Consider the following 56375-nt stretch of genomic DNA (forward strand, 5'->3'; position numbering starts at 1 on the left):
CCAGCGCCAAGGTGATCGTCTCGGGCGGCCGCGCGCTGAAGGATGCGGAAACCTTCGAACAGGTCATCACCCCGCTCGCCGACAAGCTCGGCGCCGGGATCGGCGCGAGCCGCGCGGCGGTCGATGCGGGCTATGTCCCCAACGACTACCAGGTCGGCCAGACCGGCAAGATCGTGGCGCCGGAAGTCTATATCGCCATCGGCATCTCGGGCGCGATCCAGCACTTGGCCGGCATGAAGGATTCCAAAACCATCATCGCCATCAACAAGGACGAAGACGCCCCGATCTTCCAGGTCGCCGACATCGGCCTCGTCGGAGACCTCTTCAAAATCGTACCCGAACTCACCGACAAACTCTGATTGCGTTGTGACAATCACTTGCTAACCCTCCATCCGTTATTTCGGATGGAGGGTTTTTACTTGAAGGGTCGTTTTTCCGGGGTCACAACCCTGCTTGCCTGCGCTTTGCCGACAGCGGCGCACGCACGCGATGCGGAGCACCGCACTCTCGAACGTTCATCGCATTGGCAGATGGATTATGGCGTCGATCCCTGCCGCATGGCGCGCAGCTTCGGCGGGGAGACGACCGGACGCTGCTAATGTTCGAGCAGCATCGCCCCTGGGACAGCTTCCGCTGGTATATCGCAGGCAAGCCATTCAAGCAGCTTGGAGCACGCCACTCGGTGACCGCACAGTTCGGCCCGGGCTTCGGGAAATACGAACACACTAGCAACCAGATCGTTGAACTGGACGGCTACGGGCGTGGATTCCGTGGCTGGCAATACAGCAGAAGCAATAAATACAGCAGCGAGCCGTCACCCGATCGATCGCAGGGCAGCATGCCGAAGCTCGATAAGGCGCATGGCGCGGCTATCGACTGGATCGAACTTTCGCATGAGGACCAGTCGATCAGGCTCGACACCGGAAATCTGGAGAACGTATTTACAGCTCTGAACCAGTGCATGGCGGACCTCGTGGGCACTTGGGGCCTCGATCCCGCCCAACAGGAAACCATTGTTAAACCGCCGCACCTCAAAGGTATGCAAGAACTGGCAAGACGGATAGTCCGTTACTATCCCGGCGTTCTGGAACGGTGGTCAGTCGAAGGCGATATTTCAGTCAGGGTCATGGTGTCGGCGGCCGGCCGCGCTGTCGGTTGCCATATTGTGAAGGTGGTGAGCGACGAGGATTTCGGCGCGCAGGTTTGCCGCGAATTCCTGACGAATGCCAAGTACGAGCCCGCCCGCGATGCCGAGGGAAATGCGGTTGGGTCATACCTCTTCACCAATATAAGCTATCGGATGCCCTGATCCGATCCGGTCAAGCCGACAGGCATAGCCCTGGGCCTAGATCACGTAGACATCCAGCGTGTGGATGGTCATGCCGACCAGCCCCCCGACCAATGTGCCGTTGATGCGGATGAACTGGAGATCGCGACCCACCGCTGATTCCACGCGGTCGGTAATCGTCTGCGCATCCCAGCGCTTGACGGTTTCGGACACCAGCCTGACGATCTGGTCACCATAGCGCGTGGCGACGCCAACGGCGGTACGGCGGGCGAAGCGATTGATCTGGCGTTGGAGGCGCTCGTCGTCGCGCAGCGCTGCGCCCAGTTCACCCAGTGTTTCGCCAATATAGCCATGGCCCGTGCCGCCCGATGTGCGGATCGTCTGGATGAGATTGGCGCGCAGCCGCTCCCACACGCCCTGCCACCAATCGCCGACGGCCGGATTTTCCAGCAACTCGCGCTTCATACGCTCGACCCGCTCCTGCATTTCGGGGTCTTCGCGCAGACCCCGAGCCAGCTCCTGCAGGCCTTCTTCGATCTTGTCGCGCAGCGGATGCTGGGGATCGACCAAAACTTCGGCCAGCAGCTTGTAAAGCCCATCGAGAACCGAATTGGCCAACCGTTCGTCGAGACCGGTGAAGCGCAGTACCGCATTGGCGCGCTTATGCACCATGTCGCGTACCATCGTTTCATTGTCTTCGAGCACGAGACCGGCCCACCGGATGATCTTGTCGATCAGCGGCTTGTGGCGACCGTCGGCGATCATCGCCTCAAGCATGCCGCCAAGCAGCGGTGCGATTTCGAGTTTGCTGAGCTGAGCCTTGATCCCGCCGCGGACCTTCGTGCCGAGTCGCTCCGGATCGAGCGACTCGAGAACCTCGATCGCCAGTTCACCTGCTCCTGCGCGAATGCGCGAGTCCCTGGTCGATTTGGGATCCGCCAGATAGCTGCCGACCGCGTGCGCCAGGTTCATGGCACCCATCCGGCGGCCCACAACCGCCGGGGTCAGGAAATTTTCCCGCAAGAAACCCGCCATCGTATCGGCAATGCGATCCTTGTTTTCGGGGATGATCGCCGTGTGCGGGATCGGCAGGCCGAGCGGGTGGCGGAACAAGGCGGTCACCGCGAACCAGTCTGCCAGCCCGCCGACCATCGCGGCCTCGGCGAAAGCGTGCAGGTATCCCCAGGCCGGATGCGCGTCGAGATACCGGCCCGACCACAGGAACAGCGCCGCCATCAGCACGATGAGCCCCGTTGCCGTGCGCCGCATCATGCGCGCTCGGTCGGGCGGGATCGGGGGGCCTGAGGACTGCAGACCCGCGGGCGCAGCCTTGCTCACTCTGCCGGTTCGACCCCGGATTGCGGCGGACCTTGGCCGAGAACACCACGGCTGTCGTCACCATCCTTATAGGTCAGCAGCCGGTTGCGCAGCCATGGCCCGGCGCGCTTTTCGAAGCCGTCGGCGAGGCTAAAGCCCGCCGGCACGATCAGCAGCGTGAGAACGGTCGAGAGGATCAGCCCCCCGATAACCACCGTACCCATGGGAGCGCGCCAGGCACCATCGCCCGAGCCGAGCACACCCGAAAGTGCGGTCGGCACCATGCCTGCGGTCATCGCGACCGTCGTCATGACGATCGGCTGGGCACGCTTATGGCCCGCATCGATGATCGCGTGGAGCTTACGCGTGCCCTTGTCCATTTCCTCGATAGCGAAGTCGATGAGCAGGATCGAATTTTTCGACACAATTCCCAGCAGCAGAAGAATGCCGATATACACCGGCATCGATTGTGGTTGACCAAAAAGCCAAACCAGCAGGATGCCGCCCAAAGGTGCCAGAGCAAGGCTGGTCATATTGACCAGCGGGCTCATCAGGCGCTTGTAGAGTAGCACCAGCACTGCGAAGACAAGCAACACACCGGAAACGATAGCGATCAGTAGGCTGGTCATCAGCTCCTGCTGCCATTCGTCTTCGCCCACCACGTCGCGGATAACACCCTGAGGGAGATCCTGCAGAATTGGCAGCGCATCGATTTCGGCCTGGGCCTCGCCCTTGACCACGCCCTGGGCGAGATCGGCACCGACCAGCACGCGGCGGTTCTGGTTGTAGCGCTGGATGGTCGTTGGGCCTGAGCCGAACGATACATCGGCCACGCGCGAGAGCGGGACCGAACCACCACTTGCGGTCTGTACCGGCAGGTTCTTGATTGTCTCCAGATCCTCGCGCGACTGCTCAGGCAGTTTGACCCGGATCGGAATCTGGCGGTCGGACAGAGAGAATTTCGCCGCATTCTGCTCGATCTCGCCCATGGTAGCGATGCGGATTGTTTGGCTGAGCGCGATCGTAGATACGCCCAGCTCGGCCGCGAGATTCTCGCGCGGCTTGATGATCAATTCCGGCCGATTGATATCGGCGCTGATTCGCGGGGCGACCAGCGAATCGATGCCCTTCATCTGTTCGACCAGCGTCGCCGCAGTCTGGTTGAGCAGTTCCGGGTCGGATCCGGCGAGCATGACGGTCATATCGCGGCCCGATCCGAAGCCCCCCGACTGTGAGGCGAAGCGAACGCGCGCATCGGCAATCTGCGCGAATGTCGGCGCCAGCCCCCGCTCGAATTCGATCGAGGTGCGTTCGCGGTCCTCGCGCAGGGTTACGTATATTGTCGCCTGCCCTTCGCGGACGCGCTCCAGCGCAAGTTCCACTTCCTGTTGGGCGTAAAGGATGTCGGCGACCTGATCGACGACGCGTTCGGTCGTCTCAAGCGTAGTCCCCGGAACCATCTCGATTTCGACACGGCTGTTCTCATCGTCGATCACCGGCTGAAACTGTGCCGGAACGATGCCGAACAGGAGGATCGTAAGCAACAGCGAGAAATAGCCGACCCCGAGCATCCACACACGGTGGTCGAGAAAGCGGGCGTAGAGATACTGCCATGCCTGCGCCATGTGGGCGCCGAAGCGCTTCACGATAAAGCCGATGACGCGGAAAAACAGCAGCGTTGCGACGAGCCCGACACCCAATGCCAGGGCGAGCTGCAGCAAGCCGATGATCTTGGCAAGAAAGGCTTCGGCAGCATTGGCATCCGGCCCGGCGATCGCGTCGGTAATACCCAGCCCCTGGATCAGATTGGATACGGTGAAGGTGGTCATGGCCGAGATGACAAGCACGCCAATGACGACCAGGAGCATCGACAGGATATAGAGCCAGCGATGCCGGGGGCCCTCAATACCCTCGCGCGCAGCGTGCATCTTGCCGCGATCGAGCGACCAGCGCAGCACATTCATATAGCGATCCATCATGGGACCTTCGCCATGCGCCGCCTGGCCTTTCGCCTTGAGGAAATAGGCCGCAAGCATTGGCGTTATCATGCGCGCCACCGCCAGCGACATCAGCACGGCGACGACGACGGTAAAGCCGAAATTCTTGAAGAACTGCCCGGAAATGCCGGGCATGGCGCCCACGGGAAAGAACACTGCAACGATACAGAAGCTGGTGGCGACAACCGGCAAGCCAATTTCATCCGCGGCATCGATGGAAGCCTGATAGGCAGTCTTGCCCATGCGCATATGGCGCACGATATTCTCGATTTCCACGATGGCATCGTCGACCAGAACGCCTGCGACCAGTGCCAGCGCCAGCAGCGAAAGCTGGTTCAGATTGAAGCCAAGCAGATCCATGAACCAGAAGGTCGGGATCGCGGAAAGCGGGATGGCGACGGAGGAAATTGCCGTCGCGCGCCAGTCGCGCAGGAAGAAGAAAACGACGACCACGGCAAGGATCGCGCCCTCGATCATGGCGGCCATCGCGCTTTCATACTGGTCCTTGGTGTATTTGACCGTGTTGAACAGCGGAATGAATTTCACGCCTGGATTTTCAGCCTCGATCTGCGCGATCTTCTGCAGCGCTTCCTCGTAGACGGTGACATCCGATGCGCCTTTGGCCCGGCTCATGGCGAAGTTGACGACTTCCTTGTCGCGCACCTTGCTGATCGAGGTGCGTTCGGAAAAGCCATCACGCACGGTGGCGACATCGGCGAGCTTGATCGTGCGCCCGCCGCCAAGCTGAATCTGTCGCTGGCTCAGGGCATAGGCATCTTCGCTATTGCCGAGCACGCGGACAGACTGACGTGTACCGCCGACCTCTGCCATGCCCCCGGCAGCATCGATATTGCTTTGGCGCAGAACCCCGTTGATCTGGCTGGCGGTAACGCCAAGAGCCTGCATGCGCGGCAGGTCCAGTATGACCTCGATCTCGCGATCCACGCCGCCGAAGCGGTTCACTTCGGCCATGCCTTCGATACCGAGCAATTGCTTGGCAACGGTATCGTCGATGAACCAGCTAAGCCCCTCGATCGTCATGTCGTCGGCTTCGACAGCATAGATAGCCAGGAAGCCGCCGGAGATTTCCTCCTTGGTCACGCGCGGTTCGAGAATCCCGTCGGGCAGCGATCCGCGGATGGTATCGACCGCATTTTTGACTTCGGCCACGGCATCGTTGGGATCGGTCCCGATCTCGAACTCGATGAACGTATTCGAATTCCCCTCGCGCGCGGTCGAATTGATCGAATTGACACCGTTGATCGACCGCACGGCGGACTCGACACGCTGGGTAATCTGGTTCTCGATCTCGGTCGGCGCGGCACCCGGCTGGGAAATCGAAACATTGACGGCGGGGAACTCGATGTCCGGATTGTTGACCACGTCCATCCGGGCGAAGCTGATCAGACCAGCCAATAACAACGCGGTGAAGGCCACCAGCGGGATGACCGGATTGCGGATGGACCAGGCGGAGATATTGCGGAAATTCATCGAGTTACCTCGCCTCAGTCTAGCTTGGCCAACTGCGTCCTGACCGTTTCACCTTCGGTCAGGAAGCCGCCGGCGCGCAGCACCACCCGTTCGGAACCACTCAGTCCCTCGGCGATGACGATGCCCTTCGCCGTAACGGTCCCGGTCGTCACCGGACGACGCTCGGCCTTGTCTTCGCCGTTGACGATGAGGACATAGTCGCCTTCGCGATCGGAAAGAACCGCGCTCTCCGGCAATATCGGGGCAACGACGGTGCCGCTGGCGATCGTCGCTGTGGCGAACCCCCCCGGGCGCAGGCCGGGCGCGTAAGCAAGCGCGATGCGCGCCGTACCCTGGCGATCCTGCTGGTCGATGGTCGGAGATATTTGCCAGACCTGCCCCGTGAAAAGCTTCTCGGTTCCGACAGGCCTGATTTGCGCGCTGGTGCCAACCGAAATCGCGGCCAGCGAATCTTCGTTGAGGCGGGCGAGCATTTCCATCTCGCCGCCGCGCGCGATCCGGAACAGCGCGGGGGAGCCGGCGCCCACGGTTTGCCCCGTTTCCACATTGCGTTCGAGGACATAGCCAGAAGCCGGTGCGAGAATGTTTAGCCGCGCGGTACGGGCACGCAGTTCGCGCAATTGCGCCTGAGCCACGCGAACGCGCGCCGCAGCAGCGTCGCGAGTAGCAGTAAGACGATCGACATCAGCTTTGGATACGAAGCCGCGCTCGACGAGCTGAAGGGCGCGATCGAGATTGGCCTGCGCGAGATTGGCATCGGCCTGAGCAACCTGAATTTGTGCTGCGGCGCTTTGCACTTGTTGCGACTGAACCGAGCGATCAATGCTGGCCAGAACCTGACCCTGTCGCACCCAGTCGCCCGCATCGACGGGAACCGACACGACCCGGCCGCCCTCACCGACCACGCCGACAGGCATTTCACGGCGAGCAGCCAGGGTTCCGGTGGCGGTGATCTGGCCTTCGACCGTGGTCTTGCCCGGCGTGACGACCGTGACGGTCGGCGCTTGGGCATTCTCGTCACCCGCCGGTGTCGCCGTTCCTCCGCCGCGCATCACGAAATAGGCCGCGATGGCCAAGGCGAGAACTACAAGCGAGCCGATGATGACGATTTTACGCCGGTCGAAACGGCGCTTTTCTTCCTGCTCCTCGGCTTCCGGTTCGATCCCGACCGCAATGGGCTCACCCTTTTCGGCTATCACTCCGGATTCGTAATTCATATCGTACCTTGCCCCAGAAGCGCTGCGAACGAGAAGTGTGTTACATCACTATATCACTCAGCGCAAGAATTTCGTAATTGGGCGATAGACCTGGCACCATAGTAGGGCAATCGAGGGTTCGACCGGGGGCTTGTGCGACAGGACGAATGTCGCATTGCGACCACAGGTGCAGAGCCAAGTCCGCGCATATGAGATACAAAAACAGGGCGATAAGATATGAAAAAAGGGCGGGCCATCTTTCGATGCCCGCCCCGTTTCTTCAGGTCTGTAAAGCGAAGACGTTTAACGAACGCGTCCGCGCTGAACCATATTGGCGATTCCCAGCAGGACAATGGCGCCCAGCAGAGACATCAGCAGCCCCGGGACGCTGAATTCGGTGAGCGTTGCGCCGATACCGATGAGCGATCCAATCCACTTGCCGATAAAAGAACCGACGATACCGACGACGATGTTCCAGAAAATTCCCATCGAGGCATCGCGGTTCATGACCAGACTTGCGAGCCAGCCAATAATACCACCAACAATAATCGCGATAATCCAAGCCATTACAATTCCTCCTCTAAACCCGTCTCAATACACCCCACTTAACGGACGGGCGCGACGAGCGGTTCCCCGGTTCGATCCGGCGATGCTGGAAGAGCGTATGGAAGGGGGCTTGGTTCCCGCGTCCGCGCGGGAGTGCCTCAGTATTTTAGCTGACGTTCGTAGAGGTCGCGATAGTGCTGGATGCGGGTGACGCGCAGGCCCTGCATGCCGGAACGATCGACGGCACGCTGCCAGGATGCGAATTCCTCAAGGCTCAGCGAATAGCGCTCTAGCACTTCGTCAATCGTCAGCAGGCCGCCATTGACCGCAGCCACGACTTCGGCCTTGCGTCGAACAACCCAGCGCTTCGTATCGGGCGAAGGCAGGTCGTCAACGGTCAACGGCTCCCCGAGGGGGCCGATAACCTGTGCAGGGCGGATGTCCTGGTTTTCGATCATTCTCTCTCTCTGTCGCCTTGGACCGCATCGTTCGCGGCATTCCCAAGACCTAGCCCCGCAGCTTTGCCATCGCTTAAAACATCGTGGTTAACGGCCGATTTACTTTCTTCGTGGCTTTCGCGCCGTACCTCTCCGAATGCGTTGAACCCCGCATCGGCCTTGTCGAGCTCGTCTCGCAGGTCGCGAGTCGCGGCCAGCCTGGCCACCAGATCGGTCCAGCGCATTCGGTGCAAGACCGAGCTTTCGCGCGGATCCTCGCAGGATTTGTCCTTGATACGGCCCTCGAACATGTCGGCTGGGATAAGGCTGCATGGTAAAGGATCCGTGAAAGGTCGGATGGGGGGGGATACGGTGCCCTACTGGCGGTTCGATACGTATCGGTGTATGGGCGCCGCATGCCCGCAACCACAAGCCTTTCGCCGGACCAGGCCGCCGCGCTGTTCGACCTGCCGAGACCGGCAGCCGAATGCCGTATCGTCGTCGCTATGTCGGGCGGCGTCGACAGCTCGGTCGTCGCCGCGCTCGCCGCGCGTACGGGCGCCGAGGTGATCGGTATTACCCTGCAGCTTTATGATTACGGCGCCGCGACGGGGCGCAAGGGCGCCTGTTGCGCGGGCGACGACATACGCGATGCGCGCGCAGTGGCCGAACGGCTCGGTATAGCGCACTATGTGCACGATCACGAAAGCGCTTTCCGCGAGGAAGTGGTCGAGACCTTTGCCGACGATTACCTTGCCGGGCGCACACCGGTACCCTGTATCCGCTGCAACATGGGACCCAAATTCACCGATCTCCTGGATATGGCGCGTGAATTGGGCGCCGACTGTCTTGCGACGGGCCACTATGTTCGCCGGGTGATGGGATCGGCCGGACCGGAACTGCACCGCGCCGCCGATCCGGCGCGCGACCAGTCCTATTTCCTGTATGCCACCACCGAAGAGCAGCTCGATTTCCTGCGCTTTCCGCTCGGCGGAATGCCCAAGGACGAGGTGCGCGAACTGGCCGAAGCGGCGGGCCTGCGCAATGCCGCGAAGCCAGACAGTCAGGACATCTGCTTCGTGCCCGACGGCGATTATGCGAAGATCGTCAAGAAGATGCGTCCCGAGGGCGGTCGTCCCGGTGCCATCGTCCATGCCGCCACCGGCGAGACACTCGGCCAGCACAAGGGGGTGATCCACTATACCGTCGGCCAGCGACGCGGGCTCGAGATCGGGGGGCAGCCCGAACCGCTCTATGTGGTGGGCATCGATGCCGAAAGCGCGCAGGTCCGGGTCGGTCCCAAGCGAATGCTGGCAGTTACCGCCGCGCGGATCATCGAAACCAACCGGATCGGTCCGCTGCCAGACGTTCCGCTGACCGCCAAGGTCCGCAGCCTGGCGAAGCCAGTCCCGATCGCGCTCGACGGGCCGCTTGGCCTGGGCGAATCCACGACCATCCACTTCGAAACGCCCGAATTCGGCGTTGCGCCGGGACAGGCCGCTGTCATCTATGCGGGCGACCGGGTTGTCGGTGGGGGCTGGATCGAATCGACCAGCCGGGTCGCCGCCTAACCCTTCCACTCCTGCAGGACGCACCCATAGCCTTCACGGTAGCTGGCCGTGTCCGAGGCGATGAAGGGAATCGAGGCGGTCACACTCTTGGACGCCGCATCTTCGCTTAGCGAGATGAGTTCCATTCCCTCCAGCTTGTCCTTCGCACAATCGTCCATGCTGCGTCCGGCCACGAAACGGCACGAGCAGGCGACTCGCGCGGCATAGGCGGAGCCGACGCCGCCGGTCTTGCGAAGGCCGTCACCCCACGCGAGCCAGGCAGCTCCGAGGAGCACCGCCACAAGGAGGATCAGCCACAACCAGAGACGCGACTTGCGGGAGCGTGTTTTCGCCGTTGCCAAGCGGGATTCCTTCGTGCGAGTGACGCGGGGTCATGACCACGCGGACCGCCCCCCTTATCGCGCTTGCCCTCGCCACCTCAACCCTTGCGGCATGCGGTTCTCCCGGACCGGTGGAAGAACCCCCGCTGAGCGAGGAAGCGCTGGCGGCGGTCACTCAGAGCCCGGGTGCGCCTACGCGGCCGCTGGCACGCGCGGCGGACGATCTCTTCACGCTCGACGGGCTTGGCGAGACCCGCGCCCTGATCGTCTATCACGGCGGCAAACTTGCGGTGGAGCGTTACGCTCCGGGCTATGACGAGACCACCCGCTTCGTCAGTTGGTCGATGGCCAAAACGGTCACCGCCGTGATGATCGGCATGCTGGTCGCGGACGGCCAATTGCGGCTCGATGCGCCCGCCCCCGTCCCGCGCTGGCAGCGCACCGGTGATCCGCGTGCCGAAATCACCTTGCGCCACCTGCTCCAGATGCGCGCCGGCCTCGAACACACCGAGGCGGGCGACCCGCCCTATGAAAGCGGCGAGGTGCGCATGCTGTTTCTCGACGGGCGCGACGATATGGCCGATTACGCCACAGCCCAGCCGCTCGAAGCCGAGCCGGGCGAACGGTTCGAATACTCCTCCAACACCACCGTTATTCTTGCCGATATTGCCGCACGCGCGCTGACCGACAGCAAAGACCGGGATGAACGCCGCAAGGCCGTGGCCGACTATCTCGAAGCGCGCCTCTTCGCTCCGCTGGGCATGGCAAGCGCGGTGCCCGAATTCGACCGGGCGGGCACGCTGATCGGCGGGAGCCTGATCCACGCCACGGCACGCGACTGGGCCAAGCTCGGCGAGCTGTTGCGCAACAAGGGCTCGTATCGCGGCGAACAACTGGTTCCCCGCCAATGGGTCGATGAAATGATCGAGCCGAGCCCCAGAAGCCCGCATTATGGCCTTCAGACCTGGCTCAACCGCCCTCTGCCCGAGGGCGAAGAACACCCGCTGTTCCCCGACCGCGCGCCGCACAGCGCCTTTTCGTTGATCGGCCATATGGGCCAATACGTCTTCGTATCGCCGACGCAGAAGCTCACCGTGGTACGGCTTGGCCATTCGAACCGGGAGGAACGGATCGCGATGCTTCGGCAGCTTGCCGACGTGATCGAACTCTATCCGGAAACCTAGGGCAGGTAGAAACTGCCCTCGACCACGGTCACGCAGGATCCGCTGAGCACCGCCTTTTCGCCTTCGCGGCGGCAGATCGCCTGCCCCCCGCGCCGCGAGGCCTGGAAGGCAGTGAAATCGTCGCGCCCCAGCCGCTGGGTCCAGAAATAGGTCAGTGCAGCATGGGCAGAGCCGGTGAAGCTATCCTCGTCCACGCCGCCGCCGGGAACGAACACGCGGCTGACCACATCGGTGTCCCGCCCCGGCGCGGTGCAGATGAACTGATCGTTCCCGAGCGCCCGCAGTCCCCGTAAATCGGGATCGAGCGCGCGCACCCGATCTTCACTGTAGAACAGGTAAATGCTGTAGCGATCGGGGCTGAGCCAGACCTCCTGCGCCGGCGCGCCGATCAGCGCGACCGCTTCGGCCCATTCGCCCGGTTCGGTGCGGATCAGCGGCAGGGCGAGTTCATAGCCCGCATCCGCCCGCGACACGTCGAGCAAACCCGCCTTGCGGGTGCGGAACGTCACGCGATCACCGCCATCGCGGGTCAGCAGGACATGCCCGCTGGCCAATGTCGCATGGCCGCACAGCCGCACTTCCTCGGCAGGGGTGAACCAGCGCAGTTCCCAATCGGCCGCACCGCTCTTGTCGCGAACCACAAAGGCGGTTTCGGCGAAGTTGTTCTCCTCGGCAATGGCCAGCAAAGTGGCGTCATCGAGCCAATCTTCCAGCGGCATGACCGCTGCCTGGTTTCCGGCGAAAGGCCGGTCGGCGAAGGCATCGACATGCCAGTATGGTAGCGCGCGCATCATGCGTCCTTCTCCAGCTTGGCGAACTCGTTTTCCTCGACCAGTGGATTGTCGGGCTCGTCGACATGCCCTTCGGGGTCGATATGAATGAGCAGCTCCATACAGGGGAATCTGCAGCAGAGATCCGCTTCCACCTTCTCGATTATGTCGTGCGCTTGCTCGATCGTCATGTCTGGCGGCAGATCGACATGGAACTGGGCGAAATCACGGTTGCCGCTGGTGCGTGTGCGCAGATCGTGAAGCTTCGACAGTTCGGGATGCGCGGCTGCCGCCTCGATGAAAGCCAACCGCTTTTCTTCGGGCCATTCGCGGTCCATCAGATCGTCGACCGCTTCGCTCATCCCACGCCACGCGCCCCGTGCAAGCCATGCGGCAATAGCCAGGCCGAAGAGCGGATCGGCGATCCCGAAGCCAAGATACTGGTCGAGTACCAGAGCCGCGATGACGGCCAGGTTGAGGAACAGATCCGATTTGTAATGCAGGTGATCGGTCTGGATCGCGAGGCTTCGCGTCCGGTTCATCACATAGCGCTGCCATCCGAGCAGGGCGAAGGTCAGCGCGATGGCGATCAGGGAAACGGCAATCCCTTCCCCGGCCGCGGCGGTCTCGCCCTGCCCGGCAAGCTGCATGATCGCCCGTACCGCGATGCCGAAAGCCGACAGCGCGATGAGCATGACCTGGAAGATCGCTGCCAGCGCCTCGGCCTTGCCATGGCCGAAGCGATGATCTTCATCGGCTGGGCGGGAGGCGATCCACACCCCGGTAAGCGTCGCCAGGCTGGCGATGAGATCCAGCGCCGAATCGGCGAGACTGCCGAGCATGGCGGTCGACCCGGTGCGCCAGCTGGCCCAGGTCTTCAGCGCGACCAGAACCAGTGCGACCGAGATCGAGGCCATGGCCGCCGATCGGGCAAGGAAGGCGCGGTTATCGCTCACGGATACAGCAGAGTGTTGGTCCACAGGTCATTCGCGTCATCACGGGTAAACAATCGGCGGTCGTGAAGGCGATACTGTCGATCCCGCCAGAATTCGATCCGGCGCGGGCTCAGGCGGAACCCCGTCCAGTGCGGGGGACGCGGAATATCGCCCTCGGGATAACGTGCCTCGATCGCTGCGACCCGATCCAGATAGACCTGGCGGTCGGGCAGTGGGCGCGACTGGTCGCTGGCTGCGGATCCGATCTGCGAAACACGCGGGCGCGAATGGAAATAGGCGTCAGCCTCGGCTTCGGTCACTTCATCGAGCGGGCCTTCGATGCGAACCTGGCGGCGTAGGCTCTTCCAGTGGAACAGCAAAGCAGCACGCCTATTGGCAAGGATCTGCTCTCCCTTGCGGCTTTCCGTATTGGTATAGAAGACGAACCCGTCGCTACCATGACCCTTCAACAGCACCATGCGGACCGACGGGAAGCCATCGTCAGACGCTGTTGCCAGCGCCATCGCATTCGGGTCGTTGGGTTCGCTCTCCTTCGCTTCGGCAAACCAGACTTCGAACAGGGCGAAAGGGTCGCTTTGCGGGATGGCGCTTTCATCGTTCTGCATCGGGACAGATCCTACAGAATGGAACATTTGGACTACAGTTCAGGAGCAAAACACGTCGAGGCCCGTTCTTGCTCCGGAATCCGCTGCGAGCGGGGAAGGTTTACCGTCAATGCGAAGGCCCCTATCGCCAAACAGTCTCCCAGGAAACCGCTCACGCTTGCGTAGCCGCGCTGTGATGCCTAGCTAACACGCCAAATGACCATGAACACATCCGATCCCTACACCACACTTGGCGTTGCGCGCGGAGCGTCCGAAAAGGACATCAAGAGCGCCTATCGCAAGCTCGCCAAGGAACTTCATCCCGACCGCAACAAGGACAATCCCAAAGCGGCCGAGCGCTTCAGCCAGGTCACCAACGCCTACGACCTGTTGTCCGACAAGGACAAGCGCGCGCAATTCGATCGCGGCGAAATCGATGCCGATGGCAATCCCGCCAACCCCTTTGCCGGCATGGGGGGCGGAGGCGGCTTCCGGCCGAACGGCGGCCAACACGGCTTCCGGGCGGAGGATTTTCAAGGCTTCGGTAATGATCAAGTCGATTTGGGCGATATTTTCGAAGGCCTGTTCGGCGGCCGCGGCCCGCGCGGCGGAGGCAGCCCCTTCGGCGGAGCGCAACAACACCGTCCGCCGCCACGGAAAGGGGCCGATATCGCCTATAAGCTCCGGGTGCCCTTCGTGGATGCCGCCACGCTCAAGACGCAGCGCATCACATTGTCCGATGGCAAGACGGTCGACCTGAAATTGCCGAAGGGTGTCGAAACCGGCACGCAAATGCGCCTTAAAGGCAAGGGCGAACAAGGCCCTGGCGGCGCGGGTGACGGGCTGGTGACGATCGCGATCGACCGACACAAACTCTACAGGCGCGACGGCGACGACGTGCGGTTCGACCTGCCGATCACCTTGGATGAAGCAGTGAACGGCGGCAAGGTGCGCGTACCCACGGTCGATGGTCCGGTTATGATGACAATCAAGCCCGGCACGCATGGCGGCACTGTCCTCCGCCTCAAGGGCAAGGGGTTCACGCGCAAGAATGGCACGCGCGGAGACCAGTTGGTGACGCTCGAGATACAATTGCCGGATAATCTGGACGAACTTGCCAAGCGGCTCGAGGGGTGGAAGGACACCAGCGATCCGCGGAGCAAGCTAGGGGTCTAGCCCTTGTCGCCAAAACCAATTCCGGAAAGTCAGGAGCGCGAGATCCAGTCGCTGTCTCCCGAGCAACGCCGGAAAGAAGCGGGCGATCTCAGGGGACGTATCGAGAACCGTGTAGGCCCCGGTACCCGCGTGTGGGAAGTCGCAAAGCGCACCTTTGTCGGCACCTATAATGACGGCTTCATTCACGCCGGGAATCTCGCTTATCTGTCGATGCTCGCGATTTTCCCCTTTTTCATTCTCGGCGCGGCGATCTTTTCCGCCTTTGGGGAGGAAGCGGAACGCGCGGCGACGATAAACGCGGTCCTCTTCGCCCTCCCGCCCATGGTCGGCAATGTCATCGAGCCGGTCGCGCGCGACGTGATCGAGGCGCGCAGCGGCTGGCTGCTGTGGGTCGGCGCGCTGATCGGGTTGTGGACCGTAGGCAGCCTGGTGGAAACCATCCGCGATATCCTGCGCCGCGCCTATGGCACGCAGGCGACGCATGCATTCTGGAAATACCGGCTGCTGTCCTCCGGCGTGATTCTGGCGGCGGTATTCCTTCTCCTCCTGAGCCTGATCGCGCAATTCCTCATCGGCACCACGCAGGAAGTCATCGAAGCCTATTTCCCCCAGCTGGTAGACAGGGTGGTGGCGCTGCGCCTGTCGCGCATTGTGCCTTCGCTCGGCCTGTTCGGCTCGCTCTACCTGATCTTCTACTCGCTCACCCCGTCGAAGTACCGGCGCAAGCGGTACCCCAAATGGCCGGGTGTATTGCTGACCACCGTCTGGTGGATTTCGGTAACGACGATAATGCCCACGGTGCTGCGCAATTTCTTCGCCTACGATCTCACCTATGGCGGATTGGCGGGTGTGATGATCGCGCTGTTCTTTTTCTGGCTTGTCGGGCTCGGGGTGGTTATCGGCGCGGAACTGAATGCCGCGCTGGCCGAAACGCCGGAAGAGAAACTGGCCGAGGAAACCGACGAAGGGCGCAGGGCAGCGCTGGCAAGGGAAATGGAAGAAGAGGAGCACGCCGGATGAGCGGGTTGATGGCAGGAAAGCGCGGGCTGATCATGGGGCTCGCCAATGACAAGTCTCTGGCCTGGGGCATCGCGCAGCAGCTTGCCCGGCACGGGGCGGAGCTGGCGTTCTCCTATCAGGGCGAAGCGCTCAAGAAGCGCGTCGGGCCATTGGCGGAAAAGCTCGGGAGCGATTTCCTGATCGAATGCGACGTGTCCGATATGGCGGCACTCGATACCGCCTTCGACACGCTCAGACAGCGCTGGGAAACGATCGATTTCGTCGTTCACGCCATCGGTTTTTCGGACAAAAACGAGCTGCGCGGGAAATATGTCGATACCAGCCTCGACAATTTCCTGATGACGATGAACATCTCCGCCTATTCGCTGGTCGCGGTGGCGCAGCGCGCGGCGGCCATGATGCCCGATGGCGGATCGATCCTGACCCTGACCTATTACGGCGCGGAAAAGGTCATTCCGCATTACAACGTCATGGGTGTGGCCAAGGCTGCGCTGGAAACCAGCGTGAAATATCTCGCCAACGACCTTGGGCCGCAGAATATCCGCGTCAATGCTCTCAGCGCGGGTCCGGTCAAGACCTTGGCCGCGAGCGGCATCGGCGATTTCCGCTATATTCTGAAATGGAACGAGCTGAATTCGCCCCTGCGGCGGAATATCACGATCGACGATGTCGGTGGGTCGGGCCTGTATTTCCTGTCCGACCTGTCATCGGGCGTGACCGGCGAGACGCACCATGTCGATGCAGGCTATCATGTTGTCGGCATGAAGCAGGAGGACGCGCCGGATATCGCGCTCGACAAGGGCTGATTGTCCTCACCAAGTCATTGCGAGCATAGCGAAGCAATCCAGTCCAGACCGTTCTGGATTGCTGCGTGGCCTGCGGCTCCTCGCAATGACTGTGAACTGGTCTATGCCGCGTCGGGCCAGATCCCGCGCGTATCATAAACGGCCTTGTCCCGCCGCTCTTCGGGCGGAATGACCTTGAAGACATCGTGATCGACCAGCGTGACGAGTACGCCTGATTCCTCCAGCGCCGTATCGATATCGACGAGTTCGGCGCCGGTGCCGTCGAATTCCTTCGGCAATTCGCTCGCATAGGGCTCGACCACCTGAATGCGCGGCCCGAATTCCCGGGCAAGGCCTGCCGCGACATAGCGCGCCGGGCTCTCGCGAAAGTCGTCGATATTGGCCTTGAATGCCAGGCCCAGGCAGGCGACCTTGGCGTCCGGATTGGCGTCGATCAGCGCTTTTGCACGGGCGAGAACGTGGTGCATCTTGGCATCGTTGACCTCGCGCGCCTGGCGGATGATCTTCGCTTCTTCGGGCGCACCGTGGACGATGAACCACGGATCCACCGCGATGCAATGCCCGCCCACGCCCGGGCCGGGCGTCAGAATGTTCACGCGCGGATGCCGATTGGCGAGGCGGATAACCTCCCACACGTCGAGGCCCTGCTTGTCGGCGATCATCGACAGTTCGTTGGCGAAGGCGATATTCACATCGCGGAACGCGTTTTCGACCAGTTTGGTCATCTCCGCGCTGCGCGCATCGGTGGTGACGCATTCACCCTTCACGAACCGCTTGTAGAAGGCGAGCGCCTTCCTCGCGCAGCGCGGCGTGATGCCGCCGATCGATCGATCGTTATGCGTCAGTTCCTCGAGGATTTTGCCCGGCAAGACGCGCTCGGGACAGTAGGCGAGCGATATGTCCGCCCGATCATGCGTGAGCCCCGGCATAGCGAGATCGGGACGCTTTGCCGCGATCGCATCGCGCATCGCCTCGGTCGTGCCGACGGGCGAGGTCGATTCGAGAATCACCGTGTCGCCCTTCTTGAGCACGGCGGCAACCTTCTCGGCCGCGGCCATGACATAGGAGGTATCGGGCGTGTGATTCCCGTCCTTCACGAAGGGTGTCGGCACCGCGATCACGAAAACATCGGCCGGTGCGATCTCGGTCGAGGCTTTGAGCAACCCGCGCTGGACCACCGCCTGCACCAATCCGTCGAGATCGACTTCCTCAATATGTATTTCACCGCGATTGATGGTGTCGACCACGGTTTGGGTCACGTCGACCCCGTGCACCGGGCAGCCCGCGCGCGCGATGATCGCGGCGGTGGGCAGGCCGATATAACCGAGGCCGATGACGCAGACTTCGGGCTTGGTGTCACCACGCATGAATGTGTTTCCCTGAACCTTTGCCAGGCGGGTCTAGCGCCTGTCGGTAAATTTTACAGTAACGACGATCAGGCGGATGCGAGAAGGTCCGCGATGCGGGCCGCCGAGTGCCCGTCGCCGAAAGGATTGTGGGCGCGGGCCATAGCGGCATAGGCCGCATCGTCATCGAGCAGGCGGTTGGTTTCGCGCACGATAGTGTCCGTAGCGGTACCGACCAGCTTTGCGGTTCCGGCCTCGACGCCTTCGGGCCTCTCGGTGGTTTCGCGCATCACTAGGACGGGTTTGCCCAGGGCAGGCGCTTCCTCCTGCACGCCCCCGCTATCGGTGAGCATCATGTGACTGATATCGAGCAAACGTGCGAAATGCGGGTAGTCGAGCGGCTCGATCAGCGCGACATTGCCCAGCCCGGCAAGCTGCTCGTTCATCACGGCGCGCACATTGGGATTGAGGTGCACGGGAAAAATAACCGCAACGTCATCGCGTGAAGCAATATCTTTAACCGCATTGGCGATGTTCTGCATGCCCTCGCCGAAATTCTCGCGGCGATGGCTGGTCATGCCGATAATCCGTTTGCCCGCGAAACGCGCCTCGAGGTCGGCGAGGCCGCAAGCAAGCGATGGCTCTTGGGCAATTCGCGCAGTCACCCAATGGAGCGCGTCGATCACCGTGTTGCCCGTGACATGGACGTTTTCCCGATCGACGTTTTCGCGCAGCAGAGCCTCGCGCGCGGTTTCGGTCGGCGCACAATGGAGCGCGGCAAAGCCGCCGACCACGCGGCGATTCATTTCCTCGGGCCAGGGGTGGTAGATATCACCGCTGCGCAAGCCCGCCTCGACATGGCAGACGGGGATTTTCCGGTAATAGGCAGCGAGCGCCCCCGCCATTACCGTGGTCGTATCGCCCTGAACGACCACCCAATCGGGCTTCTCCTCGTCAAGCACGGCGCCGATCTCGACTAGCGCCCGCGCGGTCAGCGCATCGAGCGTCTGCCCCGGCGTCATCAGGTCGAGATCGTGGTCGGGCACGATCCCGGCGATTTCGAGCACCTGATCGAGCATCTCGCGATGCTGCGCGGAAATGCACACGCGACTTTCGAAACGCGGATCGTCAGCGAGAGCGTGGACCAGCGGGAACAGCTTGATCGCTTCGGGACGCGTCCCGAAAACGGTGAGGATCTTGCGGGGCGTAGCCATGCCCGCCCTAGTAAGGGCAAATGGTTAAGCGGCGATAGACCTTACTGCGGGCTCTCTTCGCTCTCGGGCTGAGGCAACGCCTCTTCCCCCGGCACTTCGGCCGCGCGTTCGCGTTCGAGCCGCTCCATATACTCACGCTCGATCATTTCGACGCGCTCCTGCTCGGCAGCGGCATCCTCGTCGATCGTTGCCAGACGCTTCGCACGTTCGGCGGCGATGATCTCACCGAAGCGCACACCGGCATCGTTGGCCTTGTCGGCATAGGCCGCGTTGATCATTTCCTGGGTGCACCCGGTGAACCCGCCCGCGCCGGTCGGCGAACACGACATGGTGCCGAAATCGCCCACCATTTCGAAGCTTTCCACGCGTTCCGCCCAGGACTTGTTCTCCGGACTGTCCGAGAAGCGCAGGTTTTGCGGGATGCGATAGCGCTCGTCTTCGGATTTCCGCGCACAGACGACGATGACGTCTTCCGTGCTTTCCGGGCATTCGTCGTCTCCGTAGACGATCACCATATTGTAACTGTCGTCATCTGCGACGGTGCTTTCCTGCGCCTGCCCAATTGCGGGGAAGGCGAGCGCAAGGCTGGCGATGGCAATCAACGGTTTCGACATGTCGGTCCTCTTGGCGGATTTCGTGCGGGGGCAATAGACGCCCGATGGGCTGAACTCTCGGTGAAGCGCTGCTCGTAAATCGGTCATTCCGCTCACACGCGTTCCGAAATGCGGATTGCGGCGCGGCAACCGAGACGGATGAGACCGGAAAGCAGCGGATAGGCGGGTGCGCGTTCGGCACCGGCGGCAAGCGCTGCGTCGCGGTGTTCGCGCTCATCCTCGCGGAATTCCTCGATCATCGCGGCAAGTTCGGGATCCTCGCCCGTTTCATGCAATTGGTCGAGCTGCTTCGAATAATGATCGTCGATTTCGGTTTCGACCGCGGCGGTACAGGCCATGGCCGCTTCCGGGCCGATCAGCGCGGTCACCGCGCCCAGGGCGAAGCCCGCACGATCCCAGAAGGGCTGAAGCGCGGTCGGGCGCACACCGCGGCGCGCCATCAGCGCATCGAATTTCTCCCGATGCCCGACTTCCTGCTCGGCCATGCCGGCGATCTCGGCCGAATGAGGCCCGCGGTCGCCCATGACGGCAAGCTGGCCTGCATAAATACGCGTTGCGCCGAATTCCCCCGCCTGATCGACGCGGATCATACGGGCGATATGGTCGGGAACCTTGGTCATGCGCGGCGATCCTTTGCCAAAAGCCCCAGCACCGCAAGTCCGCCAAGTGTCGAGATAAGGAAATTATAGCCCGCCAGGCTGATGCCGAACAGCGTCCAGGCCGGCGCGTCGCAGCGCACCAACGGCGTGTTCATGATGTCTTCCAGCGCATTGCCGCTGCCGCCCCCCGAAACCACCGCGCAGGAGGTAATCCCGGGCCACCAGCCATATTCGACCCCGGCATGGAACAGGCCAATCGCGCCCGACGCAAGTATCGCCAGGGCGGCGATGGCCGTCCAGACCCGCGCCGGAGGAATGACGAAGGCGATCAGCGCGAATCCAACCGCGGCAAAATGCGGCCAGCGCTGCCACCAGCACATTTCACAAGGGTAAAGGCCGAACCCATATTCCGAGATATAGGCCCCGCCCAAGAGCAGCGCCGGCACTGCAAGTGCCACTAAGCGGGCAAGGCGGGCATTTTGCGAAAGGTCCATGGGGCGCGATGTAGCCTATTTCGTACGCGCGGCAATGCTCTTCGGGCTGGTCCGGCGCAGCGTTTCCAGCGCGTAGTGCAACTGGAAATCCTCGATACCCTTCTCCTTCAGCTCTTCCGCTGTCTGGAGGAAGCGCGGATCGTCACGCTTGTCCTTTTCCACCGCGTCATCGTCGATGCCGAGTTCGTTGATGAGATGGCCGCGCAGATCCGATTCGCGCATCTGGAAGCGCGAGCGCTTCGCAAGGTCGGGATCGGAAAGCTGCGGCACGGTAATATCCGGGGTAATTCCCCCTTCCTGAACCGAATGGCCCGACGGCGTATAGTAACGCGCCGTCGTCAGCTTCAGCGCTGCATCCCGGCCCAAGGGCAGCAGCGATTGAACGCTGCCCTTGCCGAAGCTGCGCTCGCCCATGACCACCGCGCGGCGATGGTCCTGCAACGCACCGGCGACGATTTCCGATGCAGAGGCGGAACCCGCATCGATCAGCACGACAATGGGGAGCCCTCCGGCAATGTCGCCGCGGAACACCGTTTCCGCATCGTAGGTGATGTTCTCCCCCCGGGCGCGGCCACGCTGCGAGACGATTCGGCCGTCGGTCAGGAACAGATCCGACAGCGCCACCGCTTCATCCAGCGAACCGCCGGGATTGGACCGCAGATCGAGCACGAGACCGTTGAGACGGCCCGTGGCCTTGCTCCGCAGGCCTTCCCACGCGGCGAAGACATCGCTGCCGACATCGCGTGAGAATTCGTTGATCATGATATGACCGATATTGCCGTCCTGCAATTCCCAGGTGACGGGCTCGAGTTCGATCACACCCCGCGTTACGGTAAGGTCGAAGGGTTCGTCGCGGCCGGGACGGAAAATGGTCAGACCGATCGACGTTCCCGAACGGCCGCGCATCTGCGCAACGGATTCGTCCAGCTTCTGCCCGACGATGAGCCGCCCGTCGAGGTGAGTGATGAAGTCGCCAGCCTTGATCCCCGCCTCGTCGGCCGGACTGCCCCGGAAAGGCGATATCACCTTCACCGCGCCATCTTCGGCGACGACCGACAGACCCAGCCCCGAATAATTGCCGTCGATCATGGTCTCCAGGCGCTGGAGATCGCTGCCGTCGAGATAACCCGAGTGGGGATCGAGCGCGGTCAGCATGCCATCGATCATGCCGCGGATCAGCTTGTCGTCCTCGACCGGCTCGACATAGCTTGCCTTGATCCGCTGGTAGACCGCCAGGACGCGGGCGAATTCCGGCCCTGCGCGCCCCTCGACCTGCGCCAGGCTGGCAGTGGTCGCAGGGATCAGCGCGACCGCAGTCACGAGAGCAGCCGAGCGGGCGAGAGCGGCGAACTTCAACGGCATGAAAACTCCTTTGCGCGGACCATATTATCGCGTGTCGGCGCTGAATGCCATATGAGCATGGCGGGTATGCCGCAGGGAAGCGATTTTCGACCGGCGATCTATCGCAGGTGGTCCAGCGGGTTCACGGGCTCGCCGCCATACCTCAGCTCGAGCGTCACTTCGCCGCGCTGTGCGGGGGCGAGACCGAGCGGTGAGCCTGCCGTCACATTCTGCCCCACAGCAACGTCGAGAATTTCGAGGCCGGTGACGAGCGTGGTCCAGCCATTGGCGTGCTCGATAATGACGATTCTGCCAAAGCCGCGATACGGCCCGGCGAATCCGATGCGCCCTGCCCCCGGAGCGACGACTTGCGCGCGTGGCCGGGCTGCGAGTGCGATCCCGGCCTGTCGCTGGCCGCTGGCGCTCGCCTCGCCGAAACCTGCGGTAATCTCGCCCGCGACTGGCAGCAGGTAGCGCGCTGGCGGTTCGGTGGCGCTGGGCTCGGGGCTGGGCGGCGTGACGGCGACCCTCGCGGCCCCTGGATCGGCGGGGCGCGGTACCGGGCCGGGCAGCATGGCAAGTCGTTCGCGCAGCGAGCCCGCGGCTTCCAACCGCCCGACGAGCTCATCCAGATCAATCGCCTGCTCGGCAAGGACGAGAGCGCGCTGCGCCTCTCTATCCGCGCCGCCCGCAGCCTGGCGCGCCCGCAGCCGTTCCTGCTCGGCGAGCGCGACGAGTTCCTTACGCCGCCGGACCAGCACCGCCTCGCTTTCACGCCGATCGGCGAGGGCTTGGCGCGCCTCTGCCTGCAAGGCCCGCGCACGCTCCAGATCGCCGCGCAGGGCCGAAGTCTTTTCGCGCACAAGAGGAATGGTGCTGTCGAGCACCGCGCGCGTAAAAACCAGATCGCGCAAACTGCCCGGTTGCAGCGCAGAGAGCGTCAGCGGGCGGCTCGACATCGATTGCAGCGCCGCAGTCAGCCGGACGAGCGGAGTCCGCCGCCGGGCCAGCTTGCGATCGAGCACGCGCTTCTCGCGATCGGCCAGCGCCAGCCGCGCCTCGGACGCCGCGATCCCGGCTTCGGCCTGTTGCACGCGCGCCGCCAGCGCCGCCGCCTCGGTCCTGGCCTTTTCCGACACCTCGCGAGAGCGCGCCGCGCGCTGTTCGAGCCGCTCGCCCCGCGCCCGCGCGTTACGTTGCTGCTGACGCGCGGCGTCGAGCGCCTCGCGCGCCTGTTCCACCGCTTCGAAGCGGACCGGGGCCTGAGCGATCGCAGGCAGACCCAGCAGGCCTGCCAAGGTCAGTCCGGCGATGACGGGGAAACGGCGCCTCATGGCCGCGTTTCTGCCCTATCATCCACTGCGATGATAGGGGTGGCCGACAATTATGGTCGTTGCGCGATAGAGTTGTTCGGCAAGCATGGCGCGGGCCAGAAGGTGGGGCCAGGTGGCCTTGCCAAAAGCCAGCAGGAGATCGGCCGCATCGCGCTCCTCTTGCGGATGCCCGTCCGCCGCGCCCAGCATGAAGCGGCATTCGCGTATGCCGTCATCGCGCCAGCGCCCCAGTATTTCGGCGAGTTTCTCGGACGACAGATCTCTGCCGCGCTCGTCGAGAAGCACGGTCCGGCAGGGTGTTTGCGGTTCGGGAACACGCCCTCCGGTATCGGGCAACTCGGTAAATTTGGTCGGCCATGCGAGGCGCTTTTCATAACGTGCGACCAGGTCGGCCTCGGGCGACCGACCGATCTTTCCTCGGGCAATGACGTGAAGAAGAATGGCTCCGCTCCTCCAGACCGGCGATCATCCGGCCCCTTCTGGGTCGGCCAGGACACCCGTTCATCCGCAAGCCTCGGCGGAGAAGCGGCGTCGAGAATGCGGCCCCACAAGGGGGCTGCGAGAAACGGACTAGGCCGTGCCAGCCACGGGTGGCGCGTCGCCAAAGGCCCACATGCGCTCGAGATTGTAGAAGCTACGGACCTCCGGGCGGAACAGGTGGACGACCACGTCGCCGGCGTCGAGCAGGACCCAGTCGGCAGCGGGGAGCCCTTCGAGCTTCACCGGCCCGAATCCCGCCTGCTTGATCTTTTCGGCAAGTTTCTGCGCCATCGCTGCGACCTGACGGGTCGAACGCCCCGAAGCGATCACCATGTGATCGGCAATCGAGCTTTTGCCTTCGAGATCGATGGTCACGACTTCCTGCGCCTGATCGTCATCGAGCTGTTGCAGCACGAGTTTGAGCAGCGGATCGGTTGTAGCGTCAGCCAAGTTGATCACCTGGGCGGGTTCGGTCCCGGATGAAGCCGGGCCTGTATGCGCCTGTGTCATAGGCGGATGCGATACTCCTGGATTGAGAGGCTCGGGCCATGGAAGGAACAACGCGCATCATGGCGCGGTGGTTTCCTCCCCCGACAAAATCATACGATGTGTCACTTGGTCCCTCGGAGGCGGCCCGGTGTAACGTGCGGCCCAATCGGGATCGGCGCGGCGAATGGCCGTGGCCGATCGTTCATCGGGATCGAAACGCAATATCACCAGTGCCGGTGCGCTCCATTCGCCCCTGTTCACGAAGCTGGACAGGGGCACGGAAAAGCGCCTCAGCCAGGCCATCGCGGGGCTCGCGATAGCACCCGCATTATAGCCCGGTCGGGCGATGACCGCAATCGGCATCCTTCGCGCGATCCCCCGCCAGTCCTTCCAGCGGTGGAATTGCGCGAGATTGTCCGCCCCCATCAACCACACGAAGTCATATCGGGGGTAGCGCCGACCCATCGCACCGAGCGTATCCACGGTATAGCGCGTTCCCAGCTCTCGTTCGATCGCGGTCACGCGGATCGGCGCGCGTCGGGCCTGGTCCATCGCCGAACGGACGCGGACATCGAGCGGCGCCATGCCCGCTTTAGGCTTGAGCGGATTGCCAGGCGAAACCATCCACCAGATTTCATCGAGCGCGAGGGCGCGGAGGACGAATAGCGAAATCCGCCGATGGCCGCCATGCGCCGGATTGAAACTGCCGCCCAACAGCCCGATTCGCCGCCGAACGTGCATCAAAACCTAGTCCGGAATTTTTTGTCGTTTTTATACAATGGGTTGGCAGGCCCTGTGTTGGCGCGAGCCAAGTCTTTGGTAAACCACGATTTACGCTTTGGCTCCTCGCATATTTCAGAGGCCGGGTCGTCATCGAACGACTCGTCCCGCTTAAGCTTCAACTCGTGGATTCTTCGGGAACCGCGATTCGATTTCATCGGCAACCTTTGTTAGCGCTCGTCACGGGACGTTAAAGACCATAAGGGACGGGTCGTTTTGAGCAACAAGATTGCCACGAGTGGCTGGGGGAGCCGCGTGCGAAGCTGGTTTCCCGATCGCGAATTCTTCATGCGATCGGAAGGGCAGGTTCGCTTCATCACCATTTCATCGAAAGTCCAGATGACCGTCGCCGCCATTGCTTTGGCGGCGCTGATCGTTTGGGCCGCTTCGATGGCTGTAGCTGGCTGGACTCAATATCGGGCGACTGCCGATCGGCTTTCCTTGCTCGACCGCGAAGCGAAGGTTGCCACCGCGACCGAGCGCGTGAACGCGTATCGCGAAGACATCGATGCTGTCGCGACAGACCTGGTGAAGCGCCAGGAATTCATCGAGGACATGGTGTCCTCGCTACCGGATGATGTGAAGTCGGTCGCCAAGGTGAGCAATTCGGCGGGTGAAGCTGCCGCCACCGTCGACAAGGTCAGCCTGTCGATTCCGGAGGCTACCGCACTTGCGCGGATCGAAGCCCGCCAGCTTGCTTTCGTCGAAGGGCTGACCCGCTATGCCGACTGGCGCTCCCAGCGCGCTGCCGCCGCACTCAAGTCGCTCGGCCTCAATCCCGACACCATGATCCGCAATGCCGACCGCAGCGCCATGGGTGGTCCGCTGGAAAAGCTCGTGACCAGTGCCGATGGCACGATCGACCGGCGTTTCGAGCGGCTCGGCCTGTCGATCGCGCGGATGGCGGCACTCGAACGGGGCCTCGCAGGTGTCCCGCAGATCACCCCGGCGCGCAAGGACATGATTTCGAGCGGGTTCGGCTATCGGCGCGATCCCTTCACCCGCCGCGGCGCCATGCATAAGGGTCTCGATTTCAAGGGCGCAATCGGCACGCCGATCCGCGCCGCTTCGACCGGCCGGGTCAGCTTCGTCGGTTGGAAGGGTGGCTATGGCAAGACTGTCGAGATTACGCACGGCAATGGCCTGATGACACGGTACGCCCATATGTCGCGCTTCGAAACGAAGGTGGGTCAGCGCGTGGAAGCGGGCGACACCATTGGCGCGATCGGCAATACCGGCCGATCGACCGGACCCCACCTCCATTTCGAGGTTCGCATCAATAATCGCGCGGTCAACCCGCGCACCTTTCTGGAGACTGCCCCCAATGTTCTCGAAGAAATCCGGCGAGCTCCCCAATTCGCCTCAGCCGAATAATCCGGGACGCGAACGCATGGCCAGCAAGGGCAATTCCACATTTTCCGTCTTCGGTTCCGACACTGCGATCACCGGCGATATCAAAGCCTCCGCAGACCTGCACATCGACGGATCGGTAGAGGGCGACATCAGTTGTTCGTCGCTGGTCCAGGGCGAAACGAGCAGCGTGAAAGGCGCTATCGAGGCTGAAAGCGCACGCCTTGCAGGTACGATCGAGGGCTCGATCGCGGCGCGCGAGCTGGTCATTCTCAAGACCGCGAAGATCACCGGCGATGTCTTTTACGATGCGCTTACGATCGAACAGGGCGCACAGGTCGAAGGGCGGTTCGCTCACCGCGACGCGCGGGCCAAGACGCCCGCACAGTCTGCGGGCAAGCCGGAACTCGCCGTGGCCGGCTGAGCAGGTTCAGTTTGGAGGGGATGAGGGCCGCCTGCGCAACGACGCCGGCGGCCTTCTCTTTACATTCCGTCGCGGCCACTCGCCTTCGGCGGGAACGCGCCGGTTCAGTCCAGAACCTCGGCGCGCAAGGCCTTGCGGTCGAGCTTGCCGATCATCGTTTTTGGAAGCTCGGTACGGATCACGACCTCATCGACCCGTTCATGCTTGCCGATGCGCGCGTTGAGCCAGCCGCGAAGCTCTTCCGCGGTTGCCTGCCCTTCTGCCTCCAGCGTGACATAGGCTACCGGCACTTCGCCCCGATACTCGTCCGGACGGCCGATAACCAAAGCCTCCTTGATTGCCTCATGTTCGACCAGCACGTCCTCGACCTGGCTGGGAAAAACCTTGAACCCACCTACGGCGATCATGTCCTTGATACGATCGACGATCTGGAGGAACCCATCCTCGTCCACTGTCGCAACGTCGCCGGTACGCAGCCACGTCTTGCCGTGATGTTCGATGAAAACGTCTTTGGCGGCTTCGGGCCGATTCCAATACCCCTGCATGATTTGCGGGCCATGAAGCGCGAGTTCTCCCGGTTCCCCGTCAGCTACGACAATCGCGGGATCCTCCTTGTCGAGCAGCAGAACCTCGGTCTGCATCAAGACCTGGCCGATGGTTCCGGGCTTGCGCGTCCCTTCATAGGGATTGGCCGAGACCACGCCCGCGCTTTCCGTGAGACCGTAGCCTTCGACCAGTCGCACCCCTGTCGCCGCTTCGAATTTTTCGCGCAAGGGGCCAGGCAGCGGTGCGCCGCCGGAGATGCATATTCTGAGGCTGGAAAGATCGGTCTTGGCCAGATCCGGATGGTCGAGCAACGCCTGGAACATGGTGGGCACCCCGGGAAAACCGGTCGCGCCATATTTCTCTATCGTTTCGAGCACTTGCTTGGTTTCGAACCGCGGGACCATCGCGATCGACGCCCCCGTCACCACCGCGTGGTTGAGCAAGGCCGTGTTGGCGAAGACGTGAAAGAAGGGGAGCGCGCCCATGAACACTTCGTTCGCCGGATCATCGAACGGGTTGAGACCGGCGGTTTGCTGCGCGTTGATGGAAAGGTTCGCATGGGTAAGCATCGCGCCCTTGGGCGTGCCGGTCGTCCCGCCCGTATATTGGAGGAGCGCGAGCGACTGCGGATCGACCGTCGGAAGCTGTCCGCCTGACCTTTCGCCCTGCTTCAGCAACTCGTCCCAGCGGAGAATATCCGCACGATAATCGACCTTCGCCACTTTGCTGCGAGCGAACAGCCGCAGGGCGATTCCCTTGAGCCTGGGGAGCATTTGCGAGAGCGAACTGACGACCAGCGTTTCAAGCTCGGAACCGCGCAACACCTCTTCCGCCGTTGCGTAGAGTTCGGGCACATCGACGGTGACGAGCAGACGCGTGCCGGAATCGGCAACCTGCTCCTCCAGTTCCTCGACCGAATAGAGCGGGGAAAAATTGACCACCACGGCCCCCGCCATCATCGCCCCGTAATACCCCACCACGTAGCTCGGCACATTGGGCAGGAACAGGCCGACACGGTCCCCTTCGGCAATACCCCGCGCCTTGAGGGCATGAGCGAAAGCCTGCGCGTCGCGATAGAGTTCGGAATAGCTGTAAGTGCGACCGAGGAAGTGCAGCAATGGCGCCGACGGAGAGGCCTGGGCCGTCCGCGCGAACATATCGGGAAGCGCGATCGGTTCGAAACGCGTATCCCATGCGACCGGGTGGTGGTTCGGCAACTTGCTTACATCCATGTCAGTAGCATGGAGTATTGCGCTTTAAACGCAAGCAAAAAGGCGGGAGAAGCTCGTGCCTCTCCCGCCTCGTGAAATACTGGGTGCCCTTGGTGTCAGGCTTCGCCGGTTTCCCCGGCTTCGTCCGCCTCTTCCGCTGCGCGCTTGGCCTCAAGCCAGGCGGCCGCCTCGGCTTCCTGCGCCGCTTCGGCGGCAGCCTTTTCATTGGCGTCGCGTTCGGCGCGCAGCTCCTCGATCAGCTTGTCGCGATCGCTCGTGCCGGTCGGTGTCGCCGGAGCGGTCTCGTCTTCAGCCGGCAGGTTCTTGGCCGCCTTAGCGACCACCGCATCGAGTTCGCGTTGCGAACACAGGCCGAGCGTGACGGGGTCCTTGGGCTGAATATTCTGGATGTTCCAGTGGCTACGCTCGCGAATCGCCGTGATCGTATTGCGGGTGGTGCCGATCAATTTGCCGATCTGCGCATCGGAGATTTCCGGGTGGCTGCGCAAGATCCAGGCGATGCCATCGGGCTTGTCCTGACGTTTGGAAACCGGTGTGTAGCGCGGCCCCTTGGTGCGGCTGACTGCCACAGGTGCGCGCTGCATCTTCAGCTTGTATTCGGGATCGGCCTGGCCCCGCTCGATCTCTTCCTGCGTCAGTTCGCCCGAGTGGACAGGGTCGCGCCCGGTATATTTGCTGCCCGCGAGATCGTCGGCCATAGCCTGCACTTCGAGCAGGTGGAGGCCGCAGAATTCGGCGATCTGCTCGAAGGATAGACCGGTGTTGTCGACCAGCCAGGTGGCGGTCGCATGCGGCATCAGCGGTTTGGGTTGGTCGGCCATGAACGTGCCTTTTCTCGTCATGCGAAAATAGAAGGGCCGCCCCTCGCGGGACGGCCGTTATCGTGCCGATGTAGGCGAGAGTGGCGGATTGGGCAAGCGTTTCGCTAGGCAGCGGGCAGTTCTTCCCTCTCCAGGGTCGCAAGCCCGTCGAGAAACTGGCCGGTGGCCGCAGCCCAACTGAAGCCGGCCCCATATTCGGCGCAAGCCCTGCGGTCGCAAAACAGGGCGGCAGCAATCGCCCGGTCGAGGTCTTCGCTCAGCGCCCCCACCTCGTCGGTCACGATATCGCGCGGTCCGGCAACCGGATAGGCTGCCACCGGAATGCCGCAGGCAAGCGCTTCGATCATGACCAGGCCGAACGTGTCGGTCCTGCTGGGAAACACGAAGACATCGGCCCCTGCATAGCAGCCCGCGAGATCGCGGCCGGACCGCCGACCCAGAAAATGCGCTTCGGGAAATCTGTGCTTGAGCGAAGAAAGCGAAGGCCCGTCGCCGACCACGACCTTGCTGCCGGGATAGCTGCTATCTAGAAAGGCCTCGACATTCTTCTCCACGGCGACCCGCCCGACATAGAGCTGGATCGGTTTCGGCAGGCCCGCATATTCGGGCGGCGGCGACGCATCCGGCGTGAAGCAGGCAAGATCGACTCCCCGGCTCCAGCGGTGCAGCCGCGCGAGGCCGTGAGCGCGCAGTTCTTCGCAAATGCTCTCGGTCGCCACCAGCACGCGTTTGGCCGGACGGTGAAACCAGCGAATGTAGTGCCAGAACCACTCTGCCGGCAGGCGAGTGCGTTTGGCCAGATAATCCGGGAATTGCGTGTGGTAGGCAGTGGTGAAACATATTCCGTGGCGAGCACAATGACGCCGTGCCGCCATGCCGAGCGGTCCCTCGGTCGCGATATGGATCGCCTCCGGCGCAAATTTGCGCAAGCGGGTCGCGACCGCTCCCGGCAGGGCCAGCGCAAGCCGGATCTCGGGATATGTCGGGCAAGGAACCGATGCGAACTGGTTGGGCGAGATCACCATCACCTGGTGGCCTTGCCGTGACAGTTGCTCGCATGTCGTGGTCAGAGTGCGCACCACGCCGTTCATCTGCGGCAGCCAGGCATCGGTAACGATAGCGATCCGTTGCGGAGGCGTGGGCGGAATCCCCGCGGTTCGGGCCGGTGCCGCGATCGACAAGGTCACGCAGCCTCCCGGACTTTCGTCTTGGCGTCAGTCCGCCCGGTTTCGCGCCGCGCGACTTCGTCGGGCCAATTGAGGATTTCCATGGACCCGTCGAAATGCTCCACCAGGGCATTGCACCCCTCCACCCAGTCGCCATCGTTCCAGTATTCGACGCCATCGAAATCACGGAACTCGGCAGTGTGGATATGGCCGCAGACGACGCCGTCGACCCCGCGTTCAGCCGCTGCGCGCGCGACAACCTCCTCATATTTCGAGATGAACTCGACCGCGTTCTTGACCTTGTGCTTGGCGGCCTTGGAGATAGACCAATAGGGAAGACCCAACCGGTTGCGCGCGGCCGCCACCCAGTTGTTGAGCTTCATCATCAAATGGTACGCCGCGTCGCCGATGAAGGCGAGCCAGCGGTGCGCCAGCATGATGGTATCGAATTCATCGCCATGCAGCACCATCAGGCGCCTGCCATCGGCAGTGGTGTGAAAGGCTGCGCGCATGATTTCGACCCCGCCGAAATTCATGCCGCTGAAGGGCCGCACCATCTCGTCGTGATTGCCCGGAATGTAGATGATCCGCGTACCGCGCCTGGCACGCCGGAGAATGCGCCAGACGATGTCGTTATGCTCGGCAGGCCAGTAGACCTTTTTCTTCAGCCGCCAGCCATCGATGATATCGCCGACGAGATACATCGTTTCGCTGTCGGTATGATCCAGGAAATCGATCAGCAGCTCGTGATTGCAGCCTTTGGTGCCAAGATGCACATCGCTGATCCAGATCGTGCGGAACTTGCGCCTTTCGCCAACGACCCGTTCGGGCACGCTGGGCTTGATCGACGGGAAATTCGCAACCTTGTGAGCAATGTCGAAATTTCTGGGCAGATCATTCATGGTCATGGCCCCCGACCAGTGTCGGCATGGTCATGACGCATGATTGTTACATGCGATTCACAGTACCATTACGGATCGGCGACAAAATGTCCGTGGCGCGTCAGGAGCCGGAGACCGCCAGGACGATTTTCCCGATATGGTCACCCGCTTCCATATGCTCATGCGCGGCCCCCGCCTTCTCGAGCGGGAAGGTCCGATCCATTACCGGAGCCACCGTGCCGCCTTCGAACAGCGGCCAGACATGCTTCTCGATTTCGTCGGTAAGGAGCGCCTTGAATTCGTCGGAACGCGGACGCAGTGTCGAGCCTGTGAGAACCAGGCGTTTGCGCATGACCGTGGCCATGTTGATTTCGGCCTTCAGCCCGCCAAGCACCGCGATTGTCACATGGCGTCCATCGGGTGCCAGACATTCGATGTTGCGGGCAACGTAAGCGCCCGAGACCATATCGAGCACGACATCGACGCCCGCGCCTTCGGTAAAGGCCTTCACCTCCTCGACGAAGTCCTGGGTTTTGTAATTGATCGCGAGATCGGCGCCGAGTTCCCGAATGGCCCGGCATTTTTCCTCGCTGCCCGCAGTGGCGATCACTGTAATATCGAACGCCTTGGCCAACTGGATTGCCATCGTCCCGATGCCGCTGGTGCCGCCATGGACAAGCAGCGTGTCGCCATCGCCTGCCCAGCCGCGTTGAAAAACGTTATGCCATACAGTGAAAAGCGTTTCCGGGATCGCTGCGGCGACATCGAATGGCATCGCTTCGGGCAGTTGCAGGCAATGCCCCGCTTCGGCCAGACAGTATTGCGCATAGCCCCCGCCCGAAACGAGCGCGCAAACCCGCCGCCCGAGCATTTCAGGCATGACGCCTTCCCCCAGCGCAGCGACCGTCCCCGCAACCTCCAGTCCCGGGATCGGCGACGCGCCCGGCGGCGCCGGGTAGAAACCCTGTCGTTGGATGACATCGGGCCGGTTTATGCCCGCATAGGCGACACGGATCAGCACCTGGTTTTCACCCGGTTGCGGCACGGGGAGGGTTTCCGCCCGCAGCACTTCAGGCCCGCCCGGCTCGTCGAAACCCATTGCGGTCATCGTCTCGGGCAAATCTGCTGCCACCTGTGCCCCCATTGTCGTGTCATCCCCCGTGGCATCGCGGCCACGCGACGGTGCAATACCGCGCGACCCCGTTGACAGCAACCGCGCAGAATTGCGAGACTGCTCGCAATGGATACTGACGAGAGTCCCCGCCCGCGAGGCGATGCCGCGAGCTTGCTCGCCACGGAAGATCTCGGCCCTTATTCGCAGGACGAACTGGAAGCGCGCATCGCGCTGCTCGAGGCCGAAATCGTGCGGGTGGAAAAGCACCGCCTTTCCGCGGCCGCGCACCGCGACGCGGCCGAAGCATTGTTCGGGCGCAAGGATTAGTTCGCGGTGAAGGGGCTGCAAAATCCGGCCTCAATGCCCATATCGAACGCGCATACAGCATTGGCTAACCTTCGGCCCATAAGCTGTCCTGTCATCGCCCCGCGCGAGTCCCATGAGAAAGACATCTGAATGCCCAGCTTCGCCGCTAATCTCGAAAAGACCCTCCACGCAGCGCTGACCGATGCAGGCGAACGTCGGCACGAATATGCGACGCTCGAGCACCTGTTGCTGGCGCTGATCGACGATGAGGATGCCGCGCAGGTCATGGCCGCATGCGGCGTCGATCTGACCGAACTCACCGCGGTGGTGAAACAATATCTGGAGCAGGAATACCAGTCGCTGCAATCGGACGAGAGCGCCGATCCGCAGCCAACAGCGGGTTTTCAGCGCGTGATCCAGCGGGCCATCCTGCATGTTCAATCTTCGGGCAAGGATACGGTAACGGGAGCCAATGTGCTGGTGGCGCTGTTCTCCGAGCGCGATAGCTATGCGGTCTATTTCCTCCAGCAGCAGGATATGAGCCGTCTCGACGCGGTCAGCTTCATCAGCCACGGCATCGGCAAAGGCGGCAAGCAGATCGAGAACCGCCCGCCCGACGGCGCAGAGAACACCGAGACGCAAAGCGAGGACAAGCCCGGCGAAAAGGGCAAGAAGGAAACCGCGCTCGACCAGTTCACGGTCAACCTCAACAAAAAGGCCGAGGACGGGCGCATCGATCCGCTGATCGGTCGCGGACCCGAAGTCGACCGGACCGTCCAGATCCTCTGCCGCCGCAGCAAGAACAACCCGCTCTATGTCGGCGATCCGGGCGTGGGGAAGACCGCGATTGCCGAAGGTCTGGCGCGAAAGATCGTCGAAGGCGAAGTGCCCGAAGTGCTGCAGGACGCGGTGATCTATTCGCTCGACATGGGAGCGCTGCTGGCGGGAACGCGTTATCGCGGCGATTTCGAGGAGCGCCTGAAGCAGGTGGTGAACGAGCTCGAGGGCATGCCCGAGGCCATCCTGTTCATCGACGAGATTCACACGGTGATCGGGGCGGGCGCTACCAGCGGCGGGGCGATGGATGCCTCTAATCTGTTGAAGCCGGCGCTTTCCAGCGGTGCGATCCGCTGCATCGGTTCGACCACCTACAAGGAATTCCGCAACCACTTCGAGAAAGACCGCGCGCTGCTGCGCCGGTTCCAGAAGATCGACGTGAACGAGCCGACGGTGGAGGATACAATCAAGATCCTCAAAGGCCTGAAAACCGCGTTTCAGGATCACCACCAGGTCACCTATACGGCCGATGCGCTGAAAACCGCAGTGGAGCTTTCGGCGCGCTACATCAACGACCGCAAGCTGCCCGACAAGGCTATCGACGTGATCGACGAGGTCGGTGCGATGCAAATGCTGGTTCCACCCAGCCGCCGCAAGAAGAAGATCACCGCCAAGGAAATCGAGGCCGTGATCGCCACGATGGCGCGGATCCCGCCGAAATCGGTCAGCAAGGACGACAAAAAGGCGCTCGAGAATCTCGAACGCGATCTCAAACACGTCGTCTTCGGCCAGGACCCGGCGGTGCACAAACTGTCGACCGCGATGAAGCTCAGCCGTGCGGGTCTGCGCGATCCGGACAAGCCGATCGGCTCTTTCCTGTTCTCCGGCCCCACCGGCGTCGGCAAGACCGAAGTCGCGCGCCAGCTCGCGAGCATCATGGGCATTGAGCTCAAGCGCTTCGACATGTCCGAATATATGGAGCGGCACAGCGTCAGCCGTCTGATCGGCGCGCCTCCGGGTTATGTCGGCTACGACCAGGGCGGCCTCTTGACCGATGCGGTCGACCAGAACCCCCACTGCGTCCTGCTGCTCGACGAAATCGAGAAGGCGCATCCGGACCTGTTCAACATCCTCTTGCAAGTCATGGATAATGGTCGCCTGACCGATCATCACGGCAAGACAGTCGATTTCCGCAACGTCGTTCTTATCATGACCACCAATGCCGGCGCCGCCGACATGGCGCGCCAGGGCATCGGCTTTGGCGATGTGAGCAAGGAAGACGCAAGCGAAGAAGCCGTGAAGCGGATGTTCACCCCTGAATTCCGCAACCGCCTCGATGCCATCGTGCCCTTCGGCTACCTCGGCAAGGAAACGGTCGCCCGCGTAGTCGACAAGTTCATTCTTCAGCTCGAACTCCAACTGGCCGAGCAGAATGTGGATATCCAGTTCGACAAGGATGCGCGTGCCTGGCTGGCCGACAAGGGCTATGATCGCCTCTACGGCGCCCGTCCGATGGGCCGCCTGATCCAGGAAAAGATCAAACAGCCGCTGGCCGAAGAACTGCTGTTCGGCAAGCTGGCCGACGGGGGCGAAGTGTCGGTGACACTGAAGGACGGCAAGCCAAGCTTCGAACTCACCCCGGCTCCGCCGAAGACAAAGCGCAAGCCTCCCGCGAAGAAGAAGGCTGCGAAGGGCACCGCGGCGCCCAAGAAGCCGGAAGCCGATACCGAAAGAGGCAAGAACGAAACGAAGGGCTGACCTGCGGCCGGGGCTGGACAGGAGCGCTCGCGGGAACGCTTGCCCCCCTGCCCGCTTGAGTCGGGAGTGAGCACAGACTTCTCCTGGATTCGCCCCGAGCCGCACGGCATCCATATCGTCCCCGCCGATTGCTGGGTCGATCCCAGCCGTGCGGTAGCCAAGGCGCTCGTCACCCACGGCCACGCCGATCATGCGCGCGGCGGGCATGGGCAGACCGTAGCAACGCCCGAAACTCTGGCGATCATGAAGTTGCGCTATGCAACTTCGGACGGGGCCACACCGGTTGGATATGGGGAAACCATCAAATTGCCCGGCGGAGTGGATGCGACGTATATCCCCGCTGGACACGTGCTCGGCAGCGCACAGATCCTGCTCGAACATGCGGGCGAACGCGTGATCGTGACCGGCGATTACAAGCGCCGCGCGGACCCGACCTGCCCGCCTTTCGAAGCCACACCCTGCGACATATTCGTCACCGAGGCGACCTTCGGGCTGCCGCTGTTCACCCATCCGCCGATCGAGGAAGAGATGGCCAAGCTGCTCGACCGGCTGGCCGCGCATCCCGAACGCTGCGTGCTTGTCGGGGCCTATGCGCTCGGCAAGGCGCAACGGGTAATCGCCGAGCTGCGCGGTGCAGGCCATCACGAACCGATCTATCTACACGGCGCGCTGGAGAGGATGTGCCGCCTTTATGAGGAACACGGTGTCGGTCTGGGCGAGCTGCGCTTGGTAGCGGATCATACGAAGGAGAACATGCGCGGCGCGATCGTCATGTGCCCACCCTCCGCGCTCAACGACCGTTGGAGCCGCCGCTTGCCCGAGCCGATCACTGCCATGGCGAGCGGCTGGATGCGCGTGCGCCAGCGCGCCCGCCAGCGGAATGTCGAGTTGCCCCTGGTCATTTCCGACCATGCCGACTGGGGCGAACTCACGCGCACCATTGCAGAGGTCGACGCATATGAAAACTGGATCACGCATGGTCGCGAGGATGCTCTGCTGCGCTGGTGCCAACTTCACCAACGCCGCGCCCGGGCACTCGCGCTCGTGGGCTATGAGGACGAGGATGACTGATAGCGATACTTGCCCTGGTTGCGGCCTCGTCGCGTCAGCAGAGCAGGGGGCAACCCACACCTACATGATCTCGTCGGCGGCATGCTGGCGGCGCTATAGTGCCATTCTGGGTCGCGAGTATTCCACACCTGCCCTGATGCCGACCCACTTTCTCACAGTCGATGCTTTTGCAGTCCAGCACCCTGGCGACCGTGGCGACCGGAGGGCTCGCCAATCGGTTTGGCTTCATCTCGCGGGGCTCCATGCCGTCCTGCGACAGGGCCGCGAACCAGAATACAGATATGCTCTGTTGAACAAGCTAGCTGATGCCGATTGCGACTGGCCGGACCAGCCTGACCATGCCCCGTTCCCACTGGTTGCTGGAGACATCTGTGTAGAACTGGCGGTGGAAAATCACATCGAGATCGTGCGGCGCTGGGCGGACACGGCGCTCGCCTCCTATGAAGAGGCGGTGCCCGATCTTGGCACCCGGCTCGCAGCAATCGCCTGATGGAAGAATTCGCCGCCCTGGTCGATGCGCTGGTCTATACGCGCAGTCGCAATGAGAAGCTGAGGCTGATCGCGGAGTACCTGCGCGCCACACCCGACCCAGACCGCGGCTGGGCGCTCGCGGCGCTGAGCGACGGGCTCGACTTTCCCGCCGTGAAGAGCTCGGCCATCCGCAATTTGATGAAGGATCGCGTCGATCCGGTGCTGTGGACGCTGAGCCGCGATTTCGTCGGCGATACGGCCGAGACGGCAAGCCTTTTATGGCCTGCGCCCGATAGCGAACCCGATCCCCCGGGCGTGTCCGAAGCCGTGGAACTGCTTTCGGCGATGACCCGCAAGAGCGTTCTGACCGGATTGCCGAACCTGTTGGACCGGCTCGACGCGTCGGGCCGCTATGCATTGCTCAAGCTCGCGACGGGGGGGATGCGCATCGGTGTCTCTAGCCGGCTGGCCAAAACCGCCTTCGCGCAGGCTTTCGAAGTGTCGGTCGACCAGGTGGAAGAATATTGGCACGGCCTCGAGCCACCCTATGGTCCACTCTTCGCCTGGGCCGCGCATGGCCAGGCCCCGCCCGACATCGAGAACCTTCCCACTTTCCGGCCGTTCATGCTCGCCCACCCGCTGGAGGACACGGTGGTCGACCTCACCGACTATGCAGCCGAATGGAAATGGGATGGTATCCGCGTCCAATTGGTGCGCGCTGGCGAGGAAACGCGGGTTTACAGCCGCTCGGGCGACGACATCTCGGCGACTTTCCCGGAACTGCTCGATGTTCTGCCCTTCCCTGCGGTGCTCGATGGCGAGCTGCTGGTGCGCGGTTCGGCGCAGGGCGGCGAGGAAGGAGGCGCTGCCAGTTTCAATGCGCTGCAACAGCGGCTGGGGCGCAAGAAGGTGAGCAAGAAGATGCTGGCCGAGTTTCCGGCCTTCGTGCGCCTCTACGACGCGCTGTTGATCGAGGGCGAGGACGTGCGCGAACAGCCTTGGACCGCGCGCCGCTCGCGGCTCGTATCCCTGATGGCCCGCCTGCCCGAAAGCCATTTCGACATCAGTTCGGTGGTCCAGGCGCGCGACTTCGATCACCTCGCCGAAATCCGTGCAGGAAGCCGCGAAGACGCGATCGAGGGGCTCATGCTCAAGCGCCGGGACAGTCCCTATATCGCAGGGCGACGCGTCGGATACTGGTATAAGTGGAAGCGCGACCCGCTGCTGGTCGATTGCGTGTTGATGTACGCACAGCGCGGTTCGGGCAAACGCTCGAGCTTCTTCTCGGACTACACTTTCGGCTGCTGGGACGGCGATCCCGATACCGGCGCCGACCTGCTCCCGGTGGGCAAGGCCTATTCGGGCTTTACCGACGAAGAGCTCAAGAAGCTCGATCGGCATGTGCGCCAGAACACGGTCAACCGCTTCGGCCCGGTGCGCGAAACCGACAAGAGCCTGGTCTTCGAAGTCGCCTTCGACAGCGTGCATGAGAGCAAGCGGCACAAAAGCGGGCTTGCCATGCGCTTCCCCCGCATTCATCGCATCCGCTGGGACAAGCCGCCGCACGAAGCAGACCGGATCGAGGCTCTGCGGGCGCTAATCCGCGATTGAGGAGGGAACAGAGGATGGACATGAAGACGCTGGTGCTGGCCACCCATGCGAACATGCTGGGGACACTGGACGGGCTGGTCGCCAAAGCGGAAAACCACGCGAAATCCGCCGAGCTGCTGGGTGCGCGGCTGGCGGACGACATGCATCCGCTGTCGACACAGATCCGGTTCCTCTCGAACATGCCGGGGGAGGCACTGGAACGGCTCGGCCTGATAAGCTTCACCAGCCGCGAGGACGACCCGCAGACTTACGAAGAGGCGCATGCGATCATCGCCGAAGCGCGCGCGCTGGTCGAAGACGCCACACGGTTCAACTTCCCCGACGAAAACACCCCACTCGCAATGAACCTGCCAAACGGGATGACGTTCGATCTGACCGCGCAGGAGTATGTGCGCGATTGGGCGCTCGCACAGTTCTATTTCCACACCGTCGCAGCCTACGCCATCCTGCGCCAGGCGGGGCTTGAGGTCGGCAAGGCCGACTATGTGCCGCACATGTTCAAATATCTGCGCGAACCGGCGGCCTAGGCGGAAATAGCGAGCACTTTTTCCCGCGAAGTCGCGCCGCGCAATATGCGACAGCGTGACGCCGACATTCCAAGAGCGCGCGACACCAGCTTTTCGACGGCTGCATTCGCTTCGCCATCCGTAGGCTTGGCGCGGACCTTCACCAGCACCAGACCATCCTTGATAGCGATGCTTTCGGTGCGCGCGCCAGGTGTCACGCGCACACGCAATTGCCCTTGCTGGACGAGCGCGTGGAGGTCTTCCGCGTCGGGAAGATCAGGTTTTGGTCGCGGCATCGACCGCCACCGCATGGGCCTTGGCGTTTTCGGCATAATGCGCAACGCCGATGCGCATCCCGGCAATGGCTGCATCATCCAGATCGCGCATCTTGCGCGCGGGGCGGCCGCCCCACAGCTCGCGTGCGCCCATCACCTTGCCTTCGGTCAGCATGGCCCCGGCGGCGAGCATCGCATCCGAGCCGATCACCGCCTTGTTCATTGCGATCGCACCGAGACCGACGAATCCGCGATCCTCGATCGTGCAGCCATGGACCATCGCCATGTGGCCGATCAGCACGTCGTCGCCAATGATCAGCGGCGAACCGTCGGGATCGCCCGGTCGTTCGGGATCGCAATGGCAGACGCTTCCGTCCTGGATATTGCTGCGCTCGCCGATGACTATGCGGCTGACATCGGCGCGCAACACGCAATTGTACCAGACCGAGCTATCGGCGCCGATCTCGACATTGCCGATGATCGTGCAGCCCGGCGCGACGAAGGCGCTATCGTGAATTTTCGGCGTGTGGCCGTGGATCGGAACGATGGTGACGCCGGGGCGGCTCGCGGTCATCGGGTGTTCTCCCATTGCTCGTGTGTGAGCGAATACTGGATCGTCGGATTGTCTTCCGGCGGAAAGGCCGGGTCGGAAAAATCAAGATCTTCGCGGCGGACCATGCCGAGCTTTTCCATCAGTTTCCAGCTTCCGACATTGGCATCGCTGGTCAGCGCCACGACATGCGGTGCGCCCACGCGGGTGAAAGCCCAGTCGAGCACCGCCCGCATTGCCTCCCCGGCATAACCGCGGCGCCAGCGATCCTCGCGCACCAGCCAGCCCACCTCGTGATCGCCGACATTGGGCGCGAGCGGGTTGTCGACGCGCTTTATTCCGCAATGACCGACCATCTCGCCGGTGGCCTTCTCGATCATGAACAGAAAGCTGAAGCCTTCGCGTGCGTAGAGCGCCATGGATTTGGCATGCTTGGCCTCGATCTCGTACAATTCCTTGACGCCGCCAAGCCGCGCCATCACGCTCGGCGTGTTGAGCACGCGCATCTGCTCTTCCGCGTCGCTCTCTTCGATCGTGCGCAGGATCAGCCGATCGGTTTCGGCGATAATGTCAGCCACGAACGGCTTCCCACTCCGCCTTGTCGATCGAATAGACGATTATGACCGGGTTTTCCGTATCGAACTCATCATTCTCGAAATCGAGATCCTCGCGTCGGCGCATGCCGAGGCGCTTCATCAGGCCCCAACTGCCCTCGTTGCGCTGAACGGTGAGCGCGATCACCTCTTCCGCGCCGAAACGGTCGAAGGCCAGCTCGATCGAGGCCTGCGCCGCCTCACGCGCATAGCCCTTGCCCCAGGCATCCTCGCGCAAGCGCCAACCGGCTTCCATCATGCCGATCGGGCCGCCTGCCTGGTTCGAACGCTTGAGCCCGCAAAAGCCGATTATTTCGCCGTCTTCCTTTCGCTCGACGCACCAGAAGGTGTGCCCGTGCGCGCGTTCGTAGGAGAGCAGACGCTCCTGCGCGCCCTTGCGCTTCGCCTCGTCGCAAACGCCGCCGAGCCAGCGCATGACATTTACCGTGTTGGTGCCTTGCCAGAAACGCGGCCAGTCCTCGTCGCGCCAGTCGCGCAGAATCAGACGGTCGGTTTCATGCCGGAAATCACCCATTGAGGAGTTCCGCGGCGCGCGGCGCATGATAGGTCAGCACCCCGCTGCAGCCGGCGCGCTTGAAGGCAAGGAGTTTTTCCATCAACAGCGCATCGCGATCGCCTACGCCCGCTGCAGCCCCCGCCTCGATCAGCGCATATTCGCCGCTGACCTGGTAGGCGAAAACGGGCACCCCGAATTCCTGCTTTGCGCGCCAGATCACGTCGAGATAGGCGAGCCCCGGCTTGACCATCACGCTGTCAGCACCCTCGGCGATGTCCATCGCGATCTCACGTAGCGCCTCGTCGCCATTGGCCGGATCCATCTGGTAACTCTTCTTGTCACCTTTCAGCAGTCCGCCCGAGCCCACTGCATCGCGGAATGGACCATAAAAGGCGGAAGCGTATTTCGCCGAATAAGCCATGATCTGAACATTGGGATGCTGGTTCATTTCCAGCGCCATGCGGATCGCCTTTACCCGCCCATCCATCATATCCGACGGCGCGACGATGTCCGCACCGGCATTGGCCTGGTTGACCGCCTGGTCGACCAGCACGGCAACCGTATCATCGTTGACGACATAACCCGCCTCGTCGAGCAGGCCGTCCTGCCCATGGCTGGTATAGGGATCGAGCGCCACGTCGGTGAGAATGCCGAGATCGCTGCCGCAGGCATCACGCACCGCCTTGATCGCCTGGCACATGAGATTGTCGGGGTTGAGCGCCTCGGCCCCATCGTCGCTGCGCTTTTCGGGCTGCGTGTTGGGAAACAGCGCGATGCAGGGAATGCCGAGATCGACCGCCTCTTTCGCGCGCTTCGCGATCCCGTCGACCGACCAGCGCGAGACGCCGGGCAGGCTTGTGACCGGCTCTTCCACGCCCGATCCGTCAGTCACGAAGAGCGGCCAGACCAGATCGGTCGGCGTAAGCACCGTTTCGCGGTGCATCGCCCGGCTCCAGCCGGTGGCACGGGTGCGACGCAGGCGGGTAGCGGGGTAGCTTGCGTTGGTCATGGCGCCGCTCTGCCGCAAGCGCGCGCGCGGTGCAATCTCAACTGTTCTTGGGCGCCGACAGCTTGTCGATTTCGCGCTCCGGCTCCTGCGCGGCGAGTTCGGCTGCGGTCTGTTGCAATTCGGCCAGCGCGGCCCCCGGTTCGACTGTTTGCATCTTGTCGAGAGTATCCTTGAAGCGGCGCAGCTCGGCTCCGGCGAGTTGGGAGCGGGTCACATATGTGACCGAGGCAGGATTGATCGCCCGGCCACCACGATACATCTCGTAATGCAAATGCGGCCCCGTCGACAGGCCGGTCGATCCGACATAGCCTATCACCTGGCCGCGCCGCACGGTTTGCCCCCGGCGGACAGCAATGCGGCTCATATGGCAATAACGCGTGTCGAGCCCGCCACCATGGCGCAGCCGCACGGCATTGCCGCAACCACCCATCCGCCCTGCACCGGTCACGCGGCCATCGGTGACGGCGACGATCGGGGTGCCGTGGCGAGCCTTGAAATCCAGGCCTGCATGCATGCGCCGATATCCCAGGATGGGATGACGGCGCATGCCGAAGCGCGAGGTTGTCCGGCCGGGAACAGGAGCCATGAGACCACCGCGCTGCTCGCCGACACCCGACGCCTCGTAGAATTCGCCTCCCTCGCCCCAGCGCATCAGCTGTACGCGCGGCTTCTGATCGCGTTCGAGCCCGGCATAAAGCAACTGGCCCGCCTGACGTTCGCCCGTGGCCGCGCGGCGATGCGCGACGATGAAGTCGAACGTGTCCCCCGAACCTACGTCACGGTCCAGGTTCACATATTGGCCAAGCGTTTTGAGATAGGCCTGCACGGCGCTGGCCGGCGCGCCCGCAGCCCTCGCCGAGCGATACAGACTGTCCCCGACCACACCCCTGATACGCAGCGGTGTCTCGTCCACCCGAATGACTTTCTGCGTCAGCGACAGTTCGGTGCCCTTGTCGAACCGCCCGATATCGAGCGCAAGGTCGAAACGCGCGCGAAAGGCTATCGATTCGACAGGGCGGGGTTCGCCGGGTGCGGGGCGGCGTCCCAGCGCGATGTCGAATTTCGTTCCGGGCTTGAGGTCGTCCAGCGCAATCGCACCGCCGACGAGTTCGGTCACCCGTACAGTGTCGGCTCTCCCGACACCTGCCCGCCGCAACATGCGTTCGAAACTGTCGCCTTTGGCCAGGGTCGCGACCATTTCCAACCTCGGTCGCTCTGGCGCGGAGGCCAAAGGAGCGACAAGGGCAGTCGCGCCCATATGCCGCCCGCTATCCGCGCCGAGCGCCAGAGGCATGATCATCTGGCTGCGATATTCGTCGCGCACCGCATCGTCGATATGGGTCGGTGCCGCCGCTTCCAGCGGGGCGAAACTCGGCCAGAACGCCAGCGCCGTGCCCGACAGGCCAATAAAGGTCGCGAACCCGCGAAGCCACCGTTTGCTACCGATATCGCTGCCGAGGTCCGGCACGAGATCGAACGCCGCCAGTCGGCCGGAAAGCTGTTCGTATACAGTCTTGAGAGAAAAGGATGGGGATTCGACAGGAGGGGCGATCTGATCATGCGCGAGCGCGGCAGCGGACTGACCAAAACCGCCCGATTCGGTCATTCTCCCCGCTCCATATGTGTCCGCGTGGGACCTGTACACGTCTCGTGTCCCTTCCAGTTGGCCGATCCGGTGCGAACGGATATGGCGCGCGCCCCTTCTTGCGAATCCTTTGCCCGTCGTGCCTGCCAAAACAAAGTAAAGCCGGGCTTAACTTGCGATCATGCGAGTCCGGATTGCGGTGAATCGATGCGAAGGCGCGGCGCGCGGTTGCACCCGTGATCGCGCACTGCCACTTAGGGGGCGTGCAGGGTAGCGCGATCAAGGCGGTCCTCGGACCAACCAATACCGGCAAGACGCATCTGGCGATCGAGCGCATGGCGGCGCATTCGAGCGGCTGCATGGGCTTTCCGCTGCGCCTGCTCGCGCGCGAAGTCTACGAACGGGTCCGCGCGATCAAGGGCGACAATGCCGTGGCGCTGATAACCGGCGAAGAACGGATCGAGCCCAAGGGCGCGCGCTATATGTGCTGTACGGTCGAGGCGATGCCGCGCGACGGGGCGGGCGCAGCTTTCGTCGCGCTGGACGAAGCCCAGCTTTCCGCCGATCGCGAGCGCGGTCACATCTTCACCGATCGCCTGCTTAATTTGCGGGGGCGCGAGGAAACGATGCTGCTGGGCGCCGGCACGCTCGAACCGCTGGTTCGGCAACTGGTGCCGCAGGCGGAAATTTCCGAGCGACCGCGGTTCTCGACGCTGACGCATATCGGTCCGCGCAAGTTATCGCGCCTGCCGCCCCGGAGCGCGATCGTCGCCTTCAGCGCCGAGCAAGTCTATGCGGTGGCCGAAATGCTCCGCCGGTTTCGCGGCGGCGCGGCAGTGGTGATGGGCGCGCTCAGTCCCGAGACGCGCAACAAGCAGGTCGCGCTGTTCCAGAATGGCGAGGTCGACTACATCGTCGCCACCGACGCGATCGGCATGGGGCTCAATCTCGATGTCAATCATGTCGCCTTTGCGGGCCTAACCAAGTTCGACGGAATGCGAATGCGACGGCTGCTGCCAGCGGAAATGGCGCAGATTGCCGGACGCGCGGGCCGCCACCAGCGCGATGGCACCTTCGGGACGCTCTCGGGAACGAACAAGCATGGTGCACCGCCGGAATTCACCGAGGAAGAGGTCTATGCGATCGAGGAGCACCGCTTCGCGCCATTGACTCACCTCTACTGGCGCGAGCCCGAACCACGTTTCGACACGCTCGATACGCTGATCGGCGATCTCGAGGCGCCACCGGGCGATCCCGCCCTGCGCTTGGCGCCCGAGGCGATCGACCTGGCCACGCTCAAGCGCCTTGCAGAGGAACCTGTCGCGGCCGATGTGCGCGGGCACGGCGCGGTCCGGCGGTTCTGGGAAGTCTGCTCGCTGCCCGATTTCCGGCAGCGCGGTCCCGACGTTCATGCGCGTTTCGTCGCGCGCCTGTGGCAGGATCTCGCGCAGGGCTATATCGGTGCGGACTATGTCGCCGCGCGGATCAGCGAACTCGACAATATGGCCGGAGACATCGATACGCTGCAGGGGCGGATCGCGGCGATTCGCAGCTGGGCCTATATCTGTCAGCGACCCGATTGGGTGCTGGCGCGGGACGAGATGGCGTCGCGCGCGCGGGCGGTAGAGGCAAAACTGTCGGACGCGCTGCATGCGCGGCTGACAGAACGATTCGTAAACCGGAGGACGGCGATCCTGATGAAGTCGCTAGGACAGGATGCAGGCATGTTGCCGATTGAATTGAGTGATGCGGGCGAGGTTAGCGTGGAAGGCGAAGTGCTGGGCCATGTCGAGGGGCTCCGCTTCACCGTCGATTCCTCCGCCCGGCACGAGGACCGCCGCATGTTGCTGGCGGCTGCCGAGAAGGCGCTGCCCAGACTGCTCGGCGGGAAGGCCGAAGCGCTCGCATCGTCGGATATGGACAATATCGAGCTGGCAGGCGGGGCCATCCGCTGGAACGGACAGGAGCTCGCGATGCTCGAGCATCGCGATGGCACGGTGACACCGCTGGTAAAGCCCGTGCGGGAAGTCGCTGCGCTTCCCGAGACCGCGCGCACCAGGCTCTTGGCAGCACTGGAGGCCTGGCTCGCCAAGACGCTCGAACCGCTCGCCCCGCTGGAAAAGATGCACCATGCGGCAAGCAATCCCGATGCCGGGTCACAAGCCCGCGCGCTGCTCCTCAACCTGATAGCGGGGGGTGGCTACGTCACCCGCGAGAAGGCGGGGATCGAGCATCTGCCCAAGGAGATGCGGCCCTTCCTGCGCAAGATCGGCGTGACCTTCGGTGCGCTGGATATCTTCGCTCCCGCGCTGCTCAAGCCGGCACCACGCCGACTACTCCACGCGCTCGGGCTCGACCGGCGGCCCCTGCAAGAGGCGATGCTCCCGGTGATCGTCGACGCGAAGAAGCTGCCTTCGGGCTATCGCCATGCGGGCAGCCAGGCGATTCGCATCGATCTGGCGGAAAAAATCCTGCGCGCCGCGCATGAAACGCGCGCCAAGGCTCAGGCCAAAGACCGCAAGCGCAAATTCGTGCTGGACTATGCCCTCCCCGTTTCGATCGGTCTGGAAGAAGCGAATATCGCGCGGTTGCTCGGCAATGCGGGTTTTCGCGTCCAGAAGGCCAGGCCTCTTCCCGAAGGGCAGTTCGGGCCGCCCCGGCCCGACCGCTGGGAATGGCGCCCTTCGCGCCGCAAGCAGGAACGCTCCAGGCCCGCTCAGCCCCGCGAGGGCAACGCCTTCGCAGCGCTTGCCGATCTGGTACGTTGATGGCGGAGCCCGCGTGAGAATCGACCGGCTGCTGTGCTATCTGCGCTTCGCGCACACCCGCAGCGCGGCGCACAAGCTGGTCGACAAGGGGCATATTCGCCGCAATGGCGAGCGCGTGACGCGCTGTTCGCGCGACATTGCAGAGGGCGATATCCTCACCCTTCCCCTCGGCAATTCGGTCAAGCTGGTGGAAATCCTGGCTCTGCCCCAACGCCGCGGGCCGCCGCGCGAAGCACAAGCCTGCTATCGGGAGCTTGACCCCAACGGATAATCCGCCCTAGCAGCGCGGATCAGGGAACCACTTCGCGAGGATTACGCTACCCATGACCTATGTCGTCACCGATGCCTGCATCAAGTGCAAGTACACCGATTGCGTCGAGGTCTGTCCGGTCGACTGTTTCTACGAGGGCGAGAACATGCTCGTCATCAACCCCAGCGAATGTATCGACTGCGGCGTGTGCGAGCCCGAATGCCCTGCCGAAGCCATTCTTCCGGATACCGAAGACGGGCTCGAAAAATGGCTGGAACTCAACACCAAGTTCAGCGCGGAATGGCCCAACATCACCCAGTCGAAAGAGCCGCCCGCCGATGCCGATGAATTCAAGGATAAGGAAGGCAAGTACGAGCAGTACTTCTCTCCCGAACCAGGCGAAGGCGACTAAACGCTAGGCGCGCATGCTCGCTGCGCTGAAAGGGGCCTGGCAAGCCGGATCGCGGGACAATATCGGGCTTATAGCGGCTGGCGTCGCCTATTATGCCTTGCTCGCTCTCATCCCTGCCCTTGGCGCAATCGTGCTCGCCTACGGCGTCTTTGCCGCTCCACAGACCGTCGGCTCCCATATCGAGCTGTTGACGAACCGGCTTCCTGCATCTGCGGCGGATCTGATAGCCGGGCAACTGGAAGCTGTGTCGGACGGATCGTCCGGCGCTCAGGGCGTCGGCCTGTTTGTGACGCTGGCGGTCGCGCTGTTCGGCGCGCGAAGCGGGGCTCGCTCGCTGATGACCGGCTTCAACATCGTGTTTCATGCAGATGAGGAACGCGGCTTCGTCAGGGGCAATCTGGTCGCGGTGGCGATCACGGCCGCGAGTCTTGCGGGCATGATCGCGGCGGGTATCGCCAGCGCGGCGCTCGCCAATCTCGGCGGCGTGGTCGGTGCTTTGGCGAGTATGGTGCTTGCCGGTATCGCGGCCACTCTTGCGGCGGGCATGCTCTACCGCTTTGCACCCAATGCCCCCGCCCCGGCGTGGTCGGCGATATGGCCTGCCGCCACCCTGTTCGCTACCTCGTGGATCGTTGCCACTGCCGGTTTTGCTTTTTACGCAGCGAATTTCGGGAATTACAATGCGACCTATGGCACGCTTGGAGCGGTACTGGCGCTTATCACATGGTTCTGGGCGACAGGTTTCCTGCTGTTACTCGGGGCCGAGTATGCGGCGCTTCGCAGCACGCGGAACATGGCCTGAATAACCGCTCTCCCGCCCAGACTCGCAATATTGGGGGCAGTGTGCTATATAATGCAACAACTGCACCGGTTTGCTCCCGGGCAGGTGTGAGAATTGGAAGGGCAGGCCAACCAACACCGTCATATTTGGTGCCAGACCGCACTCCCCCGTCGCGGGATTGCGGCCTCGAGTTCCCGTGACGCTGTTGGTCACTCGGGCCGGGCCTGGATGAAAGGATAGATTGCATGGCTAGCAAGGCTGATGCCTTCGACGTTGGCGACTACGTTGTATACCCCAAGCACGGTGTCGGCCGTGTCATCGAGCTCCAGAGCGAGGAAATCGCCGGTATGCAGCTCGACCTCTATGTCCTGCGATTCGAAAAGGAACGCATGACGCTGCGCGTTCCGGTTAACAAGGTCGAATCGATCGGCATGCGCAAGCTGTCTTCGGACAAGACCCTCAAGGAAGCCATGGAGACCCTCAAGGGCAAGCCCAAGGTGAAGCGCACCATGTGGAGCCGCCGCGCCCAGGAATACGAAGCGAAGATCAATTCGGGCGAAATCGTGCTGATCGCGGAAGTGACGCGCGATCTCTTTCGCCCCGACGACCAGCCCGAACAGAGCTATTCGGAGCGCCAGATTTTCGAAGCGGCCTCGAGCCGCCTCGCCCGCGAGCTCGCGGCGATGGAAAAAACCGACGAGGCTACCGCTCTCGAGAAGATCCTCGACGTCCTTCGCGAACACGCGCCGCAATATTACGAAAATACCGAAGACGCGTAAGCGCGTCGAAATTCGGACAGGTAAAAGGGGGGGCCGCAAGGCGCCCCCTTTCTTTTCAGAGAACAATTCCACTAAGCGATTACACTTGTCGACGAACGAGCTCGACACGCGTTCCGCTTAATGGGAAGCATGCGGCCATCCATCGGGAGAACCGCCATGTTTCGTATGCTTGCCGCCTGCTCGCTGGGCCTTACCGCCTTCGCCGCAATACCCGCCACCCAAGCGCATCCCGGGAAAGAGTGGCGCTCCTCCCTCGACAATGGAGAGCGCATCTCAACCTCCTGGTCCGGCACCGCGCGCTTCGATCAGGTGACGCTTGCCAGCAAAGACGATGTTCGCGTGACGCGTGGCGATCGCTGGCGCATCAGGGCCAGCGGCAATCCCGTCGTGCTCGCCGAATTGCGCTTCAAGGTCGAAGATCGCAAGCTGATCATCGGTCGCCGTTCGAACCGCGACAAGATTGAAGGCAGCGCGAGGATCGAAGTGATCGCCCCTGCTGTCGAAGGCGTCACTCTGGCCGGGTCGGGCGACCTTTCGATCGATACGATGGATACAGACCAGGTCGATGCCACCGTGGCCGGATCGGGCACAATCGAGGTCGACCGTATCGCCGCCAGGGAACTGACAGCAACGGTTGCAGGGTCTGGCGACCTGCGCATCGCCGGGCGGGCAGGCAATGGGCGCATTACGATCGCCGGTAGCGGCGAAATCGATGGCCAGCGGCTCCGCCTCGAACGGGCTAGCGTTTCGATTGCCGGATCGGGCGATGCGCGCTTCAATGCCGACGACAGCGTATCTGCAAGCATTGTCGGCAGCGGCGATGCTATCGTCTCGGGCACCACCGATTGTACCCAGACCCGGATGGGCTCCGGGCGCCTCACCTGTTCGCGCTGACCTTCATCTGACCTTCCAACATGCCCAAACAAGGGGTGCTCGAAGTGAGCACCCCTTGTTTCACCACCTTGATGATCTCGGCCTGCTGTATTATATCAGCAATACGGACTGCCGTAGTGAAAGGAACACGACCGCGATGATCCATCGAATCTTCAAGGGCCTCGTCCCGATTGCCGCCCTCGCCGGTGCCACGCTCGTCGCCGGGTGCGACGGGATGAATATCCAGATTGGCGACGTTGAAGGCGTTCCCTTGGCCGAACTGGACATGGCCGGTGCCAATCCCAGCGAATTGGTACTTGCCGGCCCGGACAAAGTGATCGTGACACAGGGCGACGAACTCGACATTGCCGTTTCGGGTGACGAGAAAGCGGTCGACGCCATGCGCTTCGCCCTGGATGACGATTCGCTGACAATAAGTCGCGAGAAAAATAGCTGGAAGGATCGCGGCAGAGCCACGGTTCGAGTGACCATGCCCAGCCTGCGCGCCGTGGTCCTGGCCGGTTCGGGCGAGCTGGAAGCGGCTTCGATGACGGGCAAGACAGATGTCACCATTGCCGGATCGGGTACCGCCAAGGTCGCGGATTTCGACGCCGATTCACTCGACCTGACAATCGCCGGCTCCGGCGATTTCGAAGGGGCGGGCCAGGTGGATACGCTCGACCTGACCATTGCCGGTTCGGGCAAGGCCAATATGGAAGGGCTCAAGGTCGGCAAGGCCGATATCTCGGTCGCGGGATCGGGTGACGCCGAATTCTCGTCTGACGGCGAGGTCGACGCCAGCATTATGGGATCGGGCACGATCACCGTGAATGGCCGGGCAGACTGCACCGTCAGCTCGATGGGTTCGGGCAAGCTCAATTGTCGCGAGGCGCGCAGCGCCGCCGAAGCAGCGGAGGCGCCGGTTTCACCCGAAACACCTGAGGCGCCCGAGGAGCCCGGCGCACCAGAAGCCTGAGTTCATCGACGGCACACCGATTATCGGCTAGGCGGCGCTGTGAAAGGAACTCGCATGCGTCGCCTAGCTATTCTGGTTCTCCTTCCATCGGCTGTGATGTTGCCCGGCTGTCTGGCGAAGACCGTGGTCGACGTCGCGACAGCTCCGGTCAAAGTGGTCAGCAAAGGCGTGGACCTCGCCACCACCAGCCAATCGGAGGCGGACGAAAAACGAGGCCGGGAAATCCGCAAGCGCGAGCAGCGTCTGGCGAAGCTCGAACGCGATTACCAAAAACAGCTCGATCAGTGCGAGGACGGCGATCGCCGGGCGTGCAACAAAGCACGCGACACTTATGCCGAGATGCAGCAGATCATACCGAGCATTCCGGCCGACCCCGAACGCTAGTCGGCCGGAGCTGCCGCACGGCGCAGCCGGTCGTTGATGGCGATGCCGATCCCCTCCTCCGGGATCGGTGCTACGGCGATACGAGGCTTGTCCGAACGTGCGCCCTCGTGGAGGCAAGCATAGAGCCGCGCGGCTGCCTCTGCGAGATCGCCGCTCGCGGACAAGGTGCATTCTCCCGGATATTCCCCGAATCCGATCCAGAACTCGTCTGGCGCAACTTCTGACGCCATCAGACGGACCGGCTTGCCCGGCGCATAGTGACTGGCCAATTGGCCAGGGGCTTCGATCCGTCCCGGTCTATCGGACAAACCGCCAAGTGCGATAGGCCCAGGGCGCAACACGTCTACCGACCCATCGGACCGAACCGCGGCAATCGTCGATTCGAGACCGCGCTCACATTCGCCGCCATCCAGAACCGCATCGATACGGCCATCCAGCGACGCCAGGACATGCGCTGGCGAGGTGGGGCTGATGAAGCCGCTGCGGTTGGCCGAAGGGGCCGCGAGAGGAAAGCCGGTTCGGTCAAGCAATACGTGCATGACCGGGTGCGCGGGCATCCGCAGAGCGAGCGTTTCGAGACCCGCCGTAACAGCCTGGGCGAGCCTTGCACCGCGATGGCGCGAAAGCACGAGCGTCAGCGGGCCGGGCCAATATTCGCGCGCAAGCCGCTCGGCCGCAGGCGGGAAATCGGCAAATTCCCTTGCCTGTTCCAGCGAAGCGACATGGACGATCAGCGGGTTGAAACTGGGCCTGCCTTTCGCTTCGTATATACGCGCCACCGCCGTGTCGCTATCGGCGCGGGCAGCAAGGCCATAGACGGTCTCGGTGGGCACGGCCACAAGGCCCCCGTCACGGAGGATCTGCACCGCCCGAGCGATGCCACCCTCATCCGCGTCAAGCGTTTCCGTAGCGTATTTGCCGCCCATGGATGCGCGCTATATCTGAACCCCCGCAAAGCCAAGAGGATTACCTGTGACCTATACCCCCGCCACCCAGGACCAGTTGCTCGCCATTCGCGTCAATGCGGGTATCGACGAGCTTGCCCAGAGTGAGAAATTCGCTGCCGCGGAGCCCGATATGGTCGAAGCGATCGTGGCGGGAATCGGAGAGTTCGCGGCTGGTGAATGGGCTCCGCTCAACCGCGTCGGCGACCTCGAAGGAGCGAAGCTGGAAAACGGCGCGGTTCGCCTGCCCAATGGTTTCGCCGAGGGCTATGCCGGATATGTCGAGCAAGGGTGGAACGCGATTTCCGGGCCGGTCGACTTTGGCGGGCAGGGGCTGCCTTTCACACTATCGTGCAATGTGCTGGAGAATCTGGGCACGGCGAACATGGCCTTCAACCTGCTCCCCATGCTCAGCGTGGGCGCGATCGAATCGCTCGAACATCACGGATCGAAGGAGCTGCAGGAAAAATACCTGCCCAAGCTGGTCAGCGGGGAATGGTCGGGCACAATGAACCTGACAGAACCGCAGGCGGGATCGGATGTAGGCGCATTACGCACCACGGCCGAACCCATCACCGATGGCGAGCACGCGGGCAAATACCGGATCAAGGGCCAGAAGATCTACATCACCTGGGGCGAACACGATCTGTCGAAGAACATCATTCACCTCGTGCTCGCGCGCCTGCCCGATGCGCCCGAAGGAAGCCGCGGGATTTCGCTCTTCATCGTGCCCAAATATCACCTGAAGCAAGACGGGTCGCTCGGACCGCGCAACGATCTGCGCTGCGTCAGCATCGAACATAAGCTCGGCATCCACGCCTCCCCCACCTGCGTGATGAGCTATGGGGACGAGGACGAGTGTATCGGCGAGCTTGTCGGCGAGGAAAACCGTGGGCTGATGGCCATGTTCACAATGATGAACAATGCGCGGATCAATGTCGGTAATCAGGGCGTCCAGATCGGCGAGCGCGCGACTCAGCAAGCCCTGATATACGCGCAGGAGCGCGTCCAATCCGCCCGCGCCGGTTCGCCTGACAAGTCTCCGGTCGCGATCATCGAGCATCCGGACGTGCGCCGTATGCTGCTGCGGATGAAAGCGCTGACCGAAGGGGCGCGTGCCCTGCTTTATTTTACCGCAGGCCAGGTCGATCGGGGTACGCTGGGCGATGTCGATGCCCGGGCTCGCGGCGAAGTGCTCACACCGCTGATCAAGGCGTGGGGTACCGATATCGGAATCGAAGTCGCCAGCCTTGGCGTTCAGGTCCATGGCGGCATGGGATTCGTGGAAGAAACCGGGGCGGCGCAGCATTGGCGTGATTCGCGAATAGCGCCGATTTACGAGGGGACCAACGGGATACAGGCCGCCGACCTTGTCACCCGCAAGCTTGGCCTCGATGGGGGGAATGCCCTTTCCAGGTTGATTGCGGATGCCGCGAAAGACGCGGGCGACGAACCCGCACTGGCCAGGCTCGCGGCGGATTGTGCAGCAGTGGCGGACTGGATGCGCGAAGAGGCCAGTCTCGACGATCGCCTTGCCGGATCGGTGCCGTTTTGCACGATGTTCGCCGTTACGGTCGCGGGGTGGCAACTGCTGAAGCAATTGCGCGCCGTTGAAGCGGGCGAAGCGCCCGGACTGGCGGCCACGAAACCGGCCAGCGTACGGTTTTTCCTCGATCGGATCGTGCCCGAGGCGTCGGGGCTGAAAGCCGCCGCCATGGCCGGGGCCGCGCCGCTATACGCGGTCTCGTCCGACCAGTTGGCGGGCTGAACTATTCGGCGGTGACACGCCGCGCATAATCGTCCTGGCCAAAGGTCGCTTCCTGCCCGCGCAATTCGCGCTGGGCAGGAAGGCGATCGCCGGTCACACGGTCGAGCCCGGCCTGTGGTTCGGCACCCGGCGCAACGACGCGCCAGATGATCCCGGCCGTATCGTCGGATACCAGCAGCGAACCGTCGCCCGCCCATTCGACCCAGGTTGGACGCCCCCGCGTCGTGCCGTCATCCTTGAGAAAACCGGTGAGCACGGGAACCGGCTTGCCCGTTGGATTGCCGCGCTCGTCGAAGGCGACATAGACGACATCGTAGCCCGAGGGCGGTTTGCGGTTCCAGGACCCGTGCTGCGCGATAAAGGCACCGCTTGCGAATTGCTCGCCCATTCGCGCCCCTTCCCGGCTGAACACCAGTCCGAGTGCGGCCACATGGGGGCCGAGCGCATATTCGGGGGTCCTCACATAGCTGATGAACTGCGGAATCGGATATTTGACCCGGCGATCGAAATTGTCCCCGAAATACACCCAGGGCCAGCCATAATGAACGCCGACAGGGACATTGGTAAGGTAGTCGGGCACCAGATCCGAGCCGAGCATGTCGCGTTCGTTTACCGTGGTCCAAAGTTCACCGGACCATGGGCTGAAGTCCAACCCATTTGCATTGCGCAGCCCCGCTCCGAACACGCGCTGGCGCCCGGTATCCAGGTCTATTTCCCAGATGAGGGCGCGGCCTTCCTCGATATCCATACCGTCTTCGCCGATATTCGACTTCGACCCGACGGCGGCATAGAGTCGGTCTCCTTCGGGATGCAGCGCGAGGTTGCGCATCCAGTGGCCGGTTCCCTCGGCAAGAACAGCGATCTTGCGTCCTTCGCCGGTCAGCCGTGTCGCGCCGAGCTCATAATCGAAGGCCAGCACTTCGTCGTGATTGGCGACATAGAGGGTGCCATCGCCCCATGCGATCCCGGATGGCGAATCGAAATCATCGCGCAGGACGAAGCGGCCTTCCGCCACACCATCGCCATCCGCATCACGCAAAAGGACGAGCTGGTTCGCGCTTTCGCCGCCCGCTCCCGCCTTGCGGAAGAGGAAACCCGCGACCAGATCGCGCAGCCAGTTGCTGTCACCGCTCTCGATCTTGGGCGATTGGGTCAACGAGACGAGGAGATCGCCATTGGGCAGTGCCTGCAGCGTGCGTGGATGATCGAGCCCTTCGGCGAAGCGATTGACGGAAAGGCCTTCTGCCGCGATCGGAGCCTCGCCCTCGCCCCAGCCGACCGGCTCCGCAATTGCGACCGTCGGGAAACTCTCTTCGGCGGGCTCGTCGAGCGTCGGGTCGGTCCCCACCGTCTCTTCGAAAGCGATGTCCGCAGTGTCTCCCCGGGTGAGGAAGTATCCGGCGACCAGAATCACCAGAAGGATGACGAGGAGCGCGATGCCCAGCTTTTTCAGGATGCCCATGGCGGAGGGAATAAGCGAGCGTGCGGCGGGGAGCAATGGGGCTTGCAGGGCGGCACGCACACGCTACATCGCGCGCCATGTTCGATTTTCGTCCCGAGCCCGGAACACCCAAGCCCGAAACCTATCGCCAACTGGTCGAAGCGGCCGACGCGCTGACCGTCGGTGAGCCCGACGCAGTCGCCAATATGGCCAATGTCGCGGCTTTGATGTGGGACTTTCTACCCGAGCTCAACTGGGCGGGTTTCTACCGTGTCATCGACGGGGAACTCGTGCTCGGCCCTTTCGTGGGGCGGCCCGCCTGCATTCGCATTCCGGTGGGCCAGGGCGTATGCGGTAGGGCGGCTGGCGACGGCGCCACACAGCTAGTCGAGGACGTTCACAGCTTTCCGGGCCACATCGCCTGCGATTCCACGACCAATTCCGAACTGGTCGTGCCAGTCATGCGCGATGGTAGGGTTATCGCGGTCATCGACCTCGACAGCCCAGCCAGGTGCCGCTTCGACGCCAAGGACGCAGCCGGTATCGAGGCGCTCGCCAGAATTCTCGCCGAGCGAATCTGACCGTCGCTGACCCATCGCGGCACAGCCCCGCCACTCTTTTTGCGATGCGCCGGTAGAGTGCTAAACTCGGCCCTGCGCGCGGCGCGGCCCTCTGCCGAGTCGCCAAGAGGAGTTCGTACCATGCCTACCCGTTCCGCTCTCGCCCTGACAGCGTCGGCCTTCGCGGTTCTGCCGGGCGCCGCCCTCGCGCAGGAGGCCATGTCGTACGAAACAGGTGCGTATGAATATCCCCAACCGCTGCCCGAACTCGATGACGACGTGGTCACCGAAACGGTGGCCGAGCAGCCGGTGGTCGAGCCCGGCCCCATAGGCGCCGCCAGAGTCATCTCCGCTCGGCAGGCTGCGCAAGCTCCGGTCTTTGTGAGCAAGCCCACAATCCAGCCGATCGATCCCTCGGATCCTCAGCATTACCGATACGAAGAGGTTGCCGCTACGCCAACTTCCGCAAGGCGCACGATCCCGCCGCGTACACCAGGCTACGCGGCGCAAGGAGTACAGCCGACCT

Annotated in this window: 59 protein-coding genes (1 of these 59 running past the window's edge); 26 read left to right on the forward strand and 33 right to left on the reverse strand. The window is 62.9% G+C overall.

The window, feature by feature from the left end; genetic code table 11:
* Together MUY37_RS00005 and MUY37_RS00010 are read left to right on the forward strand one after the other, a co-directional pair.
* The coding region (locus MUY37_RS00005) for an electron transfer flavoprotein subunit alpha/FixB family protein (protein ID WP_499193444.1) at window positions 1–359 on the forward strand (359 nt) is incomplete at its 5' end.
* A 239-nt stretch (window positions 360–598) separates the two neighbouring features.
* Window positions 599–1309, forward strand: coding sequence for an energy transducer TonB (locus tag MUY37_RS00010; RefSeq protein WP_499193445.1), 711 nt, complete (start codon window positions 599–601; stop codon window positions 1307–1309).
* A 36-nt stretch (window positions 1310–1345) separates the two neighbouring features.
* Here the strand turns inward: MUY37_RS00010 and MUY37_RS00015 are convergent, their stop codons facing one another.
* The 6 genes from MUY37_RS00015 to MUY37_RS00040 form a co-directional block, all read right to left on the reverse strand.
* Window positions 1346–2557: a DUF445 domain-containing protein gene (locus MUY37_RS00015; RefSeq protein WP_499195088.1), complete on the reverse strand. Its 1212-nt coding sequence runs from the start codon at window positions 2555–2557 to the stop codon at window positions 1346–1348.
* A 65-nt stretch (window positions 2558–2622) separates the two neighbouring features.
* Window positions 2623–6093: an efflux RND transporter permease subunit gene (locus MUY37_RS00020; RefSeq protein WP_499193446.1), complete on the reverse strand. Its 3471-nt coding sequence runs from the start codon at window positions 6091–6093 to the stop codon at window positions 2623–2625.
* Between the two features lie 14 nt (window positions 6094–6107).
* Window positions 6108–7310 carry an efflux RND transporter periplasmic adaptor subunit gene (locus tag MUY37_RS00025; protein ID WP_499193447.1) on the reverse strand — a complete coding sequence of 401 codons (1203 nt, stop codon included), beginning with the start codon at window positions 7308–7310 and terminating at the stop codon, window positions 6108–6110.
* Between the two features lie 282 nt (window positions 7311–7592).
* Window positions 7593–7856, reverse strand: a complete 264-nt coding sequence (locus tag MUY37_RS00030) for a GlsB/YeaQ/YmgE family stress response membrane protein (RefSeq protein ID WP_499193448.1) — start codon at window positions 7854–7856, stop codon at window positions 7593–7595.
* Window positions 7857–7993: 137 nt separating this feature from the next.
* A complete protein-coding gene (sciP, locus tag MUY37_RS00035; RefSeq protein ID WP_050601432.1) occupies window positions 7994–8293 on the reverse strand; it encodes a CtrA inhibitor SciP in 300 nt (99 codons plus the stop codon).
* The gene (locus tag MUY37_RS00040) at window positions 8290–8583 is read right to left on the reverse strand and encodes a hypothetical protein (RefSeq protein WP_499193449.1); all 294 of its coding nucleotides are present in this window, start codon (window positions 8581–8583) and stop codon (window positions 8290–8292) included. Before MUY37_RS00040 ends, sciP begins: the two co-directional genes overlap by 4 nt.
* 105 nt (window positions 8584–8688) lie before the next feature.
* On the opposite strand from MUY37_RS00040, the gene mnmA reads away from it, so the two are divergent.
* Window positions 8689–9843 carry a tRNA 2-thiouridine(34) synthase MnmA gene (gene mnmA, locus MUY37_RS00045; protein WP_499193450.1) on the forward strand — a complete coding sequence of 385 codons (1155 nt, stop codon included), beginning with the start codon at window positions 8689–8691 and terminating at the stop codon, window positions 9841–9843.
* On the opposite strand, the gene MUY37_RS00050 is transcribed toward mnmA, so the two are convergent.
* Entirely contained in the window at window positions 9840–10184 is a 345-nt protein-coding gene (locus tag MUY37_RS00050; protein ID WP_499193451.1) for a hypothetical protein, read from the reverse strand. The two genes, mnmA and MUY37_RS00050, sit on opposite strands and share 4 nt — an antisense overlap.
* A 32-nt stretch (window positions 10185–10216) precedes the next feature.
* Here MUY37_RS00050 and MUY37_RS00055 point away from each other — a divergent pair, with 32 nt between their 5' ends.
* On the forward strand, window positions 10217–11347 hold the full coding sequence (locus tag MUY37_RS00055) for a serine hydrolase domain-containing protein (protein ID WP_499193452.1): 1131 nt from the start codon (window positions 10217–10219) through the stop codon (window positions 11345–11347).
* On the opposite strand, the gene MUY37_RS00060 is transcribed toward MUY37_RS00055, so the two are convergent.
* The 3 genes from MUY37_RS00060 to pdxH are packed head-to-tail and all read right to left on the reverse strand — an operon-like array spanning window position 11344 to window position 13678.
* A complete protein-coding gene (locus tag MUY37_RS00060) occupies window positions 11344–12141 on the reverse strand; it encodes a PhzF family phenazine biosynthesis protein (RefSeq protein WP_499193453.1) in 798 nt (265 codons plus the stop codon). The genes MUY37_RS00055 and MUY37_RS00060 overlap by 4 nt on opposite strands.
* A complete protein-coding gene (locus MUY37_RS00065) occupies window positions 12138–13073 on the reverse strand; it encodes a cation diffusion facilitator family transporter (RefSeq protein WP_499193454.1) in 936 nt (311 codons plus the stop codon). The genes MUY37_RS00060 and MUY37_RS00065 overlap by 4 nt, the downstream gene beginning before the upstream one ends.
* Complete coding sequence (pdxH, locus tag MUY37_RS00070) at window positions 13070–13678, reverse strand: pyridoxamine 5'-phosphate oxidase (RefSeq protein WP_499193455.1); 609 nt, start codon at window positions 13676–13678, stop codon at window positions 13070–13072. The genes MUY37_RS00065 and pdxH overlap by 4 nt, the downstream gene beginning before the upstream one ends.
* 201 nt (window positions 13679–13879) lie before the next feature.
* Between pdxH and MUY37_RS00075 the strand changes: the two genes are divergently transcribed.
* The 3 genes from MUY37_RS00075 to fabI are packed head-to-tail and all read left to right on the forward strand — an operon-like array spanning window position 13880 to window position 16659.
* On the forward strand, window positions 13880–14833 hold the full coding sequence (locus MUY37_RS00075) for a DnaJ C-terminal domain-containing protein (RefSeq protein ID WP_499193456.1): 954 nt from the start codon (window positions 13880–13882) through the stop codon (window positions 14831–14833).
* Between the two features lie 3 nt (window positions 14834–14836).
* The gene (locus MUY37_RS00080; protein WP_499193457.1) at window positions 14837–15853 is read left to right on the forward strand and encodes a YihY/virulence factor BrkB family protein; all 1017 of its coding nucleotides are present in this window, start codon (window positions 14837–14839) and stop codon (window positions 15851–15853) included.
* A complete protein-coding gene (gene fabI, locus MUY37_RS00085) occupies window positions 15850–16659 on the forward strand; it encodes an enoyl-ACP reductase FabI (protein ID WP_499193458.1) in 810 nt (269 codons plus the stop codon). Before MUY37_RS00080 ends, fabI begins: the two co-directional genes overlap by 4 nt.
* A 101-nt stretch (window positions 16660–16760) precedes the next feature.
* Here the strand turns inward: fabI and wecC are convergent, their stop codons facing one another.
* The 10 genes from wecC to MUY37_RS00135 all read right to left on the reverse strand — a co-directional run bounded on the left by wecC (window position 16761) and on the right by MUY37_RS00135 (window position 25311).
* Complete coding sequence (gene wecC, locus MUY37_RS00090) at window positions 16761–18026, reverse strand: UDP-N-acetyl-D-mannosamine dehydrogenase (RefSeq protein WP_499193459.1); 1266 nt, start codon at window positions 18024–18026, stop codon at window positions 16761–16763.
* A 68-nt stretch (window positions 18027–18094) separates the two neighbouring features.
* Window positions 18095–19219, reverse strand: coding sequence for a non-hydrolyzing UDP-N-acetylglucosamine 2-epimerase (gene wecB / locus MUY37_RS00095; RefSeq protein WP_499193460.1), 1125 nt, complete (start codon window positions 19217–19219; stop codon window positions 18095–18097).
* A gap of 41 nt (window positions 19220–19260) precedes the next feature.
* Window positions 19261–19833, reverse strand: a complete 573-nt coding sequence (locus MUY37_RS00100) for a tellurite resistance TerB family protein (protein WP_499193461.1) — start codon at window positions 19831–19833, stop codon at window positions 19261–19263.
* A gap of 92 nt (window positions 19834–19925) precedes the next feature.
* The gene (locus MUY37_RS00105; protein ID WP_115415612.1) at window positions 19926–20453 is read right to left on the reverse strand and encodes a demethoxyubiquinone hydroxylase family protein; all 528 of its coding nucleotides are present in this window, start codon (window positions 20451–20453) and stop codon (window positions 19926–19928) included.
* Entirely contained in the window at window positions 20450–20926 is a 477-nt protein-coding gene (locus tag MUY37_RS00110) for a disulfide bond formation protein B (RefSeq protein WP_499193462.1), read from the reverse strand. The genes MUY37_RS00105 and MUY37_RS00110 overlap by 4 nt, the downstream gene beginning before the upstream one ends.
* A 15-nt stretch (window positions 20927–20941) precedes the next feature.
* Window positions 20942–22282 (reverse strand): S41 family peptidase, encoded by a 1341-nt coding sequence (locus tag MUY37_RS00115; protein WP_499195089.1) that lies wholly within the window; start codon window positions 22280–22282, stop codon window positions 20942–20944.
* A 104-nt stretch (window positions 22283–22386) separates the two neighbouring features.
* Window positions 22387–23601 (reverse strand): murein hydrolase activator EnvC family protein, encoded by a 1215-nt coding sequence (locus MUY37_RS00120; RefSeq protein WP_499193463.1) that lies wholly within the window; start codon window positions 23599–23601, stop codon window positions 22387–22389.
* 18 nt (window positions 23602–23619) lie between these two features.
* A complete protein-coding gene (locus tag MUY37_RS00125) occupies window positions 23620–24042 on the reverse strand; it encodes a 23S rRNA (pseudouridine(1915)-N(3))-methyltransferase RlmH (RefSeq protein WP_499195090.1) in 423 nt (140 codons plus the stop codon).
* A gap of 129 nt (window positions 24043–24171) precedes the next feature.
* Complete coding sequence (rsfS, locus tag MUY37_RS00130) at window positions 24172–24591, reverse strand: ribosome silencing factor (protein WP_499193464.1); 420 nt, start codon at window positions 24589–24591, stop codon at window positions 24172–24174.
* Window positions 24592–24648: 57 nt separating this feature from the next.
* Window positions 24649–25311 carry a nicotinate-nucleotide adenylyltransferase gene (locus tag MUY37_RS00135; protein WP_499193465.1) on the reverse strand — a complete coding sequence of 221 codons (663 nt, stop codon included), beginning with the start codon at window positions 25309–25311 and terminating at the stop codon, window positions 24649–24651.
* A gap of 255 nt (window positions 25312–25566) precedes the next feature.
* On the opposite strand from MUY37_RS00135, the gene MUY37_RS00140 reads away from it, so the two are divergent.
* Window positions 25567–26724, forward strand: coding sequence for a M23 family metallopeptidase (locus MUY37_RS00140; RefSeq protein ID WP_499193466.1), 1158 nt, complete (start codon window positions 25567–25569; stop codon window positions 26722–26724).
* Window positions 26725–26740: 16 nt separating this feature from the next.
* Window positions 26741–27124 carry a bactofilin family protein gene (locus MUY37_RS00145; RefSeq protein WP_115415605.1) on the forward strand — a complete coding sequence of 128 codons (384 nt, stop codon included), beginning with the start codon at window positions 26741–26743 and terminating at the stop codon, window positions 27122–27124.
* A gap of 104 nt (window positions 27125–27228) precedes the next feature.
* Here the strand turns inward: MUY37_RS00145 and MUY37_RS00150 are convergent, their stop codons facing one another.
* The 5 genes from MUY37_RS00150 to MUY37_RS00170 all read right to left on the reverse strand — a co-directional run bounded on the left by MUY37_RS00150 (window position 27229) and on the right by MUY37_RS00170 (window position 32869).
* Window positions 27229–28902 carry a long-chain-fatty-acid--CoA ligase gene (locus MUY37_RS00150; RefSeq protein WP_499193467.1) on the reverse strand — a complete coding sequence of 558 codons (1674 nt, stop codon included), beginning with the start codon at window positions 28900–28902 and terminating at the stop codon, window positions 27229–27231.
* Between the two features lie 95 nt (window positions 28903–28997).
* Window positions 28998–29723: a DUF1013 domain-containing protein gene (locus tag MUY37_RS00155; protein ID WP_499193468.1), complete on the reverse strand. Its 726-nt coding sequence runs from the start codon at window positions 29721–29723 to the stop codon at window positions 28998–29000.
* 104 nt (window positions 29724–29827) lie between these two features.
* Entirely contained in the window at window positions 29828–30814 is a 987-nt protein-coding gene (locus tag MUY37_RS00160; RefSeq protein WP_499195091.1) for a glycosyltransferase family 4 protein, read from the reverse strand.
* 92 nt (window positions 30815–30906) lie between these two features.
* On the reverse strand, window positions 30907–31791 hold the full coding sequence (locus MUY37_RS00165) for a UDP-2,3-diacylglucosamine diphosphatase (protein WP_499193469.1): 885 nt from the start codon (window positions 31789–31791) through the stop codon (window positions 30907–30909).
* A 100-nt stretch (window positions 31792–31891) separates the two neighbouring features.
* Entirely contained in the window at window positions 31892–32869 is a 978-nt protein-coding gene (locus MUY37_RS00170; RefSeq protein WP_499195092.1) for an NAD(P)H-quinone oxidoreductase, read from the reverse strand.
* 141 nt (window positions 32870–33010) lie between these two features.
* Between MUY37_RS00170 and MUY37_RS00175 the strand changes: the two genes are divergently transcribed.
* From MUY37_RS00175 to MUY37_RS00200, 6 genes are all read left to right on the forward strand, one after another.
* Window positions 33011–33211, forward strand: coding sequence for a DUF1192 family protein (locus tag MUY37_RS00175; protein WP_499193470.1), 201 nt, complete (start codon window positions 33011–33013; stop codon window positions 33209–33211).
* A gap of 129 nt (window positions 33212–33340) precedes the next feature.
* Complete coding sequence (clpA, locus tag MUY37_RS00180) at window positions 33341–35725, forward strand: ATP-dependent Clp protease ATP-binding subunit ClpA (RefSeq protein ID WP_499193471.1); 2385 nt, start codon at window positions 33341–33343, stop codon at window positions 35723–35725.
* Window positions 35726–35791: 66 nt separating this feature from the next.
* A complete protein-coding gene (locus MUY37_RS00185; RefSeq protein WP_499193472.1) occupies window positions 35792–36796 on the forward strand; it encodes a ligase-associated DNA damage response exonuclease in 1005 nt (334 codons plus the stop codon).
* Window positions 36789–37286, forward strand: coding sequence for a DUF5946 family protein (locus MUY37_RS00190; RefSeq protein ID WP_499193473.1), 498 nt, complete (start codon window positions 36789–36791; stop codon window positions 37284–37286). The genes MUY37_RS00185 and MUY37_RS00190 overlap by 8 nt, the downstream gene beginning before the upstream one ends.
* Window positions 37286–38878 carry a cisplatin damage response ATP-dependent DNA ligase gene (locus tag MUY37_RS00195; RefSeq protein ID WP_499193474.1) on the forward strand — a complete coding sequence of 531 codons (1593 nt, stop codon included), beginning with the start codon at window positions 37286–37288 and terminating at the stop codon, window positions 38876–38878. The genes MUY37_RS00190 and MUY37_RS00195 overlap by 1 nt, the downstream gene beginning before the upstream one ends.
* 20 nt (window positions 38879–38898) lie before the next feature.
* Entirely contained in the window at window positions 38899–39405 is a 507-nt protein-coding gene (locus MUY37_RS00200) for a DUF1993 family protein (protein WP_499193475.1), read from the forward strand.
* Here the strand turns inward: MUY37_RS00200 and MUY37_RS00205 are convergent.
* The 6 genes from MUY37_RS00205 to MUY37_RS00230 are packed head-to-tail and all read right to left on the reverse strand — an operon-like array spanning window position 39402 to window position 43934.
* Window positions 39402–39680, reverse strand: coding sequence for a DUF167 domain-containing protein (locus MUY37_RS00205; protein ID WP_499193476.1), 279 nt, complete (start codon window positions 39678–39680; stop codon window positions 39402–39404). The two genes, MUY37_RS00200 and MUY37_RS00205, sit on opposite strands and share 4 nt — an antisense overlap.
* Window positions 39661–40233, reverse strand: coding sequence for a gamma carbonic anhydrase family protein (locus tag MUY37_RS00210; protein WP_499193477.1), 573 nt, complete (start codon window positions 40231–40233; stop codon window positions 39661–39663). Before MUY37_RS00210 ends, MUY37_RS00205 begins: the two co-directional genes overlap by 20 nt.
* Window positions 40230–40787, reverse strand: a complete 558-nt coding sequence (locus MUY37_RS00215) for a GNAT family N-acetyltransferase (protein ID WP_499193478.1) — start codon at window positions 40785–40787, stop codon at window positions 40230–40232. The genes MUY37_RS00210 and MUY37_RS00215 overlap by 4 nt, the downstream gene beginning before the upstream one ends.
* Window positions 40780–41337: a GNAT family N-acetyltransferase gene (locus MUY37_RS00220; protein WP_499193479.1), complete on the reverse strand. Its 558-nt coding sequence runs from the start codon at window positions 41335–41337 to the stop codon at window positions 40780–40782. Before MUY37_RS00220 ends, MUY37_RS00215 begins: the two co-directional genes overlap by 8 nt.
* Window positions 41330–42328 (reverse strand): porphobilinogen synthase, encoded by a 999-nt coding sequence (gene hemB / locus MUY37_RS00225; RefSeq protein WP_499193480.1) that lies wholly within the window; start codon window positions 42326–42328, stop codon window positions 41330–41332. Before hemB ends, MUY37_RS00220 begins: the two co-directional genes overlap by 8 nt.
* Window positions 42329–42365: 37 nt before the next feature.
* Window positions 42366–43934 (reverse strand): peptidoglycan DD-metalloendopeptidase family protein, encoded by a 1569-nt coding sequence (locus MUY37_RS00230; RefSeq protein WP_499193481.1) that lies wholly within the window; start codon window positions 43932–43934, stop codon window positions 42366–42368.
* A gap of 242 nt (window positions 43935–44176) precedes the next feature.
* Between MUY37_RS00230 and MUY37_RS00235 the strand changes: the two genes are divergently transcribed.
* From MUY37_RS00235 to MUY37_RS00270, 8 genes are all read left to right on the forward strand, one after another.
* On the forward strand, window positions 44177–46681 hold the full coding sequence (locus tag MUY37_RS00235; RefSeq protein ID WP_499193482.1) for a helicase-related protein: 2505 nt from the start codon (window positions 44177–44179) through the stop codon (window positions 46679–46681).
* 13 nt (window positions 46682–46694) lie between these two features.
* Window positions 46695–46952, forward strand: coding sequence for an RNA-binding S4 domain-containing protein (locus tag MUY37_RS00240; protein WP_499193483.1), 258 nt, complete (start codon window positions 46695–46697; stop codon window positions 46950–46952).
* 52 nt (window positions 46953–47004) lie between these two features.
* On the forward strand, window positions 47005–47343 hold the full coding sequence (gene fdxA, locus MUY37_RS00245) for a ferredoxin FdxA (protein ID WP_115415588.1): 339 nt from the start codon (window positions 47005–47007) through the stop codon (window positions 47341–47343).
* A 13-nt stretch (window positions 47344–47356) separates the two neighbouring features.
* Window positions 47357–48145 carry a YihY/virulence factor BrkB family protein gene (locus MUY37_RS00250; RefSeq protein WP_499193484.1) on the forward strand — a complete coding sequence of 263 codons (789 nt, stop codon included), beginning with the start codon at window positions 47357–47359 and terminating at the stop codon, window positions 48143–48145.
* Between the two features lie 224 nt (window positions 48146–48369).
* Window positions 48370–48903 carry a CarD family transcriptional regulator gene (locus MUY37_RS00255; RefSeq protein WP_115415586.1) on the forward strand — a complete coding sequence of 178 codons (534 nt, stop codon included), beginning with the start codon at window positions 48370–48372 and terminating at the stop codon, window positions 48901–48903.
* Window positions 48904–49059: 156 nt separating this feature from the next.
* Window positions 49060–49797 carry a head GIN domain-containing protein gene (locus MUY37_RS00260; RefSeq protein WP_499193485.1) on the forward strand — a complete coding sequence of 246 codons (738 nt, stop codon included), beginning with the start codon at window positions 49060–49062 and terminating at the stop codon, window positions 49795–49797.
* A gap of 136 nt (window positions 49798–49933) precedes the next feature.
* Entirely contained in the window at window positions 49934–50752 is an 819-nt protein-coding gene (locus tag MUY37_RS00265; RefSeq protein ID WP_499193486.1) for a head GIN domain-containing protein, read from the forward strand.
* A 54-nt stretch (window positions 50753–50806) separates the two neighbouring features.
* Complete coding sequence (locus MUY37_RS00270) at window positions 50807–51136, forward strand: hypothetical protein (protein WP_499193487.1); 330 nt, start codon at window positions 50807–50809, stop codon at window positions 51134–51136.
* Here the strand turns inward: MUY37_RS00270 and MUY37_RS00275 are convergent.
* Complete coding sequence (locus MUY37_RS00275) at window positions 51133–52062, reverse strand: L-threonylcarbamoyladenylate synthase (RefSeq protein WP_499193488.1); 930 nt, start codon at window positions 52060–52062, stop codon at window positions 51133–51135. The two genes, MUY37_RS00270 and MUY37_RS00275, sit on opposite strands and share 4 nt — an antisense overlap.
* Window positions 52063–52108: 46 nt before the next feature.
* Here MUY37_RS00275 and MUY37_RS00280 point away from each other — a divergent pair, with 46 nt between their 5' ends.
* The gene (locus tag MUY37_RS00280; RefSeq protein WP_499193489.1) at window positions 52109–53848 is read left to right on the forward strand and encodes an acyl-CoA dehydrogenase family protein; all 1740 of its coding nucleotides are present in this window, start codon (window positions 52109–52111) and stop codon (window positions 53846–53848) included.
* Window position 53849: 1 nt separating this feature from the next.
* Here MUY37_RS00280 and MUY37_RS00285 read toward each other — a convergent pair whose 3' ends face one another.
* The gene (locus tag MUY37_RS00285; RefSeq protein ID WP_499195093.1) at window positions 53850–55310 is read right to left on the reverse strand and encodes a PQQ-dependent sugar dehydrogenase; all 1461 of its coding nucleotides are present in this window, start codon (window positions 55308–55310) and stop codon (window positions 53850–53852) included.
* Between the two features lie 77 nt (window positions 55311–55387).
* Here MUY37_RS00285 and MUY37_RS00290 point away from each other — a divergent pair, with 77 nt between their 5' ends.
* Both MUY37_RS00290 and MUY37_RS00295 read left to right on the forward strand, forming a co-directional pair.
* Complete coding sequence (locus tag MUY37_RS00290; RefSeq protein ID WP_499193490.1) at window positions 55388–55870, forward strand: GAF domain-containing protein; 483 nt, start codon at window positions 55388–55390, stop codon at window positions 55868–55870.
* A gap of 120 nt (window positions 55871–55990) precedes the next feature.
* On the forward strand, window positions 55991–56375 hold the 5' end (the start) of the coding sequence (locus tag MUY37_RS00295; RefSeq protein WP_499193491.1) for a glycine zipper 2TM domain-containing protein. 602 nt of this gene lie beyond the right edge of the window; the window shows 385 of its 987 coding nt (coding positions 1–385); its start codon is at window positions 55991–55993; its stop codon lies off the right edge, out of view.

The sequence above is a fragment of the Qipengyuania sp. ABI-127-1 genome (genome assembly GCA_022953095.1).
Lineage (GTDB): Bacteria > Pseudomonadota > Alphaproteobacteria > Sphingomonadales > Sphingomonadaceae > Qipengyuania.

Coding starts and splice junctions, on each gene's coding strand:
- MUY37_RS00205 (WP_499193476.1), bottom strand. CDS start 39,680: ATGCCGCGACCAAAACCTGATCTTCCCGACGCGGAAGACCTCCACGCG.
- MUY37_RS00230 (WP_499193481.1), bottom strand. CDS start 43,934: ATGACCGAATCGGGCGGTTTTGGTCAGTCCGCTGCCGCGCTCGCGCAT.
- MUY37_RS00255 (WP_115415586.1), top strand. CDS start 48,370: ATGGCTAGCAAGGCTGATGCCTTCGACGTTGGCGACTACGTTGTATAC.
- MUY37_RS00265 (WP_499193486.1), top strand. CDS start 49,934: ATGATCCATCGAATCTTCAAGGGCCTCGTCCCGATTGCCGCCCTCGCC.
- MUY37_RS00190 (WP_499193473.1), top strand. CDS start 36,789: ATGACTGATAGCGATACTTGCCCTGGTTGCGGCCTCGTCGCGTCAGCA.
- MUY37_RS00060 (WP_499193453.1), bottom strand. CDS start 12,141: ATGATGCGCGCGCTACCATACTGGCATGTCGATGCCTTCGCCGACCGG.
- pdxH (WP_499193455.1), bottom strand. CDS start 13,678: ATGCAGAACGATGAAAGCGCCATCCCGCAAAGCGACCCTTTCGCCCTG.
- clpA (WP_499193471.1), top strand. CDS start 33,341: ATGCCCAGCTTCGCCGCTAATCTCGAAAAGACCCTCCACGCAGCGCTG.
- hemB (WP_499193480.1), bottom strand. CDS start 42,328: ATGACCAACGCAAGCTACCCCGCTACCCGCCTGCGTCGCACCCGTGCC.
- MUY37_RS00040 (WP_499193449.1), bottom strand. CDS start 8,583: ATGTTCGAGGGCCGTATCAAGGACAAATCCTGCGAGGATCCGCGCGAA.
- MUY37_RS00075 (WP_499193456.1), top strand. CDS start 13,880: ATGAACACATCCGATCCCTACACCACACTTGGCGTTGCGCGCGGAGCG.
- rsfS (WP_499193464.1), bottom strand. CDS start 24,591: ATGACACAGGCGCATACAGGCCCGGCTTCATCCGGGACCGAACCCGCC.
- MUY37_RS00015 (WP_499195088.1), bottom strand. CDS start 2,557: ATGCGGCGCACGGCAACGGGGCTCATCGTGCTGATGGCGGCGCTGTTC.
- MUY37_RS00220 (WP_499193479.1), bottom strand. CDS start 41,337: ATGGGTGATTTCCGGCATGAAACCGACCGTCTGATTCTGCGCGACTGG.
- MUY37_RS00275 (WP_499193488.1), bottom strand. CDS start 52,062: ATGGGCGGCAAATACGCTACGGAAACGCTTGACGCGGATGAGGGTGGC.
- MUY37_RS00020 (WP_499193446.1), bottom strand. CDS start 6,093: ATGAATTTCCGCAATATCTCCGCCTGGTCCATCCGCAATCCGGTCATC.
- MUY37_RS00120 (WP_499193463.1), bottom strand. CDS start 23,601: ATGAGGCGCCGTTTCCCCGTCATCGCCGGACTGACCTTGGCAGGCCTG.
- MUY37_RS00025 (WP_499193447.1), bottom strand. CDS start 7,310: ATGAATTACGAATCCGGAGTGATAGCCGAAAAGGGTGAGCCCATTGCG.
- MUY37_RS00260 (WP_499193485.1), top strand. CDS start 49,060: ATGTTTCGTATGCTTGCCGCCTGCTCGCTGGGCCTTACCGCCTTCGCC.
- MUY37_RS00165 (WP_499193469.1), bottom strand. CDS start 31,791: ATGAATGATCTGCCCAGAAATTTCGACATTGCTCACAAGGTTGCGAAT.
- wecC (WP_499193459.1), bottom strand. CDS start 18,026: ATGCGTGGTGACACCAAGCCCGAAGTCTGCGTCATCGGCCTCGGTTAT.
- fdxA (WP_115415588.1), top strand. CDS start 47,005: ATGACCTATGTCGTCACCGATGCCTGCATCAAGTGCAAGTACACCGAT.
- MUY37_RS00055 (WP_499193452.1), top strand. CDS start 10,217: ATGACCACGCGGACCGCCCCCCTTATCGCGCTTGCCCTCGCCACCTCA.
- MUY37_RS00135 (WP_499193465.1), bottom strand. CDS start 25,311: ATGCACGTTCGGCGGCGAATCGGGCTGTTGGGCGGCAGTTTCAATCCG.
- MUY37_RS00110 (WP_499193462.1), bottom strand. CDS start 20,926: ATGGACCTTTCGCAAAATGCCCGCCTTGCCCGCTTAGTGGCACTTGCA.
- sciP (WP_050601432.1), bottom strand. CDS start 8,293: ATGATCGAAAACCAGGACATCCGCCCTGCACAGGTTATCGGCCCCCTC.
- MUY37_RS00200 (WP_499193475.1), top strand. CDS start 38,899: ATGAAGACGCTGGTGCTGGCCACCCATGCGAACATGCTGGGGACACTG.
- MUY37_RS00250 (WP_499193484.1), top strand. CDS start 47,357: ATGCTCGCTGCGCTGAAAGGGGCCTGGCAAGCCGGATCGCGGGACAAT.
- MUY37_RS00155 (WP_499193468.1), bottom strand. CDS start 29,723: ATGGCCGACCAACCCAAACCGCTGATGCCGCATGCGACCGCCACCTGG.
- MUY37_RS00160 (WP_499195091.1), bottom strand. CDS start 30,814: ATGAACGGCGTGGTGCGCACTCTGACCACGACATGCGAGCAACTGTCA.
- MUY37_RS00105 (WP_115415612.1), bottom strand. CDS start 20,453: ATGACCAAGGTTCCCGACCATATCGCCCGTATGATCCGCGTCGATCAG.
- mnmA (WP_499193450.1), top strand. CDS start 8,689: ATGCCCGCAACCACAAGCCTTTCGCCGGACCAGGCCGCCGCGCTGTTC.
- wecB (WP_499193460.1), bottom strand. CDS start 19,219: ATGGCTACGCCCCGCAAGATCCTCACCGTTTTCGGGACGCGTCCCGAA.
- MUY37_RS00285 (WP_499195093.1), bottom strand. CDS start 55,310: ATGGGCATCCTGAAAAAGCTGGGCATCGCGCTCCTCGTCATCCTTCTG.
- MUY37_RS00210 (WP_499193477.1), bottom strand. CDS start 40,233: ATGACCGCGAGCCGCCCCGGCGTCACCATCGTTCCGATCCACGGCCAC.
- MUY37_RS00150 (WP_499193467.1), bottom strand. CDS start 28,902: ATGGATGTAAGCAAGTTGCCGAACCACCACCCGGTCGCATGGGATACG.
- MUY37_RS00145 (WP_115415605.1), top strand. CDS start 26,741: ATGGCCAGCAAGGGCAATTCCACATTTTCCGTCTTCGGTTCCGACACT.
- MUY37_RS00100 (WP_499193461.1), bottom strand. CDS start 19,833: ATGTCGAAACCGTTGATTGCCATCGCCAGCCTTGCGCTCGCCTTCCCC.
- MUY37_RS00290 (WP_499193490.1), top strand. CDS start 55,388: ATGTTCGATTTTCGTCCCGAGCCCGGAACACCCAAGCCCGAAACCTAT.
- MUY37_RS00195 (WP_499193474.1), top strand. CDS start 37,286: ATGGAAGAATTCGCCGCCCTGGTCGATGCGCTGGTCTATACGCGCAGT.
- MUY37_RS00170 (WP_499195092.1), bottom strand. CDS start 32,869: ATGGGTTTCGACGAGCCGGGCGGGCCTGAAGTGCTGCGGGCGGAAACC.
- MUY37_RS00270 (WP_499193487.1), top strand. CDS start 50,807: ATGCGTCGCCTAGCTATTCTGGTTCTCCTTCCATCGGCTGTGATGTTG.
- MUY37_RS00175 (WP_499193470.1), top strand. CDS start 33,011: ATGGATACTGACGAGAGTCCCCGCCCGCGAGGCGATGCCGCGAGCTTG.
- fabI (WP_499193458.1), top strand. CDS start 15,850: ATGAGCGGGTTGATGGCAGGAAAGCGCGGGCTGATCATGGGGCTCGCC.
- MUY37_RS00010 (WP_499193445.1), top strand. CDS start 599: ATGTTCGAGCAGCATCGCCCCTGGGACAGCTTCCGCTGGTATATCGCA.
- MUY37_RS00030 (WP_499193448.1), bottom strand. CDS start 7,856: ATGGCTTGGATTATCGCGATTATTGTTGGTGGTATTATTGGCTGGCTC.